The sequence below is a fragment of the Kluyvera sp. genome (assembly GCF_047971185.1).
GTDB lineage: Bacteria > Pseudomonadota > Gammaproteobacteria > Enterobacterales > Enterobacteriaceae > Kluyvera.
The window spans coordinates 1-43,872 of record NZ_JBKDZH010000019.1; the positions used below are offsets into that span (position 1 = coordinate 1).

The window sequence follows — 43,872 nt, forward strand, 5'->3', positions numbered from 1 at the left end:
CTAATTCCGAGGCAAGTGAAACAGATTAAATAAATCGCCCGACACGAGGTCGGGCGAAGAAAATCAGGAGCCCAGACGGTAGTTCGGGGACTCTTTGGTGATGGTCACGTCGTGAACGTGGCTTTCCTGGATACCCGCACCGCTGATACGCACGAATTCAGCCTTCGTACGCAGCAGGTCGATGGTACCACAGCCGGTCAGACCCATACAGGAGCGCAGGCCGCCCATCTGCTGGTGAATGATCTCTTTCAGGCGGCCTTTATATGCTACGCGACCTTCGATACCTTCCGGCACCAGTTTGTCAGCGGCGTTGTCGCTCTGGAAGTAACGGTCGGAAGAGCCTTTGGACATCGCACCCAGAGAGCCCATACCGCGGTAAGATTTGTAAGAACGGCCCTGGTACAGTTCGATTTCGCCCGGGGATTCTTCGGTACCCGCCAGCATCGAGCCCACCATCACGGCAGCGGCGCCCGCGGCAATCGCTTTAGCGATATCGCCGGAGAAACGGATACCGCCGTCGGCGATAACCGGAATACCGGTGCCTTCCAGCGCTTCAACCGCGTCGGAAACCGCGGTGATCTGCGGCACGCCCACGCCAGTAACGATACGGGTCGTACAGATGGAGCCAGGGCCGATACCGACTTTCACCGCGCTGCAACCCGCTTCCGCCAGGGCGCGAGCGCCTGCGCCAGTGGCGACGTTACCGCCAATGATTTGCAGGTCAGGATATTTAGCACGGGTTTCACGGATACGCTGCAGTACGCCTTCGGAATGGCCGTGAGAGGAGTCGATCAGCAGTACGTCAACGCCCGCGGCAACCAGCGCGTCAACGCGCTCTTCGTTGCCCGCGCCCGCGCCTACCGCCGCGCCCACGCGCAGACGGCCTTTCTCGTCTTTACAGGCGTTCGGTTTACGTTCCGCTTTTTTGAAGTCTTTAACGGTGATCATGCCCAGCAGGTGGAAGCTATCGTCAACCACCAGCGCTTTTTCTACGCGACGTTCGTGCATTTTAGCGAACACCACCTCACGCGATTCGCCTTCGCGAACGGTGACCAGGCGCTCTTTCGGGGTCATGTAGACGCTGACCGGCTGGCTCAGATCGGTAACGAAACGCACGTCACGGCCAGTGATGATACCTACCAGTTCATTGTCTTCGGTCACAACCGGATAGCCCGCGAATCCGTTGCGCTCGGTCAGTTCTTTCACTTCCGCCAGGGTGGTGGTTGGCAGCACGGTCTGCGGGTCGGTTACCACGCCGGACTCGTGCTTCTTCACGCGGCGAACTTCTTCCGCCTGGCGCTCGATAGACATGTTTTTGTGGATAAAACCAATGCCGCCTTCCTGTGCCAGGGCAATTGCCAGGCGCGCTTCAGTCACGGTGTCCATTGCCGCAGAGAGCATAGGAATGTTCAGACGAATGGTTTTGGTCAGCTGAGTGCTAAGGTCAGCCGTGTTCGGCAGAACGGTAGAATGAGCGGGAACGAGGAGGACGTCGTCAAACGTCAGGGCTTCTTTTGCGATACGTAGCATGGGCAATATCTCACCTGGGAGGTTATTAAATATTGCCGCGGCATTATACAGAGCGTAAGCGATTGCATCCACACTTTTTTGCAAAAAAACCTTGCGCTCCTCTGTGAGCATGTTACTTTCGACTGAATAACTTGCTGATTTAGAATTTGATCCCGCTCACATGTTATCCTCACAAAGCCCCGCAATTTTTACCGTTAGCCGCCTTAATCAGTCGGTACGCCTGCTGCTCGAAAAAGAGATGGGCCAGGTGTGGATTAGCGGCGAGATCTCCAACTTTACCCAGCCCTCTTCCGGACACTGGTACTTCACCTTAAAAGACGATAACGCCCAGGTGCGCTGCGCGATGTTCCGCAACAGCAACCGTCGGGTGACGTTTCGTCCGCAGCACGGGCAGCAGGTGCTGGTGCGCGCCAACATCACGCTGTATGAGCCGCGCGGCGACTACCAGATTATCGTCGAGAGCATGCAGCCGGCGGGCGAAGGGCTATTGCAGCAGAAATATGAGCAGCTAAAAGCCAAACTACAGGCGGAAGGCTTGTTCGATCAGCACTACAAGCAGCCGCTGCCCTCCCCGGCCCACTGCGTCGGGGTGATCACTTCGAAAACCGGCGCGGCGCTGCACGATATTCTCCACGTACTCAAACGCCGCGATCCGTCGCTGCCGGTGGTCATTTACCCTACCGCCGTCCAGGGCGACGACGCGCCGGGGCAAATCGTTCGCGCCATTGAACTGGCCAACGCCCGCGGCGAGTGCGATGTGTTAATCGTCGGGCGCGGCGGCGGCTCGCTGGAAGACTTATGGAGTTTTAACGACGAACGGGTGGCGCGCGCTATTTTCGCCAGCCGCATTCCGGTGGTCAGCGCCGTCGGCCACGAAACCGACGTCACCATTGCCGATTTTGTCGGCGACCTGCGCGCGCCGACGCCGTCGGCGGCGGCGGAAATTGTCAGCCGTAACCAGCAGGAGCTGCTGCGTCAGGTGCAGTCTGCCCAGCAGCGTCTGGGCATGGCGATGGACTACTACCTCGCCAACCGCAGCCGCCGCTTTACCCAGCTTTTCCATCGCCTGCAGCAGCAGCATCCGCAGCTGCGTCTGGCGCGCCAGCAAACGTCGCTGGAGCGGCTGCGCCAGCGCATGAGCAGCGCGCTGGAAAATCAAATCAAGCAGGCGAATCAGCGCCAGCAGCGCATGTTGCAACGCCTGAACCAGCAGAATCCGCAGCCGCGTATTCATCGCGCCCAGTCGCGTATCCAACAGCTGGAATATCGCCTGGCCGAAACAATTCGCGCGCGCCTCAGCGAACAACGCGAACGCTTTGGCAATGCCGTCACGCATCTGGAAGCCGTTAGCCCGCTGGCGACGCTGGCCCGTGGCTATAGCGTCACCACCGCCAGCGATGGCAAGGTGTTGAAGCAGGCGAAGCAGGCCAAAGCCGGAGAAATGCTGACCACCCGGCTGGCGGACGGCTGGGTTGAAAGTGAAATCAAAACGGTGACGCCGGTGAAGAAAACGCGCGCGCGGAAAAAAGCCGTTTAATCGTTTAATATAACCGGGCCTCCAGGCCCGGTATCCTCTCGCTTATTCCCCCGCAGGCACCCACTCCACCCGCTTTTTCGATATCAGGCCGTGGCCGTTCTGGCAGAAGAAATCCACTGCGCCGCAGGCTTTTAACACCTCCAGCGGCTTATGGCACTCGGGGCAGCGTGGCTCGAGGGTAAAGGTTTTATCACAGTGCGCACAGTGCGCCTGTTGACCCTGAACCTCCAGCGAGGCCTGACAGGTTGGGCAGATGAATTCCATAGCGACTCCTTAACGTCGTATTGTGCCGCCATTTTATCACGACTCAATGCGCCCCGCGTAACCGCTGCTGAATCTGTAGCAGCGCCTCAACCTCGCCGATGCGCCGCGCCGTGAGCTTCGCCACTTCCTGCGGCGCGCGGTCGAACAGACTCTGCGCGCCGAGGATCTGCTCGCCGAGGCAATGGGCATACACCGCGCCGCAGCGCGTCCAGCTCAGAATCTCGTCGCCGCGAATCAGTTCAACGCGTTCCCCCTGCGGGCCTCGATTCTGGTCGATAATGCGGCCGTCGCGCAGGAAAAGGCGGATGCCCTTGCGCTCAACGCCCGGCCCGGCGTATTTGTTCAGCCATAGATTGACGGCAATACCGCCGAGCGTGCCGAGCAGATGCGCCTCGCCTTCTGCAGTTTGCGTATCGCCCCGCGCAATTAGCTGGCCTAAGCGATCCTTAACCTGCTCAGCGCGCAGCACAATCTCATCGCTGCCGCCCAGATAACGCACCGTCTCACGCATCATCGCCAGCACGTGGGTGCCAATATCGACAATCACCCCGTCCGGATGGCGCAGCTGGCGGGTATCCGGCTCACCGGTGGCAAAATTCAGCGCGATGGCTTCGCCGGCGGCATTATAGCCGCTCGGCTCCAGCAGAAAGCCGTCGATCCTGACAATATCGTCCAGCGAGGTGACCACCGGGCGGTCAACCGCCGCGCCGTTTTGCGGCTGCCAGCGGCCGTCCATGCTCCCCTGTGCCAGACACAGCGCGCCGTCACGGGCCATCCAGTGATCCAGCGCCAGCACGCGTCGAGCGTTATCAGGCAGCGCCAGGCACTGACGCAGCGCGGCAAGCTGGTCCAGCGTGGCGGCAATCGGTTTTTCCACCACAATGCGCGGGATCGTTGAGCGCAGCGCCTGTTCCAGCACCGGCAGATGCGCCAGCGAAACGGTGGTAATAAACAGCGTATCGATAGGCTGCGCCAGCAGCGCGGCAAGGGAATCACAGGCCGTAACGCCCGGCAGGCTGCGCTGCGGATTGCGGTCATAGCCGTAAAGGCAAGATACCGGCAGCGACAGCGCCTTCAGCGCCGGAAGGTAGGCGGTTTCAACTACCGACCCGAGGCCGACAAAACCAATATTCATCGCATCCGACTCACAAACATCAAAAGGGTGGGGAGAAAAACGCCACCGCAGAAACGCGTCCGCGATGACGTATTGCCTTTAGCGTACCGCGCGCAGGCGGTCGAAACCGGCGGCCAGATCGGTTTTCAGATCGTCCATATCTTCCAGCCCCATCTGGATACGCAGCGTCAGGCCGCCGGGCTGCCAGGTGGTCGCGGTGCGGTAATCGGCGCAGTTGAACGGAATAATCAGGCTTTCGAAACCGCCCCACGAATAGCCCATGGCGAAAATACGCATGTGATCCAACATATTCGCCACGCCCGCTTTGGTGAATTCAGGCTTAAGCACCAGCGAAAACAGCCCGGATGAGCCGGTAAAATCGCGCTTCCAGATCTCGTGCCCCGGGCACTCCGGCAACGCCGGGTGCAGCACCCTCAGCACTTCCGGACGCGCCTGTAGCCAATGCGCCATCTCCAGACCGCGTCGTTCAGCCTCTTTCAGGCGCAGATGCATCGTGCGCAGCCCGCGCAGGGCCAGGAAGCAGTCTTCCGCTCCGGGCAGCATTGCCAGCAGATCGTAGGTTTTACGCAGCTGCGGCCACCACGCCTCATTGGCCGACACTAGCCCCATCAGCAGATCGGAATGGCCGCCGAGGTATTTGGTCCCCGCTTCGAGCGAGAGATCGCAACCGTGCTCGTGGGCGCGGAAGAAAATCGGCGTCGCCCACGTGTTATCAATAATGGTGGTAATACCCTGCTTTTTCGCCGTCTGAGTCATCGCCGGAACATCCTGAATCTCAAAGCTTTGCGACCCCGGCGATTCAAGGAACAGCGTAGTGGTATTCGGGCGGAACAGCGTGGCGATCTCCGCGCCGATCAGCGGATCGTAATAGGTGGTTTCAATGCCCATTTTAGTCAGCATACCGGCGCAGAAATTGCGGGTAGGCCGGTAGACGCTATCGGGCATCAGCAGGTGATCGCCCGCTTTGAGCGTCGTCAGCAGGGCCAGCGAAATGGCTCCCAGCCCGGACGGTGACAGCACGGTACCGGCGGCCCCCGCCAGCGCGCTCCAGGCGTTCTCGAGGCTGGCGATGGTCGGCGTGCCCATCGTGCCGTAGTTGAATTCCGCGCGGTTGTGTTCGAGATCGTCAACCGTCGGGAAGACCACCGTCGAGCCGCGATAAATCGGTGCATTAACAAACCCCGCCTGGCGGGTGGTGTCCCGGCCCAGCTGGGTGATTTGCGTGCTGATATTAAAATCGGATGTAGAACGATGACCCATAATTAACCTCGTACCTTTCAGCGGCCGTGCCGACGAGAAATCGTGCTACTCGTTACCCCATTGATTGAGGAATTCCGCAATGTCATCAATGCGCTGGGGTTTAATGCCCGCTTCGGCGGCCATCTCTTGCTGCGCTTCTTCGCTGATCTCTTCGTTATTCATTAAACGGGTAATCAGCAGCTGGAAATAGTGCGCCAGCGCATCGCGCTCGTCGTCGTTCACCGCCTGCGCGGCTTCGGTCGAGTATTCATCGACGATGTCATAAAATTTCAGCGGGATTTCGTTAGTCATAGACAGCTCCTGGAATAAAGACCGGCAAAACGGTGACTATCCTACGTTAGGCGCGGCCAGGTCAACGTACGTTTTCATACGGGCGGCGATTTACTCGACAATCACCTTCACTTTCGGTTTTGACAGCAGAATTTTGATCAATTCGGTGAATTTCACCGGCTTATAAAAATAGTACCCCTGCTGGAAGGTAATGTCGTTTTTGTTGAGATAGTCGAGCTGTTCTCGGGTTTCGACCCCTTCGGCAACGATGCTCAGCGAGAGCTTACGGGCCAGATCCAGCACGCAGTCCAGGATGCGCGTGGAGTCAGGGTCGGCGTTGACGCGGGCGACGAAACTCTGATCTATTTTAATATAATCAATATGTAAATCATGCAGATAAGATAGACCAGAATAGCCGGTACCAAAATCATCCAGCGCGATAACAAACCCATTCTCATGCAGCGTATTCAGCGTTTGCACTAAATCTTCATCCACGTGCAGCGGCTCGCGCTCCGTCACCTCCAGTACCAGGTTCAGATCCTTGCGCTGGAAGCGGGCTTTAAAACGCAAGCACTCGTCCACGAAGCCCGGGCTGGCAATATGCGACGCGCTGAAGTTAATACCGACATGAAAACCTTCCGGCAGCTTGCTTTCGATGGCGTTCATGTTATCCACCACCTGCGCCATCAGGCTGCGGGTGAGCGGCACGATCAGCCCCGACTTTTCCGCCACCGGAATAAACGCCGCGGGAGAAATATAGCCCGCGCGCGGGTGCTTCCAGCGGGCCAGCACCTCAACGCCGCGCAGCGTCCCCTCCCTGCCGTTGACCACCATCTGGTAGAAAGGGACGATTTCACCGTTGGCTATCGCCCGCCGTAGCAGCTCTTCCGGCGTCATCTCCTTATGCAGATATTTATTCAGCGCATAGGCCGTAACGCCGGAGATAAGAGTAATAAAAAACAGAATACCCAGACCATGGGTAATCAAGCGCTGCAGGCTAAATAACGGCGGTTGGTTGTAGACAATACTAAAGGGATATTCAGCCGAACGGATTCGTCCGCTGTAGTGCACGTTTCCGCTTACCACGTCGCCGGACATACCGATCGTAGAATCCCCAACCTGCAAGGCGAAATGCACTCCTTTCAACGGCGCATTCAGCGCCCCTCGAATGTGCTGATCGCTAATGGTCACCAGAATATGGCTATCGGCAAACCGCGTATTATAAATTAGAATCGGTAACCTATTGGATGTTTCACGGGCAGAGGCCAGCAGCAAATGCCCCTCCACCATTGGCGGAATCTGCGAGAGCAGAATACGGTTTCCCGGCAATGACGAACACCAGACCGCGCCATTTTTGACGATAACAATCGTGCGCAAATGCGGCTGCAACGCAGCTTCGGTGCCGAGCCGATATTGCCCTTCCAGGGTGCACCCCTTAATACTCATCGCGACCCGCGTCGCCCGCGCGGCTTCGTTCAGGATAAGGTTAATATTATTCGCCGCATATCGTGCGCCGCCGAGGCTTTCCGCACGGGAAGAATACCAAAGCTGAGTATTCAAAATAACCACCCCGGTCAGAAAGAGACACGCAGCGGCAATGACAGGAAGAAACGCATGGCGCATATCATGTCCTGGGTCTGAAGGTTTATTTTTGACGTTGTGCAGACAGTGACTCGTTTGAGTTAACGAATAAAGAAAGGATGGTCGACAGACGCCAAAATCGCCATTCGCGCAATGACATTTTGCCGCGTTAATAAGAGGAGAAACGTACTCCGGCAAAACCGAAGTACGCAGAAGAATTTACTCCAGCGCCAGCAGCGCGAAGCTCGCCAGCCAGTGCCCGCCGCTGTAGTGGCTGCCGACCACGTGTTCAACGCTGGCCGTCAGATGCCGCGTCACGGCATCGCGTAGCGGTGTTTGCGCCGCATGGCCTGCCGGCAAGGCGCGGGCGATATGCTTCATACACCAGGCACGGCTAAGGTTCAGGCCGTCGAGATGGGCAATTTTCGGGTCGGTACGGTCGCTGACTTCCGCCGGGTTCATCAACGCCGGGACCGACGCCACGTCCGGCAGGAAGGCATCGAACCACGCCGGGAAATCCCCCGCCACTTTGCTCATCAGCAGCGCTTCGGTCAGCGCCCCCGAAATGTACTCGTCACCGCCCGGTTCGTAGTGCGCCGGGTACTGCGTATCGGCAATATAGAAACGGTTGGCGGCATCCAGAATCGCACCTTCCAGCGGTTTGTCTGCCAGCGCGCGAGCATAGTCCAGCCCCAACGCCAGCGCAAAGGCGGTGTTGTAATGTGTGCCAACGCGAATCGGGTAGGTCAGCTTGCTGAGATAGTCGATAAGCCGATCGCGGATATCCTGAGTCAGCGGCGCCAGCGTCGCAAACCAGCGCGCGGCCTGCGGCAGAGAGGATTGTTGCAGCTCCTGCGCCAGCGCCAGCAGCCAGCCGTAGCCGTAGGGGCGTTCAAACGAGGCGCGGAACGGCGCGGTAAAATAGGCCAGCTCCTGAGCGACACTCTCCTCGGTGAGGTGCTCGTCAAACAGCGCGATGATTTCATCACGGCACGGCAGCGCCGGGTAAAGGCGCACGCAGCGCAGCAGCAGCCAGTAGCCGTGCACCGCCGAGTGCCAGTCGAAGCAGCCATAAAACACCGGGTGCAGGGCGCGAGGCGGCAGGACGTCACCATCATCATTCAGCAAGTGCATGATGTGGTTTGGATATTCCTGGCGCAGATAGGTCAAGGGCATACGGGCAAAAGCGTCAGCCTGATGTTGCGTTAATTCCATAACAGCTCCTGAAAAAGTCACCGCGCTTAGCGAAACACGAGGAAGTACATTAAAAAGACGTTTACCACCAGCAGAGGCAGCGCGGTGGGGATCTGAACCTTAATCACCTGATACTTATCTTTCAGCTCAAGCAGCGCAGCGGGCACAATATTAAAGTTGGCGGCCATCGGCGTCATCAGCGTGCCGCAGTAGCCCGCGTACATACCAATCGCCAGCAGCGGCGCCGGGTTGCCGTGGTGAAGATGAATCAGGAACGGCAGCGCAATGCCGGCGCTGAGCACCGGGAAGGCGGCAAACGCGTTGCCCATAATCATGGTAAACAGCGCCATGCCAACGCAATAGATCACCACCAGCATGAAGCGGTTATCCGGGTTGACGAACAGGCTCACCACCTTTTGCACCGACTCGCCGGTATCCGCCACCACAAACACCCCGCCAAGCATGGCGAGCATCTGCGGCAATATCACCGCCCAGCCGATGGTATCCACCAGGCGTCGGGACTGGCGAATGGCGTGCAGCGGCGTGCCGCGCGTCAGCCACCAGCCGGTCAAAATGGCCGCCACGCAGGCGACGCACAGCGCGGCCAGCGTCAGCTGTTTCTGGTCGAGCAGGTAGACACCGCCAATCGACACCCCTTTGAGGAACAGCGTGCCGATGACCGTCACCACCGGGATCATCAACGCTGGCAAAAATAGCCAGTTTTTCAGTCGATTAGACGAGGCAACGCGTTCGCTCTCGCTCGACATTTGGTACTCGCCTTTGCCCACCAGCCCGCAGCCCGCCAGCAGAGCAATGACAATCACCGCACCGCCGATAATCCGGTAGGCCAGCGATTTTCCCAGCTCCTGGACCATCAGGTCGCCGAACAGAAAAATGCCGCCAAACAGGAACCAGAACAGCGCGGTGGTAAAACGTTTCGGGTTGCCGCGATCGCGCAGGGTCATGATAACCAATAGCATCACGACAAAACCGATCAGGTAGTAAACGCGGTTGATGGTGATAAGCGTACTCATTGCATCACCTCCTTCACGCCCTGCGCGTTTCGCCACGCCACCACGTCACGGCGGATGCTGGCGTCAAGGCGCAGCAGGCGAATCATATGAATCACCAGCGCGGAGATGGCGGTCGGAATGGCCCACAGGCCGATATGCAGCGGCTCGATACCGGTAATGCCGTTCTCTTTGAGGAAGGCGTCAATCAGCAGCACCGCGCCGAAGGCAATGAAAATATCTTCGCCGAAGAAAACGGCAATGTTGTCGCAGGCGGCGGCGTGGGCTTTGATTTTATCGCGGATATGCTGCGGCAGTTCGCCGTATTCGTTCAGTGCCGCCCCTTCCGCCATCGGCGCCAGCAGCGGACGCACCGTTTGCGCGTGGCCGCCCAGCGACATCAATCCCAGCGCGGCCGTGCCCTCGCGCGCCACGAAGTAGAGCATCAGAATACGCGCCGAGGTGGCGCTGGCGATTTTGGCCACCCAGGCCTGCGCGCGCTCCTTCAGGCCGTAGTATTCCAGCAGACCAATCACCGGCAGAATCAGAATGAAAGTCGCCAGCGAGCGGCTATTCACAAACTTTTCGCCAAAGGTTTCCAGCAGCATGCCGAAATCCATCCCCACCAGCAGCCCGGTCGCCAGACCTGCAACCACCACCACCAGCAGTGGGTTAAAGCGCAGCGCAAAGCCAATTACCACCACCGGAATCCCGATAAGCGGCATCAGTGTCGTACCGTCCATAAACGTTTACCCTATCAAAGTGTGTGTTGCACGCCGAAGGCTCTTTTTTATCACTTCACCACAGGGTGAAGCGTGCGGCATTGCGGCGAACGATGTTGTGTTGTGTCAGCAGACCGTGCAAATCTACGTAGGCATCATCGGTCTGTGCTAAAAATCTATATCTGAACGACGATAATATGTAAACAATTTATCAATAAAACGTTCTTATATTATCTCTTTTCATTTACATTCTTTGCGAATAGTCACAATTGCGTAAGGACAGTTATGACCTCGAAAAAAACGGCTACACCCACCACAAACGACGATATCAACGAAAGCCGGATCGTCTCCTCGCGTCATCTGATTTCCGAGCGCTGCGCGGAATTATCGGAGCTGGAATACGCGCTGATCATGACCAGCAACGCGTTCAATAAATGGATGGTGCGCTGCATGACCGCCGCTGGAGAGCCGGATATGGGGGCGTTTGACGTATCGCTTTTGCACCACGTAAACCATCGCAATCGCAAGAAGAAGCTGGCGGATATCTGCTTTGTGCTGAACGTGGAAGATACCCACGTGGTGACCTATGCGCTGAAGAAATTAGTGAAAGCCGGCTACGTCACCAGCGAGAAAGTGGGCAAGGAGCTCTATTTTTACACCACGGAAGAAGGCAAAGCGCTGTGCATGAAATACCGCGACGTACGCGAAGCGTGCCTGATTGCGATTCAGGTGGAGAGCGGCATTCCGGGGCATTCGATTGGCGAGACCGCGCAGCTGCTGCGCACCATCTCGTCGCTGTATGATACCGCCGCGCGGGCGGCGGCATCGCTGTAATGAGGCGCTTGCTGGAAACGGCGAGCGCGGCAAACTCAGTCGGCGCGAACGGCAATCTGCCGGGCGTCGAACGCTTCGCGCAGCCGACGGGCAAACGCTAACGCCTGCGCGCCATCGCCGTGCAGGCACACCGTCTGGGCATTTACCGCGGCCCAGACGCCGTCGCGGCTCATCACCCGGCCGTTCAGCACCATCTCCAGCGTGCGCGCAACCGCCTCGTCATCATCATGAATCAGCGCTCCCGCTTCGCTGCGCGGCACCAGCGAGCCATCCGCCAGATAGCCGCGATCGGCAAAGACCTCTTCCCGCGTAACCAGCCCATAGCGAACGCCCGCGCGAATCAGCTCGCTACCGGCTAACCCCACGAGGATCAGCGACGGATCGATGCGGTGAACCGCGCTGGCGATAGCCTCGGCCAGCGCCGGATCTTTCGCCGCCTGGTTGTAGAGCATACCGTGAGGTTTCACGTGCGTTAGCGCTCCGCCCTCCGCGCGGGCGATCGCCGCCAGCGCGCCAATCTGATACAGCATCTGAGCGTAGACGACCTCGGGCGGCAGCTGCATCGCGGTGCGGCCAAAGTTCTCCCGGTCGGGGAAGCTCGGGTGTGCGCCGATAGCCACGCCGTGTTTCAGCGCCAGCAGCACGCTGTGGCGCATGGTCTGCGCATCGCCGGCGTGAAATCCACAGGCAATATTGGCCGAGGTAATCAGCGGCATCAGCGCGCTGTCGTTTTCACAGCCTTCGCCGAGATCGGCGTTTAAATCAATCTTCATCGTTCAACCGCCATTCCAGTTGTTCAAAGTAACGCTGCTGCTGAGCTCGCGCCGCCAGCGCCTCTTCCAGCGTACAGCGCTCAAAGTGCACGGTTTCGCCGAGGCGGATTTGCGCCAGATGGTACATATCCGCTTCAATCACGCAGGCGATACGCGGGTAGCCGCCGGTGGTCTGCGCATCGTTCATCAGCACAATCGGCTGGCCGTTGTGCGGCACCTGCACCACGCCGGGCAGCAGGCCGTGGGAAAACATCTCGCGGGATTCGGTACGCTCCAGCACCTGGCCCTGCATGCGGTAGCCCATCCGGTTGCTCTGCGGGCTAAGCTTCCAGGGCGCGCGCCAGAAGGACTCGTGCGCGGCGGCGGAAAACTCATGATACTCCGGCCCCGGTAGCGCACGCACGCGGTTGCCCCATTGTAGCTGGCGCACGCCGCGGGGCTGGCGAAATTCGCGCGTGGCCGGGCGCAGCGGCAGACGATCGCCCTCCTGCAGGCTTCGGCCAGCAAAACCCCCGAAGCCGGCTTTTAAATCGGTGCTGTAAGAACCCATCACGCTGGGAACATCGAACCCGCCGGACACCGCCAGATAGCTGCGCATCCCGCGTTTCGGCAGCGCCAGCTTCAGACGCTGGCCCGCGCGTACCGGCCAGCGCCAGCCGGACCAGACCGGTTTGCCGTCCAGAGTCGCCGCGCAGTCCGCACCGGCGAGGGCAAACCAGCCGTCGCGATGAAAAACAAAGGCGCACTGCCCGAGCGTGATTTCCAGCACGGCGCTATCGGCGGCGTTGCCAACCAGCAGGTTAGCGATGCGCAGCGCCGCTGAGTCCATCGCCCCGCAGCGGCTGATCCCCGATTGCCGCATACCGTGTCGCCCACCGTCCTGTAGGGTCGTGCTCATCCCTGCGCGAATAATTTCTAACACACCCCCTCCTTAGACGGAACAAAACGTACCCGGTCGCCGGGCTGCAATAACGTGGCAGGCTGGCGCTGCGGATCGAATAAGCGTAGATCGGTGCGGCCGATGATTTGCCAGCCGCCGGGGGTGGGCAGCGGGTAAATGCCCGTCTGGCCGCCGCCAATCCCCACCGAGCCCGCCGGTACGGCAAGACGTGGCTCCGCCCGACGCGGCGTAGACAACGCTGGAGGAAGCCCGCCAAGATAGGGGAAACCGGGCTGGAAGCCGATAAAGTAGGTTATGTAGTCAGCCGCCGCATGGCGTTCAACCACCTGCTGTTCGCTGAGGCCGGTATGCCGCGCCACCTCCGCCAGATCGGGGCCGTATTCACCGCCGTAAATCACCGGAATCTCTACCCGCCGGGCGTCCAGCGTCACCGCCTCACTCTCTTCCCACCAGCGCTGCAGGCGCTCAATAGCATCCAGCGCCATCGTCGCCGGGTCACGAAGCATCACGGTAATATTATTCATCCCCGGAATCACTTCAACCACCTCCGGCACGCCCGCCAGACGCTGCGCCAGCCCCCAAATTCGCTGCTGGCTTTCCAGCGTCAGCGGCGGTTCCAGTTCCAGAACTACCGCGCTTTCTCCTAACAGATAACACCGCGCTCGCTGCACGTTTTCACCTTTATTCAATCTAGGTTGCTGAGGCCGACGGATGTTAAAATCGGCCACCATTTCTATTTACAATTCAGCAATAGCGCAAGCGTGTCAATCACTTCCGCTGGCAGCAACATCAGCACAGGTCATGATCTGGGGAGGGGGAATCAGTTTGGACTGGGGAATTTTGTTCACGCGCTCGACCTGGTAACGAACTGGCCGAGCGCATTATGACTAGTGTGTTACAAAGACCGCAACGGACTGGTTGAGGCGACTCGCCTGGGCTTCCAGCTCCGCTGACGCGGTGGCGGATTCCTCGACCAGAGTCGTATTCTGTTGGGTCACGCGATCCATCTCAGAGACCGCGATACCTACCTGCTGGATCCCTCGGCTTTGCTCTTCAGACGCCGAGGCGATTTCGTTCATAATGTGCGTCACATTGCTGACGGCGGTGATCACATCCCCCATGGTTTTGCCTGCGTTTTCCGCATAGCGCGAGCCGGAAGTGATTTTATTCACCGACTCGTTTATCAGCGTGGTGATCTCTTTCGCCGCCAGCGCACTACGCTGCGCCAGGCTACGTACTTCACTGGCAACCACGGCAAAACCGCGCCCCTGCTCACCGGCTCGCGCGGCTTCCACCGCGGCATTCAGCGCCAGGATATTCGTCTGGAAGGCAATGCCGTCGATAACGCCGGTAATTTCTGAGATTTTCTGCGAACTGTTAGCGATTTCGTTCATAACGTGGACGACATCCTCCACGGCTTTTCCACCCAGCTCCGCCGTTTCCGACGCGCCCGATGCCAGACCGCTCGCCTGCTGGGCATTTTCCGCATTCTGTTTGACCGTCGCCGTCAGCTCTTCCATGCTGGCGGCCGTCTGTTCCAGAGAAGCGGCCTGCTGCTCGGTTCGCGCTGATAAATCGTTATTACCGTTGGCAATTTCGCTGGCGCCATTAAAAATAGCATCGGCGCTGGCTCGAACTTCCCCCACCGTTTTCGCCAGCGCGCTTTGCATCTCGCGCAGGCCAGCGGCAAACTGCCCCATCTCATTCGTGCCCTGGACAGTTATTTTGGTGACAAGATCCCCGCTGGCGATGCTTTTGATATTTTCCAGCAGGTTATTCATTGGGGCGATCAGTATTTTTTTCATACCAACCAGGCTGATCAGGAAAATAGCCAACGTCGCCAACATAACGCTCAGAATGGCCCAGAATGCGGTATTAGATGCCTCTTCCATCTCTGCGGATAAAGCGTCTGATATATTCGAAATGTCTGAAAGGTAGGCTGAATAGGAATCTCGTAATGCGTTCTGGTAGCCCTGTGTGGGGTGGGCGATAAATCCGTTGACATCATTAGCTCTGAGTATACGAAGCAGCTCGGTGAGCTCATATACGTAGGTTTCATAGTCGCGCACGATTGCATTCAGTACCGCACTATTCACTTTGGGGTTCGGCGGCGTCGAAGAATATTCCTGCCAGAGCTGCTGCGCTTTTTTCAATTCTTGCTCAGCAGCGTTGAACAGCGGTGAAGCCTGCTGGCGATACTGCTCTTTCTCATTGGAATCATCGTTGTAATCCGCCAGCATCAGCCTCTGGGCACCACGATTCAACGAGATGCGCGCTTCCAGCAGGGCTGTCCATGCCGCCTCTAGCGTATCCGCCCTCTCGTTCAACCTGACGATGGTTGCGAAAGCGTCATCACTTGAGCTTTGCGCTCTGAAGGAAAGCCCGCCGGATAACATTTGAAGAAATAAGAGGATAGCGAGGATAACAACGATACTCGTTGCTATTTTAATGCGATTTAACATTATATTCACCTAATCGATTAAAAAGACGGCCTGCACATGGGGGTAAAAAGCGCATAGGGAATATACCTGCCAGGCTGACATCCATATTGCTTAACAGATTGCATTAGCATTGTTCACTTGCGGTATACATCCTCCGGGATATATTTCATACAAATGAAAAATCCCCTTATTATTAATATCGGTGAATGAGGGGATTAGCATAAATATAAATTCGTTCGCTGTTGCAACACGGTCTGATTGAGTTCGAAGTACGATGGTATCTTGCTACAGATAAAAAAAAGCCCGCAGAATGCGGGCTTTGGGAATGTGGCAGACTGATGAGGTCTAGCAATTCATCATTTGCTTTTCTTAATGTGCTTAATCAAACGCTTACGTTTACGCATCTGGGTCGGGGTCAGCGTATTGCGCTTGTTAGCATACGGGTTCTCGCCTTCCTTGAACTGAATGCGGATAGGCGTACCCATCACGTCCAGCGATTTGCGGAAGTAGTTCATCAGATAGCGCTTGTAGGAGTCCGGCAGGTCTTTCACCTGGTTACCGTGAATCACCACGATCGGCGGGTTGTAACCCCCGGCGTGCGCATATTTCAGCTTCACGCGGCGACCACGCACCAGCGGCGGCTGGTGGTCTTCCGACGCCATGGTCATGATGCGGGTCAGCATCGCGGTGCCCACGCGACGGGTGGAGCTGTCATAAGCTTCACGGATCGACTCAAACAGGTTACCCACGCCGCTGCCGTGCAGCGCGGAGATAAAGTGCACGCGAGCGAAGTCGATGAAGCCCAGACGGTAGTCGAGGGTCTCTTTCACCTGCTCTTTCACTTCCATGCTCAGGCCATCCCACTTGTTAACCACGATGACAAGTGAGCGCCCACTATTGAGGATAAAGCCCAGCAGAGACAGATCCTGGTCGGAGATGCCTTCGCGCGCATCAATCACCAGCAGACAGACGTTCGCGTCTTCAATTGCCTGCAGCGTTTTGATAACCGAGAATTTTTCTACCGTATCCGTGACTTTACCGCGCTTACGCACGCCCGCGGTGTCGATGAGAACGTATTCACGTTCATCGCGCTCCATAGGGATGTAGATACTGTCACGGGTGGTGCCCGGCATGTCGTAGACCACGACGCGGTCTTCGCCGAGGATACGGTTAGTTAGCGTTGACTTACCTACGTTCGGGCGGCCAACGATGGCGATTTTGATCGGCAGATCCTGCGGGTTGAAGTCGTCTTCCGGCTCTTCCAGCGTTTCACCGTTCTGCTCAGCCTCAAATTTCGCCCAGTATTCGGCGTCTTCGTCCACCTCTTCCGGCGGGTTAACGTCGTCAACGAACGGCAGCAGCACCTGCTCCAGCAGGCTGGTCACGCCGCGACCGTGAGAAGCAGCGATCGGGTGAATTTCACCGAGGCCCAGCGACCAGAAGTCGGCCACGGCCTGATCGGGATCGATACCGTCAGTTTTGTTTGCCACCAGGAAGGTTGGCTTTTCACGGGAACGCAGATGTTTAGCGATGCCTTCATCCGCCGGCATCAGCCCGGCGCGCGCATCGACCATGAACAGCACCACGTCGGCTTCTTCAATCGCCAGCAGCGACTGTTCCGCCATGCGCGTTTCCACGCCCTCTTCCGTGCCGTCGATACCGCCGGTATCGATACAGATAAATTCACGCCCTTCAACTTCAGCACGACCGTACTTACGGTCACGAGTCAGACCCGGGAAATCCGCAACCAGCGCATCACGAGTGCGCGTCAGGCGGTTAAAGAGCGTGGATTTTCCAACATTAGGGCGCCCGACAAGCGCGACCACAGGTACCATGTTAAAGCCTCATTTACTCAAAATCTAAAAATAGCAAACGGCCCCTGACTAAACAGGAGCCGCCAATATCGTTACGACAGCCGAAAATTAACGCGTAATCGCGTAAACCGTGCCGTCCTTCGCCTGAATCAGCAGTTTACCGTCGGCAACCACCGGTTCCGTCAGGAAGCCGGAGCTATCAACCTTCTGCTGCGCTTCAAAGCGCCCGTCGTCCGGGTTAACCCAGTGCATATAGCCTTCGCTATCGCCAACAACCAGGCTGCCGTTATACAGCGCCGGAGAAGTCAGCAGACGGTGCAGCAGATCGCTCTGCGTCCACAGCGTCACGCCGCCATCGGTGGTCAGCGCCAGAATACGGTCGTTCTGATCGACGATGTAGATACGGTTGCCGTCAACGATGAAATCGTTCACCGAGCCCAGCTCGCGTTTCCACATGATCTGGCCGCTGCGCAGATCCAGCGCCGTCAGGTTACCATTGTAGGCTAAGGCGTAAACCACGCCATTGACGATAACCGGCGTGGTATCCACGTCGCTTAAACGGTCGATTTCGGTGGTGCCGGTGGCCTGAGAAATACGCTGCTGCCAAATCAGCTGGCCTTGCTGCATCAGGACCGCGCTGACGCGACCGTTATCGCCGCCCACAATCGCCGCGCCGTAGGCTACAGCCGGTGCAGATTCACCGCGCAGCGAGAGCGCAGGCATATCCAGGTTCACCGTCCACTTCACCACGCCGCTGTTTTCATCCAGTGCCTGCAGCTGACCGTTGCTGGTGTGAACCAGCACCAGGCCATCGCTGGCGGTTGGGCGAGACAGCACTTCGCCCGCGGCGGTAGTCTGCCAGACGATAGAACCATCGCCCGCGTCCAGCGCATACACCTGCGCTTTTTCGCTGCCGATGTACACGTGGCCGCCGGAAACGGTCAGGCCGCCGGAGAGCAGCGCCGGTTTACGCGAGAACCAGCCGTCTTTTTCCGCCAGATTCACGGACCAGACTTCTTTACCGTCGTCCGCGTTCACCGCTTTCACGGTGCCTTTACGGTCGGCGGCATAAACCACGCTATCCGCATAGGCCGGATGCAGGTTGGAGTAGAAATCGCCAATTCCGCTACCGACGGAAATATCCCAGGCGGTAGACGGTGTGAACTGGTTCTCTACGGTCGGCAGCGGAGACATTTTGACCACGTCTTCTTCGCCGCTAAACAGTGAACAACCACTCAACAGAGTGACAGAAAGCAGTCCTGGCAAAAGTAGTTTACGCAATTGCATCGGGTCCCTCTCAGACGGACAAATTATTAATTTTCATGCGCATCATTTCACTGAGCGCCGGTGATGCATCGCTCTTAGCGCCAGCTTCCCACGCCGCACGCGCGCCCTGCTTGTCACCTTTACTGAGCAGGATTTCCCCGCGTAAATCAGCAACAATCGCCGTCCAGCCTTCGCCCTTCACGCCTTCCAGCGTTTTCAGCGCCGCGTCAGCCTGCTTCATTTGCAGCTGAACGCGCGCCAGGCGCAGGTTGATAACCGACTTCAGGTTGTCATCAGAGGCGGCGGCCAGCCCTTGCTGCAGCTGTTTTTCTGCCTGTGCCAGATCGTTTTTATCAACGAAGGCCTGCGCCAGTTCCAGAGAAGCAAACGCCCCGTAGGTGTTTTTGGTCTCAGCGGCGAATTTCTCCGCCGAGGCCATGGCTTCCGGTTTCCCTGAGCTCAGAGCAGAAACGGCATTTTCATAGGCCATGGATGATTCCCGGGCCGAGTCTACCTGATGAGAATTCCAGTAGCGCCAGCCAACCAGCGCACCGATTCCCAGAATTACCCCAACGGCCAGCGCTTTGCCATTTTCAGCAAAGAAGCTTTTCAGCGCCTCAACCTGATCGTTTTCGTTATTAATTTCCACGCAGCCCTTCTCCTGATAATAATGTCCTGGAGATTAACCCAGAATAGTGCGCAAATGCGCGGCAACGCCTTCCTGCGTTACGGTTGTCTGCTCACCAGAGCGCAAATCCTTCACGACAACAGTGGCTTGTTCAACCTCAGACTCACCCAGTACCAGGGCAATACGTGCACCCCATTTATCAGCGCGGGCAAACTGCTTCTTAAAGTTGCCGCCGCCGTGGTTGGTCATCAGTTTCACACCCGGTAATGCATCACGTACCTGCTCGGCCAGGCCCATAGCGGCTGACTGAGTACCGGTACCTGAGGCAACCAGGTATATATCGACAACAGGATCGGCTTTAAATTCCGGATTGACTGCCTGAACGAGTAAAACAAGTCGTTCCAGACCCATGGCGAAGCCCACGGCCGGGGTCGCACGACCGCCCAGCTGTTCGACCAGGCCGTCGTAACGGCCGCCCGCGCAGACGGTACCCTGCGAGCCGAGGCTGCTGGTCACCCATTCAAACACGGTGCGGTTGTAGTAATCCAGACCGCGCACCAGACGCTGGTTCACGGTGTAGGCAATACCAGCGGCATCCAGCTGTGCGCACAGGCCCGCGAAGTGCTCGCGGGACTCGTCGTCCAGATAGTCGCCAAGCTTCGGCGCGTCGTTCAGCAGCGTCTGCACGTCCGGATTTTTGGTATCCAGCACGCGCAGCGGGTTGCTGTACATACGGCGCTTGCAGTCTTCGTCCAGCACCTCGACGTGCTGCTCGAGGAACGCCACCAGCGCATCACGGTAGTTGGCGCGCGCTTCCAGCGAACCGATAGAGTTCAGCTCCAGGCTGACGTGTTCCGCCATGCCCAGCGCACGCCACCAGCGCGCGGTCAGCATGATCAGCTCCGCATCGATGTCCGGCCCTTGCAGACCAAACACTTCGACACCCAGCTGATGGAACTGGCGGTAGCGGCCTTTCTGCGGACGCTCGTGGCGGAACATCGGGCCGATGTACCACAGACGCTGCTCCTGATTGTACAGAAGACCATGTTCGATGCCGGCGCGTACGCAGCCCGCAGTACCTTCCGGACGCAGCGTCAGGCTATCGCCGTTGCGGTCTTCAAAGGTATACATCTCTTTTTCAACCACGTCGGTGACTTCACCGATTGCGCGCTTGAACAACGGGGTCTGCTCTACAATCGGCAAACGGATTTCGCTGTAACCGTAGCTGCCGAGCACCTGTTTCAGTGTGCCTTCAATGCGCTGCCAGATGGCGGTTTCGCCAGGCAGATAATCGTTCATGCCGCGAATGGCTTGAATGTTTTTTGCCACGTTAATTCTCTTTATATATAAAAATGAACCCTCGGCGCAGTCGACGCCCGGGGCTCAATCATACACGGGAAGCAAGCGGCTTCCCATCTCGTTATTTTTCAACCTGCTGAACGTCAATACGACGCGCTTCGTCCAGCACCGACGCCTTCGCGCGGATTCGGGCTTCAAGCTGGCTAATCATATCGTCATTGTCGACGCGATCTTTGCGCACGCCGTCTTCATACAGGCCGCTTTTCTTATTGCCGCCGGTGACGCCCAGCGTCGACACTAGCGCTTCGCCCGGGCCGTTCACCACGCAGCCGATGATGGACACGTCCATCGGGGTGATGATGTCTTCCAGGCGCTGCTCCAGCGCGTTGACCGTACCGATCACGTCGAATTCCTGACGCGAACAGGTTGGGCAGGCGATGAAGTTGATGCCGCGCGCGCGGATGCGCAGCGACTTCAGGATGTCGAAACCGACTTTAATTTCTTCAACCGGATCCGCCGCCAGCGAAACGCGCAGGGTGTCGCCGATGCCTTCAGACAACAGCAGACCCAGGCCGATTGCGGACTTGACTGAACCGCTACGCAGCCCGCCCGCTTCGGTGATCCCGAGGTGCAGCGGCTGATCGATCTGTTTGGCCAGCAGGCGATAGGATTCCACCGCGAGGAATACGTCGGAGGCCTTCACGCTGACTTTAAACTGATCGAAGTTGAGACGCTCGAGATGATCCACGTGGCGCATTGCCGATTCCAGCAGCGCCTGCGGCGTTGGCTCGCCGTATTTTTCCTGCAGATCTTTCTCCAGCGACCCGGCGTTTACGCCGATACGGATAGGAATATTTTTATCGCGCGCGCAGTCAACGACCATGCGGATACGCTCTTCGTTGCCGATGTTGCCCGGGTTAATACGCAGGCAGTCGACGCCGTACTCGGCGACTTTCAGCGCGATACGGTAGTCAAAGTGAATATCGGCGACCAGCGGGACGTTAACCTGCTGCTTGATAAGCTTGAACGCTTCTGCGGCATCCATCGTTGGCACGGAGACGCGGACGATGTCCGCACCTACACGTTCTAACGCTTTGATTTGATTGACCGTAGCTTCGACATCCGTCGTGCGCGTATTGGTCATCGACTGGACGGCGATAGGAGCCCCATCGCCGATTGGCACGTTCCCAACGTAAATGCGTGTGGATTTTCTACGTTGAATAGGAGCCTGGTTGTGCATGAAAAATCTCCCGCATTACGCGTCTGTTATTGTGCCGGTGATTGTTCAGCACTCACGGTCAGGCGCGCAACCTGGTTAGTTCTGATAAAACGACTCAGATCGACCGGTTTACCCTGGAATTCGATCTGCACTGCGGCCGGTGCGCCAATTTTCAGTTTATAAGGCGTCTGTCCGGTCAGATTCAGATTGCCACCTTTACGCTGCAGGCCGCTGAACAGTTTTTTACCGGTCGCGTCAGTCACTTCCAGCCAGCAGTCGGCGGAGAAGTTCATGATCAGCGCGTTCGCATCAGCCACCGGTGCGGCGGTTTGCGCCGGGTCGGTCGGCAGCGCGCCCGGGGTGGCGGTCTGCGGTGCAGGGGGGGTCTGTGCGGTGGTCGTATCGACGTTAGCCTGAGACGGTGCCACGACGGTATTGTTCTGCGCGGTTGCGGCTGGCGCGGCGGCATCTGCCGGCGCGGCGCTATCGCCCGGTGCGGCCGTGCTGGCTTCCGGCGCGGCGGCGGTATCGGTGGTGGCCGGAGACGAGGTCGCGTCTGCGCCCGTATTCAGCGGAATATTTTGTGAATCGCTGCCGTTAGCCTTCAGCTCAACGGAGGACTGGTCGGCCATGGTCGAGATTTCTTCCTGCTGCGCTTTGTGGTTCTGCCACCACCAGGCGACGGTTAACCCCACCACCACGAACAGCACCAGCCAGGTAAAGCTCATCAGCCAGCCGTCGCGTTTTTTGCGACGTTTGCCGAGGGAAAAGCTCTGCATCGGCGCGACTTTCGCCGCGCGAATCGGGGCCTGCTTTTCCATCATCGGCAGCAGCTCTTCCTCGGGAATATGCACGAGGCGAGCGTAGGAGCGGATATAACCACGCAAGAATGTTGAAGCGAGTTCAGCAGGCGCCTTATCTTCTTCAATATCACGAACGGTGGAAACCTTCAGGCACAAGCGTTCTGCAACGGCTTGTTGGCTGAGTCCGAGTTGTTCACGGGCATTACGCAAACGGACACCCGTAGTTTGTGCTTCTTGTTGGTCGTGGTTGGTTTCAGTATTCATTCGCTACAACTGCTGATTCGTGAAATTTAAGGTTCTGATGCGAAGCCGTTCTCGCACCGCGAAACATCCGGTCGTGTTATCGAACAGACAGACAAGCTGCCCGGTATACCCTACTCCAAAACAGCGTAAAAAGCCGTATTCACGCTGCTGATGTAACGCTACATACTGCCTCAATACTTGATGAAACGCACCGTAATTATTAACCAGATCAGTACGTTTCGCCTAATCCTTAAGCACTTAACTTTGCGTGCGCCATTTCTGGCGCACGCGGCACGGTATTACACCGCTTTCACGGCGATAGATTCACCCTGCATACGCTTGCGCATGGTACGTTTGGTACGGTCAATCACATCACCGGCCAGCTGACCACAGGCGGCGTCAATGTCGTCACCGCGGGTCTTACGAACGATGGTGGTAAAGCCATAGCTCATCAGCACCTTACAGAAGCGATCGATCCGGCTGTTGGAGCTGCGGCCATACGGCGCGCCCGGGAACGGGTTCCACGGAATCAGGTTGATTTTGCACGGCGTGTCTTTCAGCAGCTCGGCCAGCTCGTGCGCATGCTCGGTACCGTCGTTGATATGGTCCAGCATCACGTATTCGATGGTCACGCGGCCCTGGTTGGCGTTGGACTTCGAAATGTAGCCGCGAACCGACTCCAGGAAGGTGGCGATATTGTACTTTTTGTTGATCGGTACAATTTCATCACGAATGGTGTCGTTCGGCGCGTGCAGAGAGATGGCCAGCGCAACGTCAATCATGTCGCCGAGCTTATCCAGCGCGGGAACGACGCCTGACGTGGACAGGGTAACGCGACGTTTAGACAGGCCAAAACCGAAGTCGTCGAGCATGATTTCCATGGCCGGCACTACGTTGGTCAGGTTCAGCAGCGGCTCGCCCATCCCCATCATCACCACGTTGGTGATCGGACGCACGCCGGTGGTTTTGACCGCGCCGACGATTTTCGCCGCGCGCCATACCTGGCCGATGATTTCCGACACCCGCAGGTTACGGTTGAACCCCTGCTGCGCGGTAGAACAGAATTTACACTCTAATGCGCAGCCGACCTGTGAAGAGACGCACAGGGTTGCACGATCGTCTTCCGGGATATAAACGGTTTCAACGCGCTGATCGCCGACGGCAATCGCCCATTTGATGGTGCCGTCGGAAGAACGCTGCTCTTCGACCACTTCCGGGGCGCGAATCTCGGCGACCTCTTTCAGCTTACCGCGCAGGACTTTGTTGATGTCGGTCATTTCATCAAAGTCGTCGCAGCAGTAGTGGTACATCCACTTCATCACCTGGTCGGCGCGGAAGGGTTTTTCGCCTAAGTCTTTAAAAAACTCGCGCATCTGCTGACGGTTAAGATCCAGCAGGTTAATTTTTCCATCTTTGTTGGGAACCGCCGGGATGGCGCTCTCAGGCGTGACAATTTGTTCAGACATTTTCTATTCCGGCCTCGTTGTTACACGTTATGGCCCCTGGAGGGTTGATAAAAAGAAGCGCCCCAGGAAAGCGTTCTGCTCGTCCGGGGGCGCTGCATTGTACAAATTCTGGCGCATGGATGCCACGTCTGCACGCGGCATTCATAAAATAAAGTGTAAACGATCCCTTAGCGGGTGCGCGCGCACACTTCGCCTTCGCCGAAGAAGAAGGCGATTTCGCGTGCGGCGGATTCAACGGAATCAGAACCGTGGGTGCCGTTCTCGGTGAAGCTGTCGGCGTAGTCGGCGCGCAGGGTACCGGCCAGCGCGTTATCCGGGTTGGTTGCGCCCAGCAGGTCACGGTGACGTTGAACGGCGTTTTCGCCTTCCAGCACGGAAACCACGATCGGGCCGGAGGTCATGAACTCAACCAGACCGTCGAAGAACGGACGACCGTCGTGCTCAGCGTAGAAACCGCGCGCCTGCTCAACGGTCAGGTGCAGCATTTTGGTGCCAACAATCTTAAACCCTGCTGCTTCGAAGCGAGAGAAGATGCTGCCAATAACGTTTTTTGCCACCGCGTTTGGTTTGATGATGGAAAAAGTACGTTCAATAGCCATGATTACCTCTAATAAAATTTATTCTGTTGTCGTGCATACGCATTGTATGATCTGGCGCGGATTATAATGAGCCTCTGCGCCGTTGCCTATGGATGAAGGTAACATTTTTTTAAAATAAGACACTTTTAAGCAACACAGGAGCGCCTATCCCCTCACTGCAAGGTGACGTTGACCACCGCGGTTTGCCCCAGGTCATCCATCGCCACCAGCTGATAAGCCCCCGCTTGATCCAGCGACAGCGTCAGGCTGTCGCCCGCGCCGCGCTGCGGCTCGCCGTTTAAAAACCACCAGCGTTGGCCTTCTCCGCCGTTGGCGCGTACCACCAGCTGCGCACGGCCTTCACCCGGCAGCCGCTTAATCACCGCCCCGTCACGCAGGCCGCTTAATAGCAGCGGCGCGGCGTTTTGCGAAACCTGCGGCGGGCAGACGCTGGAGGCCGGAGGGATGCGCGCCGCACGCCGTTCGCCTGCGGGCAGCCACGGCTCCAGCGGCAGCGGCCAGACGTCAAGAGTGACCTGGCGCGCATCCGGGCAGTCTGCCGCCACCCGCTGGCCTGCGGCATCGAGCCATAGCGGGAAACGAATCCCCTGTATCCCTTCCTGATCCGGCAGCTGCAACGTTGGCGGTAGGGCGTTATCCAGCACCCAGGTAGAGAGTCGGCGACGGCAGTTAACATCCCCCGCCGGCAGCGGCTGGCCGCCCGGCCAGCAGATTTCCGCCGCGCTTACCGACGCCGGACGCGGGTCGCGCATCGGCGTCTGCCGGGCGCGGGAGAGCAGCAAATTATTCACCTGATTCAGCAACGGCACCGCGCTGGCAAAACCAAACTGCCCGGCGACCGGGGTACCGTCGGGCCTTCCGGTCCAGATGCCGATGCTGTAGCGCGCATTCACGCCAATCGCCCAGGCATCGCGATAGCCGTAGCTGGTGCCGGTTTTCCACGCCAGCGGCACCACCTGCGGCAGCGAGGCGTCCGGCACCGGCTGCGCTTCAGCGGCCAGAATGCGGCGAATAATCCACGCCGCGCCCGGCGACAACAGCGGGCGTTCGACCAGCGGATCGCTGGCCAGCATCCGCAGCTTGCCCACCCTGCCGTGACGGGCGAAGGCGCTATAGGCGGCGGTGATATCCGCCAGACGCGCGCCCGCACCGCCGAGAATCAACGACAAATTCGGCTCCGCCCCGGCCGGTAAAATCAACGGCAACCCGGCGTTACGCAGACGCGCGGCAAACTGCTTCGGCCCGTAGGCGTCCAGCACCTGCACCGCGGGTAAATTAAGCGACCGCACCAGCGCGTCGCTCATGCTCACCGGCCCGTGGAAGCCGCTGTCAAAATTGCCGGGCCGATAATCGCCGATTCGGCGCGGTACGTCCTGGAGCAAGGACGCCGGATGAATCAACGCGCTATCCAGCGCCATACCGTATAAAAACGGTTTCAGCACCGAACCGGGCGAGCGAATGGCGGTGACCATATCCACATGGCCGAAACGGCTGTCGTCGGAGATATCCGCCGAGCCCACCCAGCCGCGCACCTTCATATCCCGATTATCCACGACAATCATCGCCAGCGAACTGCGCGGCGGTAGGCGTGATGTCCAGTTCAGCGCCAGCTCTTCCAGCTGACGCTGTAGCCCGGCATCCAGGGTGGTGACGATTTTCTCCGCGCGGCTGCGGCCCAGCATCGCGCGCGCAAACAGCGGTGCCAGCTGCGGCATCTGGCGTGGGAACAGCCAGACCGGCTCCTCTTTAGCCTCATTAACCGTCGCGGCGGGCCAGACGCCCTGGATCAGCAGACGCTCGAGCACTTTATTTCGTGCCGCCTGAGCCCGCCCGGGCCAGCGGTCCGGGCGCAGTCGACTCGGCGCCTGCGGTAAAACCGCCAGCAGCGCGGCGTCGGCGTAGCTCAGTTTGGCTGGCGGCTTGCCAAGATAGGCCCAGCTTGCCGCCCCAATCCCCTGTAGCGTGCCGCCAAACGGCGCCCGGTTGAGGTATAGCGTGAGGATATCGCGTTTTGACAGGTGCCACTCCAGCTGGAAAGCGCGCCAGAGCTGGCGAAACTTGCCGCCGAAGGTGCGCGGGTGCGGGTCCAACAGCCGCGCCACCTGCATGGTCAGCGTGCTGCCGCCCGAGACCACGCGCCCGGCGGTGAGATCCTGCCAGGCGGCGCGTGCTATTGAGAAGGGATTCACACCGGGATGATCCCAGAACCAGCGGTCTTCATAGTGAATGAGGGCCTCAAGGTAGCGCGGCGAGACCTCTTCAAGGGTCACCGGATAGCGCCAGATCCCTTCGGCATCGGCAAAGCGCCACAGCGGGCTGCCGTCCTCGGCGACCACCACGCGCGCGGGGGTCACCTCGTGCAGCGGCAGCGGCCACAGCTTATCCGCCAGCACAATCGCGCCGCACAAAAAGACGACCGCCCCGGCCAGCCAGCGCCAGACGGGGCGTTTCAACCAGGCTATGCGCATCTTACGGCACGACGATCAGCATATCGTCCGCCGCGCCGACCGCACGCCAGGCGGGCACATACATCGACTCCACCTGGGTTGGCGGCACCTGATAAGTCCCCGGCATCACCGCGCGCGCCAGATAGACTATCGTAACCGGCTGGTTGGCGTTCACCGCCACCGCCGCCACGAAGCGATCATCGCGGAACTCCATATGCTGGATATCCGCCTGCTGCATCTGGTTCAGCCACTCCTGCACTTCGCTGCCGTTATCCTGCAGGTTAGCGCTGCTGTTCGCCAGATTCTGGTTTTCCAGCTCCAGCCCGGCGGGAAGCATATCCACCACCAGCGCGTCCGGCACGTTCTGGCTGGCGTTGATATCCAGCTTCACCAACACCAGTTCGCCGCTGCGCAGCGAGGAGAGCGACTTACGCTGCCCGTCGGTGCCGTAGAACTGGCGCTCAATATGCAGCACGTTGCTGCTGGCCGCCGGGGCGTTTTCCGGGTAGCCGGTGCTGTCGAGGCGCAGCCACAGCGGCTGCTGCCCGCTGTTAGTCACCTGCAGCGTAGAGAGCTGGTCGCCGTCGAGATGGCGCGTCTGCGCTTTATCGCCCTGCAACGGCTGGCTATCCAGCGTGGTTTGAGCCTGCCAGTTCCCCGGCAGATCCAGCACGCCCTTCGCCGCCAGGAACAGCGCGTTGTTCTCCTGCGTCGACAGCCAGCGTTCGCTGAAGGCCTGTTCGGAGAGGGTTTGCAGCAGCGTATTTTGCGCGTCCGGCAGCATCTTGTTCTCTTCGAGCAGAGCGAGCATCAGCGCGTTGTCGCGCAGGTCGCTGCCGTAGTCCGCCAGCCAACGGGTCTGGTCTGAACGTTTGGTGTCCAGCGCCAGCTGTAATGCCTGCTCGCTGCGCGGTGCGTCGCCCATCGCCTTCAGCGCGATCCCCAACTGCATCAGCGGCAGCCCGGAACGCGCCTGCTCGCGGCGTTCCCACAGCTCGCGCAGCGCGCCCAGCGGCGCTTTTTGCTGCCGCGCCAGCACCAGCCCCGCGTAGGCCTGAATGGCGAAACGGCTGGCGGCATTGTCGTCGGTGTAGCGGACGCTCATCAGCCCCGGCTCCTGCAGATAGCGCAGCATCCGGCTGTTGCCGTTGTTAATCGCCGCTGCCGGAACGCTGTAACCCTGCTCCGCCGCGCGCACCAGGAAGTCCATGGCATAGGCGGTCAGCCAGTACTCTTCCGGCCCTTCTTTATCCCACAGCGCGAAGCCGCCGCTCTCTTTTTGCATTTGCAGCAGCCGCGAGATACCGATATCCACCGCCGCGCGGCGTTTGTCGTCGCTGTCACCCACAATGCCCAGCGTTTTCAGCTGCGCGGCGTTGGTGTAAAGCTGCGGGAACAGGCCGCTGGCAGTCTGTTCCAGACAGCCGTACGGATACGCCTTCAGCTCGCGAATATAGCGCGCCAGATTGAGCGGCGGTTTGCCGCTCAGCAGCAGCTGCCCTTGCAACGTCACCGGCGAGAAGGCCGCGTTCTGGCTAGCCGGTACGCTCCAGCTTTCACCGGGTTGCAGCACCGCGCCGTTGTTCACCGTTTGCTCCGAGAAGGCCGGACGCACGCCAATTTTCCACTGTTTATGCAGGTCGGCCAGCGTTTCGCCCGGCAGATTCATCCCCGAGACGGTGACGTTCATCTCGCCATCACCGAAGCCTTCACGGGCGCTGACCGGCACAAACAGCGTGGTGCGCGCACCGGGATCCAGCGTCACCGCCGACGGCTGGCCGCTCTTCAGCGTCAGCAGCCCGGCGGCCGCAATCTGCACGTTCAGCGTCTGCGGTTTATCGGTCAGGTTGGTGACGTCCAGCGTCAGGCGAGCGCTATCGCCACCGGCCATAAAGCGCGGCGTATTCAGCTCGGCCACCACCGGCGCGGCAACCACCACTTTATCTTCCGCGCTGCCGAAATCGTCGCTCGTCCACGCCTGCGCCATCACCCGCAGCTCGCCGTTGAAGTCGCCGATCGGCAGGGTAACGGTGCCCTCCCCGTTATCGTCGAGGGTCACCGGCTGCGCCTGCTGGGCGATAATGGTGACGTGGTTCACCGGCGGTTTGCCGCCGCGGTTCAGCTCGTCACCGTCGCCGCCAAAGCGCAGGCTGGCGAGCCGCCCCTGGCCTTCAATCACCTGGCCATAAATATCATAGATATCCGCGCCGTAGCGTTTCTGGCCGAAGAAAGCCCGCCACGGATCCGGGGTGGCATAATCGGTAATATTCAGCACCCCGCTATCAACCGCAGACAGCAGCACGTTCACCTGTTTCGGCGCAGCGCCGTCCTTGCGCTCAACCTTCACTTTGACGCTCAGCGGCTGGTTTGGCCGCATTTTCGCCGGGCTTTCCAGCGCCACGTTCAGGCGACGCTGTTCGTCGCCGAGCGGCAGATGCAGTACGCCCACCGCCCGTTTCGGCGTGGCGGAGCGCGATTTGTCGCCCGGACGGACCACCAGCGTGCTCAGATAGAGGTCGTGGCGATTCCAGCTTTTATCAACCGGGATAGCGAGATCCAGCCCCTGCGCCGGGACATCAATCTCCTGCCACCACAGCGGGCCATCGCTGGACTCGACCATCGCGTAACCTTTGCCTGCCGCCGGCGCGGCGACGTGCAGCTTGATGGTATCGCCCGGCTGATAGGTTGGTTTGTCGAGCTTCAGGGTCACCCGGTCCGGGCGCGCCGCGCCGCTGCCGTCGCTGTTATCCTGCCAGCTGTAGCCCGCCCAGAAGCGCACGCTGCTAACCGCGTCGTTCGGCGCTTTAACCTCCAGACGATAGGCACCCCACTCCACCGGGAAGCTGACCTTGCCGGTCTCATCCGCCTTCAGATCCAGCGTCTCTTCGCCTTCCACCAGATCTTTTTGATCGAAGCGGGACTGCCAGCCGTCGCTTTCCGACCAGTCCCAGTAGTAGTCACGGCGTTCGCGGATCAGACGCACCTGGAGGCCGGAAACGGCTTTTTTGTCACCGGCAGCGTTGCTGTACACCACGTCAAACGCCGCCTGGCTGTTTTCTTCAACGATCGGCTGGTTCACCGTGGTGTCGGTGCGATAGTCATAGACCGCCTTGCTGGCAAACTGCGGGCGGATCCCCGGCAGTTCGGCGGCGGGCCAGATAGCCTGGCTCACGCGACGGGTTACCGGGCGGCCGCCGGACTCCAGCAGGCTGGCCTGCAGGATCACCTGCAACGGCGAATGCGTTTCCTGCCACTGGGTGGCGGTGGTCACTGCCCCACGCCCTTTGTCATCCAGCCTTAGGCTGATTTCATCCAGACTACGGGAGGTATTGTCTTGCGCAATATCGCCAAACTGGAAGCCCGGCAGCGCCGCAACCGCATCGCGCAGCGGGCGCAGGAACAGTTTCCCCTGCAAACTGTTACCGCTGGCGGGGGCGCCGTACAGATAGTAGCCGGAAACGGCGAAATTGACGTCGTCATCGGGGGCCAGCGGCGTCGTCAGCGACGTCAGGCTCAGCGCCATGCGCTCGGGCATAAAGTCTTCGACGTGGAAATCCCACTCGCGCGGCTGGTTGTCGCCGGTATTGGCGCGGATGTGCCACATGCCGGTCGCCGCGCCGCTGTCCAGCGGATAGGTCAATTGATACAGGCCGTTCTGCGGCTGGCTGACCACGCTGCGCACCACCTGACCGTCGGGTTTCACCACTTCCAGCTTTACCGGCTGGTCGGGCAGCGGCTTACCGTCGCTATCGCGCAGCAGGCCGTTAAGGATCACCGTTTCGCCGGGGCGATAAAGATCGCGCGGGCCAAACATAAAGAACTGTTTGCGATAGCCGGGATCGCCAGCCACGTCGAACTCGGCCAGATCCAGCGCGGGGAGTTTCAGATCCAGCAGCGTCGTTTGCCCGTCTTTACGCGCCAGCAGCAGCGCCGCGTCTTTGTCGGTTTGCAGCGTGGCATGGCCTTTGGCGTCGCTAGTCGCCTGCGCCAGCGTCTGGCCTTTGTCGTTCAACAAGGTCAGCTCAACCGCCGACTGGGCAGCACCGTTTTCCAGGCTTTGGGTGAAGACGTCTAGCTGGCCGTGGTAACGGTGCAGCGAGACGCCGACGTCGCTCAGGGTAAACAGCGTGGCCGCGTTGCTGTAGCTGTACTGCCCCGCCGGGTTCATCACCGCGATATAGACGCCGGACTGCTGTAGCGGCGCGATGTCTTTCAGCGGCAGCAGCAGTTTTTCCCGGGTATTACGTGCCGGGTTGAGGTCAAAGCGGCCGGTGTAAACCAGATCGGCCATCTTCAGCAGCTCATCCGACTCCCAGTTGCTGAGCGAGCTGCGATACTCCCACTGGCTGACGAACGCGGCCAGCGATTCGGGCTTCACGCGGAAGAAGTTCACGTCGACGTGCGGCACGTTGAGCACCATCACCGGCAGCCCTTCCACCACCTTGCCCGGCAGCAGCGAGCCGCGGCTGGCAAAGCCGACGCTGGGTGCGATATCGCGGGTGGTCAGCGTTTTTTCAACGCTGGTGCCAAAAGTAGACTTATTCAGCGCCGCCAGTCCGGCGTCGACGGTCACAATCAGGTCGCGCTTCGGCTCCAGATGGCGCAGCCGCAGCTCTTTGAGATTCGGCGCCAGCTCCCACGCGCCGTCAACCTTACCGTTCTTTTTGTCCACCAGGTGGACGGTTTTGCTGAAATCCTGATCGGGGTTAAGCGGGATAGAAAACGTGAGCACCAGCGTCGCCGCGCCGTCGAGCTGCACTTCAGAGGCGTCGAGCAGGGTGAGCGTTTTGCCCTGGCTTTGCTGGGCGAGTTTTTCAAGCTGGGCGGCGTCGGGTTTCGCCGGCGCAGCAGCGGCAGGCGTCGAGGAGGCGGCGGGCTTGTCGTCATTCTTATTGTCGCAGCCGGCCAGCGTAAACGTCATTGCCAGCGCGAGCGCCAGCGTAGCCAAACGAAAGGGTTTCATCCTGGAACCTCTGACTGGTGAAGTCTGTTTGAGTCGTCAACACAGTATTATGCCCCAGGGAGGCGTTTGCCAGTAGTTCTCTGTGGGATGTTACTGCGATCACAACTCATAACGTAACATGTAACGTTATGCGTACTTTGTTTTTAAAACAATAGGATAGCTGGATTCTCCGCCCCTTCTGCTGCTACCTTTTGCCGGACATGAGGTCCCCTCTATGCGGTTCAACATCGGAGACAATAATGAAAAGAGCCGTTAATGCCCTACAAAATTTTGGTAAGTCCCTCTATGGCCCGGTGCTGATTCTGCCGATTGTCGGGCTGTTTATCGCCTTCGGCAACGTGCTGGGCAACGGTAGCCTGGCGGAATATATCCCTTTTCTCGGCTACTCTGCGGTTCAGCATCTGGGGCAGCTGATTGCCAAATCCGCCGTTTCGCTGCTGGTCAACCTGGCGATGATCTTCGCCGTCGGTATTCCTATCGGCCTCGCCGCCCGCGATAAAGGCTACGCCGCGCTGCTGGGGCTGGTGACGTTTATCGTCTTTATCAACGCCATGAACTTCACCCTGCAATGGCAGGGCGAGCTGGCCCCGGTCGACCAGATGCGCAACGCGGGGCAAAGCATGGTGCTGGGCGTGCAGGTGCTGGAGATGGGCGTATTCGCTGGGATCCTTACCGGCGCGCTCACCGGCTATCTCTACAACCGTTACTCCGGCGTGCAGTTCTCCGGGGCGATGGCGATCTACTCCGGCCACTGTTTCGTCACCATCATCATCCTGCCGGTGGCGATTGTGCTCGGCGTGGTGATGAGCGAGCTCTGGCCGTGGGCGCAGCATGGCATCAGCGCGCTGGCGCTGGCGATTAAAGGTTCCGGCCCGTTCGGGGTGGCGATTTATGGTTTCCTCGAACGCATCCTCGTTCCAACCGGGCTGCATCACCTGGTTTATACCCCCTTCTTGTATACCGAGCTGGGCGGTTCGCACGAGGTCTGTGGCAACCTGTACCAGGGCGCGCGCAACATCTACTTTGCCGAAATGGCCTGCCCTGACGTCAAACAGTTGAGCAGTACCGTGGTGTGGGACGCGCGCGGCATCAGCAAAATGTTCGGCCTGCCTGCCGCGGCGCTGGCGATGTACGTCACCGCGAAACCGGAACGCAAAGCGGCCGCTAAGGCCATTCTGATCCCGGCGGCGCTTACTTCGATGCTGGTCGGCGTCACCGAGCCGATTGAGTTTTCCTTCCTGTTCGTCGCGCCGCTGCTGTTTGTGGTTCACGCGGTGCTGACCGGCATCGGCATGATGCTGTTCTCGCTGTTCGGCGTCCACGCCATCGGCGCCAACGGCATTATCGACTTTATTCTCTACAACCTGCCGCTGGGGACCGAGAAATCCAACTGGCCGATGTACATCGTGGTGGGGCTGATAATGTTCGCGCTCTACTTCGTCATCTTCCGCTTCCTGATCCTGCGCTTCAACATGAAAACGCCGGGCCGCGAGGAGGATGACCAGCAGACGAAGCTCTACAGCAAGCAGGAGTATCAGGCGAAGGGCAATAACGATGGGCTGGGCACCAGCATCATTGAAGGATTAGGCGGGCGCGACAACATCGAGGTGGTCGATAACTGTTACACCCGACTGCGCGTCACGGTGAAAGACGTCGCGCGGATTAACGAGCCACAGCTCAAGGCAACCGGCGCGAAAGGCATTATTAAACAAGGTAATAACGTTCAGGTGGTCTACGGGCTGCACGTCAAAAAAATGCGAGAAGCCGTTGAGACGTTTCTCTGAAGGAGGCTATAACATGTTGAAATCCCCATTTATTCTGGCTATCGCCGGCGGCGGCAGCACCTATACGCCGGGCATCGTCAAAAGCCTGATGGTGCGCCTGAGCGACTTCCCGCTGGCGGAAATTCGCCTCTACGATATTGATGAAGCGCGGCAAAATACCATCGCCCCGGTGGTGGAAAAGGTCATTCGTGACCATAGCCAGAGCATCAGGTTTACCGTCACCACCTGCCCGGAAACGGCCTTTAGCGGCGCGCACTTCGTGTTTGCCCAGATGCGCGTCGGCCAGTACAAAATGCGCGAGCAGGATGAAAAAATTCCGCTGCGCCACGGCGTGGTCGGCCAGGAAACCTGCGGCCCCGGCGGGCTGGCCTACGGCCTGCGCACCATTCTGCCGATGGTGGAGCTGATTGACCTGGTTGAGCGCTATGCGGACCCGAAAGCGTGGATCGTCAACTACTCCAACCCGGCGGCGATTGTGGCCGAGGGCATTCGCCGCCTGCGCCCACGGGCGCGAGTGCTGAATATCTGCGATATGCCGGTGGCGGCGATGCGCAATATGGGGGCCATTCTCGGCGTCGACCGCCATAAGCTCGACGTTGACTACTTTGGCCTCAACCATTTCGGCTGGTTTACCCAGGTGCGGGTCGATGGTGAAGATAAACTGCCGGAGCTGCGCCGCCACGTGGCGAAATTCGGCCTGCTGACCGAAGACGCCGCGCAAACGGACCCGCAGCATGCCGATCCGTCATGGGTGAAAACCTGGCGCAATATCAAGCCGATTATGGACTGTTTCCCGGAATATCTGCCGAACCCGTATCTGCAGTACTACCTGATGCCCAACCAAATCGTCGAGCACCAGAACCCGGACTACACCCGCGCCAACGAAGTGATGGACGGGCGGGAGAAGAAGCTGTTTGCGGCGGCCGTGGAGTATCAGCAAACCGGTATTCTGCCGGATGCCTTCCACGTCGGCGTGCACGGCGAGTTTATCGTCGAAGTGGCCCGTTCTCTGGCCTTCGATTTACGCCAGCGTCATCTGGTGATCGTCGAAAACCAGGGGGCCATCGCCAATCTGCCGGACGATGCGATGGTGGAAGTGCCGGCCTACATTACCGCCAACGGGCCGGAGCCGGTGCGGATGGGCAACGTGCCGCTGTTCCACCAGACGCTGCTGATGCAGCAGCTGGCCTCTGAGCAGTTGTTGGTGGAGGCGACGCTTGAGGGCAGCTATGAAAAAGCGCTGCAGGCCTTTACCCTCAACCGCACCGTGCCAACAATGGAACACGCGCAGGCCATCCTTGATGAGATGATTGTCGCCAACCAGGATTACTGGCCGCAGCTGCAGCACGCCTGGCAAAATGGTGAAGCAACGCGCTAATACGCCGCGGGTCGCTTGTCGGTGTGAGCAAAAACACCGACAATCTCTCTATGATTCATCAATGGAGGGTATTATGACCACTTCGTATTTTGTTGCCGCCGACTGGCTGGCTGAGCACGTTGATGACCCGGAAGTCCAGATTATCGACGCCCGCATGGCCCCACCGGGGCAAGAACATCGCGATCTGCACGCGGAATACCGCGCCGGGCATCTGCCGGGCGCGGTCTTTTTTGATATTGAAGCCCTCTCCGACCACACCTCGCCGCTGCCGCATATGATGCCGCGCCCGGAAGCTTTCGCTGTCGCCATGCGCGAGCTGGGCGTCAGCCGCGATAAACATCTGGTCATCTACGACGAAGGCAACTTGTTCTCCGCGCCACGCGCGTGGTGGATGCTGCGTACCTTTGGCGCTGAGCGGGTCTCTATCCTGGCCAGCGGTCTTGCCGGCTGGCAGCGCGACGACCTGTTGCTTGAGCAGGGTGACGTCAAAACCGCAGAAGGCGAGTTTGAGGCCAAATTCTATGCCGAAGAGGTGAAACGACTCACCGACGTACTGTTGGCCAGCCATGAAGGCACCGCGCAAATCGTTGACGCCCGTCCGGCACCGCGCTTCAATGCCCAGATTGATGAACCGCGCCCTGGACTGCGTCGTGGACATATTCCCGGCGCGCGCAACGTGCCCTGGGGCGATCTGGTGGTTGACGGCGAATTAAAAACCACCGACCAGCTCGAAGCCATCTTTGCCCGCCAGGGCGTCGATCTACATCAGCCGATTATCGTCAGCTGCGGTTCCGGCGTGACGGCGGCGGTAGTCGCGCTGGCGCTGGCCACGCTTGAGGCCGACGACGTGACGCTGTACGACGGCTCCTGGAGCGAATGGGGCGCCCGCGACGACCTGCCGATTGAGCCTGCCCAGTAATGGATAATCGCCTGGCCCCGCTGCTGACGCGCGGCGCGTCGTTAACCCGCGCGGAGTACCGCGTGCTGGCGCATCTGACGGAGCATCCGCTGCTGGTGGGCAAGATCACCGTCCGCCAGCTGGCGCAGGCGACATTTGTCTCCACGGCAACCATTATGCGGCTGTGTCAGAAGCTGGGCTTTAGCGGCTACAGCGAGTTCATCTGGCACTGTAAAAGCCTGCTGGCGGATACGCCGCATATTGCGGCGCATCGCACTGAGTCCTGCGCGGAATTTCCCGAGCTGTTCAACCGCTTTATCGCCAACTACCAGCAGTCTTTTCAGTGGGCAACGGCGGACAAGCGGCAGCAGTTTACCCGCCTGCTGCGCGAGCAGGAGAGCTTCTTTCTCTATGGCGCAGGATTTTCTTATCTCTTTGCCGAGTACCTGACGAAAAAGCTGCAGGTGCTTGGCAAAACGGCCTTTATTTCCGGCCCGGGCGATAGCCGGAACATCTTTCTCAGTAACGCCGCGCGCTACCAGGTGTTTATCGCCGTGTCGCGCAGCGGCGAAACCGAGCAGGTGCTGGATAAAGCGCGCATCGCCCGCAACGTGGGCATGACGGTCGTCGCCTTCACCCGCGCCTCCGCCAATACCCTGGCGGGACTGGCGGATCTGCATTTTGCACTGTATGACGAAGCCGCGCATTTTGCCGCCGAAGCGGCGGATATCACGTCATTTGAGTCCAATCTGGTACTGTTGATGGATTTACTGCTGCTGGAGGCGACGGGATAAATTTCCCCGCTCGTCGGATATTTCACGTTTTTCAGCCACAAAAAAACCGCCTGTAACAGCGGTTATTTTGTGCTGGTCCGGTTCGCGGCCTTTCCAGCAAGCTACATTGCTAAAGCAATGCAGGCACACCATAGTGTGCATCATAGTGGCTTTAAAATCGGACAAAGTCAAGGTAGTAACAAGAGTGACTATTTGGCTGTTGGTGTATAATCCATCCCGGCCCTTTCCGCCGTCTCGCAAACGGGCGCTGGCTTCGGGAAAAGATGTCCCATGGCCGTAAATGCAGGCACACCATAGCGCTTGCTATCGCGGTATTATCGCCAGCGGTGCTGCTGTGATGCGGTCTTCGCATGGACCGCGCAATGAACAGACGATACTTCTGTATCGTGCTGATTGTTTCTGCCGTCTTGTTTCTTCGCACCGACAGCGAACGGAGTCCCTCCGTCAGCGCTGTTAGCGTGATAAGCAACGCGCAGGGCAAGTAAGCCAGGATGCCGCCCTTCGGGGCGGCTTTCCTGAGGTTAGATAATCCGGTTCTGCTTAAAATCGCGCAGGAAGCTGCCCCAGCGTTTCTCATAGAACGGCGTGATATGCGCCAGCATAAAGTGGCTGATGCCCTTCTCGCCTTCCACTACCTGGCAGATATCAATCGGCTCGTCGCCCGGCAGGGTATCGGTCGCGACGCTGCCCGCGGCGTGGATAATCCCTTCGATATCCCCTTCCGCTTCAATCCCGATCAGCAGGTTTGGCTGTTCGTCGGCGTGTTCTTTAATGGAGCACAGAAACGCGCGTTTGACCGTTTTCAGGGTTTTGAACAGCGTGGTGAGCGACTCCACCATCTGCGCCGGCGGCTCGGCCACTTCGGAGAGCAGCAGCGCGCTGCCGCCTTCCAGCACCGTCTGGGTACTGAGCGGATTGCCCTCTTCGCCAATCAGATGGCTGATTTCACGCGGGGTGAATTCTTTGCCGGTCGGCAGTTTGGCGTTGAGGAACAGCGTCTCGCCGAGGGTCATTTCAAACAGCGAGCGTACCGGCATGACGACGAACGCCTGCTCGGTGGTCACCGCCTGTTTTAGCGCTTCCAGTGAAGTAAAGAACGGGATAACGGAGGTGCCGTCATCTTTTTCCCAGTGCTGAAGTTCCAGCGCGCTGTCGTCGACAACCTGCTGGTCATCGGCAGCGGAGCCGGGTACCCAGACGGTGGAATCCAGCAGAGTGCGGAAAAAGGCCGGGCGATGAGCAGGTTCCGTCGCCGCTTGTTCCAGCAGCGTTTCGAGTTCGTTTTTGGTTTCGGACATAGTGGTTCCAGAAGGTGTGGGTATCTCCCCCTCACCCCGGCCCTCTCCCCAAAGGGGCGAGGGAGAAAACCGACTGTCTCCTCACGCCATACGCGAGGGAGAAAACCGGACGGTCCCCTCTCCCCTTTGGGGAGAGGGTTAGGGTGAGGGGAAAAATTTACTCAGCGGTCAACAGATTGGCGATCGTCCGCACGCCCAGCCCGGTCGCGCCCGCAGACCACTGCTCAACGGCTGATTTACGGTAGGTCGCTGAACAGTCGATATGCAACCAGCCTTCGTGATAGTTTTCCACGAAGTGAGACAGGAAGCCCGCCGCGGTACTTGCACCTGCCGGGTAGGCCGCGCTGCCGGTGTTGTTCAGTTCAGCGAAGTTAGACGGCAGCTGGTGACGGTGGAACTCGGCCAGCGGCAGACGCCAGAAGGCTTCGTTTTCCGCGCTAGCGCTTGCCAGCAGGCGGTTCGCCAGCTTATCGTCGAAGCTGAACAGCGCGTGGTAATCATTACCCAGCGCGGTTTTCGCCGCCCCGGTCAGGGTCGCCGCATCGATAATCAGCTCCGGTTTCTGCGCGCTGGCATCAATCAGGCCGTCGGCCAACACCAGACGCCCTTCCGCGTCGGTGTTCATCACTTCCACATTTTTACCGTTGCGGTAGTGGATGATATCGCCCAGCTTAAAGGCGTTGCCGCTGATCAGGTTATCGGCACAGCACAGATACAGTTTTACGCGCTTGTTCAGGCCGCGGGTAATCGCCAGCGCCAGCGCGCCGGTGACGGTCGCCGCACCGCCCATATCGGACTTCATGGAGTCCATAAACGCGCTCTGCTTAATGCTGTAGCCGCCGGAATCGAAGGTGATGCCTTTGCCTACCAGGCAGGCGTAAACCGGGGCTTCTTTATCGCCGGTCGGGTTGTAGTCCAGCGCCAGCAGCACCGGCGGGCGTTCAGAGCCACGGCCAACGGTATGCAGGCCCACGTAGCCCTGCTCACGCAGATCTTCACCTTTAGTAATGCGGTAAGAGACGTTGTCGCACGCCACGCCGCACAGCAGATCCACCGCGCGCTGCGCCAGCTGCTCCGGCCCTAACTCTTCCGCCGGGGCGTTGATGGTGTCGCGCACCCAGTCAATGTAGGTCAGACGGTTATCCAGCTCCTGGCGCTGGGCGTCGTCCAGTTCCGGCCACTGTACCTGGCGAGTGCCTTTTGGCCCTTTGTAGCCCGCCCAGAAGGCCCAGGCGCGCTCAATGTCCCAGCCTTCACCCGCCAGAGCAACGTGCTTGATGCCCATGCCGTCGATTTTGCGCGCCGCGCGTTGGATAAGACCCGCGTCGTCGCGCCCGGTCAGGTGCAGGGTAATCCCTTCATCATTAATGCTATAGGCCGCTTTGTCACCCCAGCGCGCATCGGCTGGCTGGGTAGACAGGGTAATTTTCATCGCTTCTGTCATTTTATTTATCCTTATTAGCAAACGGGCCGCCGAATGGCAGCCCGTTAGGTGACTTATTCTGCTTCATCCAACCAGACTAGCAGAATTGCCTCAAGAATTTTTTCATTTGATGCCTGAGGATCGTCATCAAAATCTTCGAGGTCGCAAATCCACTGGTGCATATCGGTGAAGCGCACCGTTTTCGGATCGGTATCCGGGTAGGCGTCGTACAGCGCTTCGCCGATTTCACGGCTGTCGGTCCACTTCAGTCCCATACTATCCCCTGTTAGTGCTCGCGCGCGTGGTTAATTGTGTAACGCGGAATTTCGATCACCAGATCTTCATCGGTGACGCGCGCCTGACAGCTCAGACGGCTATCCGGCTCCAGTCCCCAGGCTTTATCCAGCATATCGTCTTCGTCTTCGGTGCTTTCCGGCAGCGAGTCGAAGCCTTCACGCACGATGCAGTGGCAGGTGGTGCAGGCACAGGATTTTTCGCAGGCGTGTTCAATCTCGATACCGCTACGCAGCGCGGCATCCAGAATGGTTTCACCGGTCTCAGCTTCCACAACTACGCCATCCGGGCACAGGTCCTGGTGGGGCAGAAAAACAATCTTTGGCATATTAAACCTCGTCCACGGATTGGCCTTTCAGCGCGACACGGACGGACTGGTCCATGCGGCGAGCGGCGAATACCTGGGTTTGTTTGTCAACGTTTTTAATGGCTTGTTCTATGGCGTCAGTGTCGTTGCCCTCAGCCACCGCGCTCAGCGCTGCGGCAGCCTCGTCAATTTCCTGACGCTCTGCGGCGCTTAGCAGCGCGGCATCGGCGGCAAGCGCGCTGTGCAGGCTTTCCAGCACGCGCGCCGCTTCCACTTTCTGCTCGGCCAGCATACGCGCTTTCACGTCCTGCTCGGCATAGCTCATGGAATCCTGAATCATGGTGGCGATTTCGCCGTCGGTCAGGCCGTAGGACGGTTTCACCTGAATCGACGATTCAACCCCGGTGGATTTCTCCATCGCGGTGACGCTCAGCAGGCCGTCGGCATCCACCTGGAAGGTGACGCGAATGTGCGCACCGCCCGCCGGAAGAGCCGGAATGCCGCGCAGCGCAAAGCGCGCCAGCGAACGGCAGTCCTGCACCAGCTCGCGCTCGCCCTGCATCACGTGGATGGACATCGCGGTCTGGCCGTCTTTAAAGGTGGTGAACTCCTGCGCGCGGGCCACCGGGATGGTGGTGTTACGCGGGATAACTTTCTCCACCAGGCCGCCCATGGTTTCAAGGCCAAGAGACAGCGGGATGACGTCGAGCAGCAGCATTTCGCTGTCCGGCTTGTTGCCGACCAGAATATCGGCCTGCACGGCGGCGCCAATCGCCACCACTTTATCCGGGTCGATAGAGGTCAGCGGCGTGCGGCCAAAGAATTCGCCGACACGCTCACGCACCAGCGGCACGCGGGTGGAACCGCCAACCATCACCACTTCCAGCACCTCTTCGGCGTCCACGCCCGCATCTTTCAGCGCGCGGCGGCAGGCCATCAGGGTGCGCTTCACCAGCGCGGAGATGAGATCGTTAAACTGTTCGCGGGTCACCTCGCCTTTCCAGCCCGCCACCTCAACGGTGACGCTGTCGGCATCGCTCAGCGCGATTTTAGCGGCGATGGCGGCATCCAGCAGCTCGCGCTGGACGCGATTGTCGCTGCGATCGGCAATGCCCGCCTGTTCGCGGATGTGGTCGGCCAGCAGGTGGTCGAAGTCGTCGCCGCCCAGCGCGGAGTCGCCGCCGGTGGCCAGCACTTCAAACACGCCGCGGCTGAGGCGCAGAATCGAGATATCGAAGGTGCCGCCGCCGAGGTCATAAACGGCGATAACGCCTTCCTGACCGGAATCCAGACCGTAGGCGATCGCCGCGGCGGTCGGTTCGTTGAGCAGGCGCAGCACGTGCAGGCCCGCCAGACGCGCCGCGTCTTTAGTGCCCTGACGCTGGGCGTCATCGAAGTAGGCCGGAACGGTAATCACCACGCCGTCGAGTTCGCCCTCAAGCGTCTCGGTGGCGCGCGCCGCCAGCGCTTTAAGGATATCGGCAGAAACGCGGATCGGGTTCAGTACACCGGCGCTGGTCACCAGCATCGGCAGGCCGTTTTCACTGGCCTGGAACTGGTACGGCAGATGCGGGTAGCGCGCCTGGATGTCCGCCAGCGAGCGGCCCATCATGCGTTTTACGGAGCTAATGGTGTTAGCAGGATCCTGCGCGGCGTTGGTGCGTGCGTCGTAACCCACGACGTGGCCCTGCGCCTGATAGTGCACCACGGAAGGCAGCAGGTGGCGGCCCTGACCGTCGGCCAGCGTTTCCGCCTGACCGCTACGGACGGTGGCAACCAGGGAATTGGTGGTGCCTAAATCAATACCGACCGCCAGACGACGCTGGTGCGGCGCGGCGCTCAGACCCGGCTCACTAATTTGTAATAAGGCCATCTTAAGCTTCCAGAATCAGAAATCGAGCAGCTTTTCTTCGAGTAATTCAGCGCTGCTTTGGAGTTTATCGAGAAAACGCAGTTTACGCACGGTATCCGCCGCCGCGTCCCACGTTTGCGAATCGAGTTCCGCCACCATCTGCTGCTGGCGTTGGGTGTACATGGTTTTGATGCGCTTAAGCAGCGCTTCCAGACGGTCAGTGTCTTTCGCCTGTTCAATTTCGTCCAGCTCTTCACGCAGCTCAAGCTGTTCCATCAGGAACGCGGTATCGCGCACGGTGTGCTGTTCGCTGGCAAGATCAAAACCGTGTAAGGAGAGCAGATATTCTGCACGCGTCAGCGGGTGACGCAGCGTTTGCCATGCCTGATTGATGTTCGCTGAACGCTGGACCGCCGCGAGCTGTTCAGCTTCGCTGGCGCTGGCAAAACGGTCGGGGTGATTCTGACGCTGCAGGTCCTGGAAGCGTGCCGCGAGGGCCTGAGTGTCTACGTGATAACCGGCTGGCAATCCAAAGAGAGTAAAGTAATCCATGACGATCTCAGGGTTAACTATTTAAAACAAACCCCACGCACAGCGATAAAACCATGGTGGGGTTGGCAGGACTCAAATCAAACGTTAAAGCTTTCGCCGCAACCGCACTCGTCTTTCACGTTCGGGTTGGTGAATTTAAACCCTTCGTTAAGACCTTCTTTGACGAAGTCGAGCTGGGTGCCATCAAGGAACTGCAGGCTCTTACCGTCAATGACCACCTTCACGCCTTTGTCTTCGAAAACGGTGTCTTCTGCCGCTGGCTCGTCAACAAATTCCAGTACATAGGCCATACCCGAACAGCCGGACGTTCTGACGCCCAGACGCAGACCAAACCCTTTACCGCGGTTTGCCAGAAAGGTATTCACTCGCGCTGCTGCACTGTCGCTTAAGGTAATCGACATAAAAACCTCAACTCTTCTTAATTATTTCGCTTCACGTTTGCTTTTGTAATCCGCAATGGCGGCTTTAATCGCGTCTTCTGCCAGGATAGAGCAGTGAATTTTCACCGGCGGCAGTTCAAGTTCGTCGGCGATATCGGTATTTTTAATCGCCTGCGCTTCGTCCAGGGATTTCCCTTTTACCCACTCGGTGACGAGGGAGCTGGAAGCGATGGCGGAACCGCAGCCGTAGGTCTTGAAACGCGCGTCTTCAATGATACCTTCATTGTTGACTTTAATCTGCAACTTCATCACATCGCCGCAGGCCGGTGCGCCGACCATGCCGCTGCCGACGCTGTCGTCGCTGTTGTCGAAGGAACCTACGTTACGCGGGTTTTCGTAGTGATCGATTACTTTTTCGCTGTAAGCCATGATGAATTCTCCATATTGGAGCCGAATTAGTGATGTGACCATTCAATACTGTGCAAATCCACGCCCTGTTTGAACATTTCCCACAGTGCGGAAAGCTCACGCAGACGGCCGATGGAGTTGCGAACCAGATTGATGGTGTTGTCTATCTCTTCTTCTGTAGTGAAACGACCTAAAGAGAAACGATTTGAGCTGTGTGCCAGCTCGTCGGTCATCCCCAGCGCACGCAGCTCGTATGATTGCTCCAGGCTTGCAGTAGTTCATGCATAACCGGAGGATACTGCCAA

38 protein-coding genes and 1 pseudogene are annotated in these 43,872 nt (G+C 59.0%); 7 read left to right on the forward strand and 32 right to left on the reverse strand.

The features are described 5' to 3' along the window. Positions 1-63 precede the first annotated feature (63 nt). Entirely contained in the window at positions 64-1,530 is a 1,467-nt protein-coding gene (guaB, locus tag ACK5JN_RS05145) for an IMP dehydrogenase (RefSeq protein WP_416869172.1), read from the reverse strand. A gap of 160 nt (positions 1,531-1,690) precedes the next feature. On the opposite strand from guaB, the gene xseA reads away from it, so the two are divergent. Beyond that, complete coding sequence (gene xseA, locus ACK5JN_RS05150; protein ID WP_416869173.1) at positions 1,691-3,067, forward strand: exodeoxyribonuclease VII large subunit; 1,377 nt, start codon at positions 1,691-1,693, stop codon at positions 3,065-3,067. 42 nt (positions 3,068-3,109) lie between these two features. Here the strand turns inward: xseA and ACK5JN_RS05155 are convergent, their stop codons facing one another. From ACK5JN_RS05155 to ACK5JN_RS05190, 8 genes are all read right to left on the reverse strand, one after another. Continuing rightward, a complete protein-coding gene (locus ACK5JN_RS05155) occupies positions 3,110-3,331 on the reverse strand; it encodes a zinc ribbon domain-containing protein (RefSeq protein ID WP_416869174.1) in 222 nt (73 codons plus the stop codon). A gap of 43 nt (positions 3,332-3,374) precedes the next feature. After that, positions 3,375-4,466, reverse strand: coding sequence for a Gfo/Idh/MocA family oxidoreductase (locus ACK5JN_RS05160; protein WP_416869175.1), 1,092 nt, complete (start codon positions 4,464-4,466; stop codon positions 3,375-3,377). Positions 4,467-4,544: 78 nt separating this feature from the next. Continuing rightward, a complete protein-coding gene (gene metC / locus ACK5JN_RS05165; protein WP_416869176.1) occupies positions 4,545-5,726 on the reverse strand; it encodes a cystathionine beta-lyase in 1,182 nt (393 codons plus the stop codon). A 45-nt stretch (positions 5,727-5,771) separates the two neighbouring features. Next, complete coding sequence (locus ACK5JN_RS05170; RefSeq protein WP_416869177.1) at positions 5,772-6,017, reverse strand: YmjA family protein; 246 nt, start codon at positions 6,015-6,017, stop codon at positions 5,772-5,774. Positions 6,018-6,107: 90 nt separating this feature from the next. Further along, on the reverse strand, positions 6,108-7,619 hold the full coding sequence (locus ACK5JN_RS05175; protein ID WP_416869178.1) for an EAL domain-containing protein: 1,512 nt from the start codon (positions 7,617-7,619) through the stop codon (positions 6,108-6,110). Between the two features lie 177 nt (positions 7,620-7,796). Beyond that, positions 7,797-8,792, reverse strand: coding sequence for a DUF2891 domain-containing protein (locus ACK5JN_RS05180; protein ID WP_416869179.1), 996 nt, complete (start codon positions 8,790-8,792; stop codon positions 7,797-7,799). Between the two features lie 26 nt (positions 8,793-8,818). Next, positions 8,819-9,805: a DUF979 domain-containing protein gene (locus ACK5JN_RS05185; protein ID WP_416869180.1), complete on the reverse strand. Its 987-nt coding sequence runs from the start codon at positions 9,803-9,805 to the stop codon at positions 8,819-8,821. Beyond that, positions 9,802-10,524, reverse strand: coding sequence for a DUF969 domain-containing protein (locus ACK5JN_RS05190; protein ID WP_416869181.1), 723 nt, complete (start codon positions 10,522-10,524; stop codon positions 9,802-9,804). Before ACK5JN_RS05190 ends, ACK5JN_RS05185 begins: the two co-directional genes overlap by 4 nt. Before the next feature lie 264 nt (positions 10,525-10,788). Here ACK5JN_RS05190 and ACK5JN_RS05195 point away from each other — a divergent pair, with 264 nt between their 5' ends. Continuing rightward, on the forward strand, positions 10,789-11,337 hold the full coding sequence (locus ACK5JN_RS05195) for a winged helix DNA-binding protein (protein WP_416869182.1): 549 nt from the start codon (positions 10,789-10,791) through the stop codon (positions 11,335-11,337). A gap of 35 nt (positions 11,338-11,372) precedes the next feature. Here the strand turns inward: ACK5JN_RS05195 and pxpA are convergent, their stop codons facing one another. From pxpA to ACK5JN_RS05265, 14 genes are all read right to left on the reverse strand, one after another. Beyond that, positions 11,373-12,110 (reverse strand): 5-oxoprolinase subunit PxpA, encoded by a 738-nt coding sequence (gene pxpA / locus ACK5JN_RS05200; RefSeq protein ID WP_416869183.1) that lies wholly within the window; start codon positions 12,108-12,110, stop codon positions 11,373-11,375. After that, positions 12,100-13,032: a 5-oxoprolinase subunit PxpC gene (pxpC, locus tag ACK5JN_RS05205; RefSeq protein WP_416869184.1), complete on the reverse strand. Its 933-nt coding sequence runs from the start codon at positions 13,030-13,032 to the stop codon at positions 12,100-12,102. The genes pxpA and pxpC overlap by 11 nt, the downstream gene beginning before the upstream one ends. After that, complete coding sequence (pxpB, locus tag ACK5JN_RS05210; protein WP_416869185.1) at positions 13,026-13,682, reverse strand: 5-oxoprolinase subunit PxpB; 657 nt, start codon at positions 13,680-13,682, stop codon at positions 13,026-13,028. Before pxpB ends, pxpC begins: the two co-directional genes overlap by 7 nt. A 216-nt stretch (positions 13,683-13,898) precedes the next feature. Then, positions 13,899-15,473 carry a methyl-accepting chemotaxis protein gene (locus ACK5JN_RS05215; RefSeq protein WP_416869186.1) on the reverse strand — a complete coding sequence of 525 codons (1,575 nt, stop codon included), beginning with the start codon at positions 15,471-15,473 and terminating at the stop codon, positions 13,899-13,901. 335 nt (positions 15,474-15,808) lie between these two features. Beyond that, a complete protein-coding gene (gene der, locus ACK5JN_RS05220) occupies positions 15,809-17,287 on the reverse strand; it encodes a ribosome biogenesis GTPase Der (RefSeq protein WP_416869187.1) in 1,479 nt (492 codons plus the stop codon). Positions 17,288-17,374: 87 nt separating this feature from the next. Further along, the gene (bamB, locus tag ACK5JN_RS05225) at positions 17,375-18,553 is read right to left on the reverse strand and encodes an outer membrane protein assembly factor BamB (RefSeq protein WP_416869188.1); all 1,179 of its coding nucleotides are present in this window, start codon (positions 18,551-18,553) and stop codon (positions 17,375-17,377) included. Between the two features lie 10 nt (positions 18,554-18,563). After that, positions 18,564-19,181 carry a YfgM family protein gene (locus ACK5JN_RS05230; protein ID WP_416869189.1) on the reverse strand — a complete coding sequence of 206 codons (618 nt, stop codon included), beginning with the start codon at positions 19,179-19,181 and terminating at the stop codon, positions 18,564-18,566. Between the two features lie 33 nt (positions 19,182-19,214). Continuing rightward, a complete protein-coding gene (gene hisS / locus ACK5JN_RS05235) occupies positions 19,215-20,489 on the reverse strand; it encodes a histidine--tRNA ligase (protein ID WP_416869190.1) in 1,275 nt (424 codons plus the stop codon). A 91-nt stretch (positions 20,490-20,580) separates the two neighbouring features. After that, the gene (gene ispG / locus ACK5JN_RS05240; protein ID WP_416869191.1) at positions 20,581-21,699 is read right to left on the reverse strand and encodes a flavodoxin-dependent (E)-4-hydroxy-3-methylbut-2-enyl-diphosphate synthase; all 1,119 of its coding nucleotides are present in this window, start codon (positions 21,697-21,699) and stop codon (positions 20,581-20,583) included. 26 nt (positions 21,700-21,725) lie between these two features. Further along, complete coding sequence (gene rodZ, locus ACK5JN_RS05245; protein ID WP_416869192.1) at positions 21,726-22,745, reverse strand: cytoskeleton protein RodZ; 1,020 nt, start codon at positions 22,743-22,745, stop codon at positions 21,726-21,728. Positions 22,746-23,023: 278 nt separating this feature from the next. Further along, complete coding sequence (locus tag ACK5JN_RS05250; protein ID WP_416869193.1) at positions 23,024-24,190, reverse strand: bifunctional tRNA (adenosine(37)-C2)-methyltransferase TrmG/ribosomal RNA large subunit methyltransferase RlmN; 1,167 nt, start codon at positions 24,188-24,190, stop codon at positions 23,024-23,026. Between the two features lie 167 nt (positions 24,191-24,357). Then, the gene (ndk, locus tag ACK5JN_RS05255; RefSeq protein ID WP_416869194.1) at positions 24,358-24,789 is read right to left on the reverse strand and encodes a nucleoside-diphosphate kinase; all 432 of its coding nucleotides are present in this window, start codon (positions 24,787-24,789) and stop codon (positions 24,358-24,360) included. Positions 24,790-24,941: 152 nt separating this feature from the next. Continuing rightward, positions 24,942-27,257 carry a peptidoglycan glycosyltransferase PbpC gene (pbpC, locus tag ACK5JN_RS05260; protein ID WP_416869195.1) on the reverse strand — a complete coding sequence of 772 codons (2,316 nt, stop codon included), beginning with the start codon at positions 27,255-27,257 and terminating at the stop codon, positions 24,942-24,944. A gap of 1 nt (position 27,258) precedes the next feature. Further along, positions 27,259-32,199 carry an alpha-2-macroglobulin family protein gene (locus tag ACK5JN_RS05265; protein ID WP_416869196.1) on the reverse strand — a complete coding sequence of 1,647 codons (4,941 nt, stop codon included), beginning with the start codon at positions 32,197-32,199 and terminating at the stop codon, positions 27,259-27,261. A gap of 239 nt (positions 32,200-32,438) precedes the next feature. Between ACK5JN_RS05265 and ACK5JN_RS05270 the strand changes: the two genes are divergently transcribed. The 5 genes from ACK5JN_RS05270 to timP all read left to right on the forward strand — a co-directional run bounded on the left by ACK5JN_RS05270 (position 32,439) and on the right by timP (position 37,538). Further along, positions 32,439-33,983 carry a PTS transporter subunit EIIC gene (locus ACK5JN_RS05270; protein WP_416869197.1) on the forward strand — a complete coding sequence of 515 codons (1,545 nt, stop codon included), beginning with the start codon at positions 32,439-32,441 and terminating at the stop codon, positions 33,981-33,983. A 13-nt stretch (positions 33,984-33,996) separates the two neighbouring features. Further along, a complete protein-coding gene (locus ACK5JN_RS05275; protein WP_416869198.1) occupies positions 33,997-35,361 on the forward strand; it encodes a 6-phospho-alpha-glucosidase in 1,365 nt (454 codons plus the stop codon). 73 nt (positions 35,362-35,434) lie between these two features. Continuing rightward, positions 35,435-36,280 carry a 3-mercaptopyruvate sulfurtransferase gene (gene sseA, locus ACK5JN_RS05280; RefSeq protein ID WP_416869199.1) on the forward strand — a complete coding sequence of 282 codons (846 nt, stop codon included), beginning with the start codon at positions 35,435-35,437 and terminating at the stop codon, positions 36,278-36,280. After that, positions 36,280-37,053, forward strand: coding sequence for a MurR/RpiR family transcriptional regulator (locus ACK5JN_RS05285; RefSeq protein WP_416869200.1), 774 nt, complete (start codon positions 36,280-36,282; stop codon positions 37,051-37,053). Before sseA ends, ACK5JN_RS05285 begins: the two co-directional genes overlap by 1 nt. Before the next feature lie 362 nt (positions 37,054-37,415). Continuing rightward, the gene (gene timP, locus ACK5JN_RS05290) at positions 37,416-37,538 is read left to right on the forward strand and encodes a small toxic inner membrane protein TimP (protein WP_416869201.1); all 123 of its coding nucleotides are present in this window, start codon (positions 37,416-37,418) and stop codon (positions 37,536-37,538) included. Between the two features lie 36 nt (positions 37,539-37,574). Here timP and sseB read toward each other — a convergent pair whose 3' ends face one another. The 9 genes and pseudogenes from sseB to ACK5JN_RS05335 all read right to left on the reverse strand — a co-directional run. Further along, the gene (gene sseB, locus ACK5JN_RS05295; protein ID WP_416869202.1) at positions 37,575-38,351 is read right to left on the reverse strand and encodes an enhanced serine sensitivity protein SseB; all 777 of its coding nucleotides are present in this window, start codon (positions 38,349-38,351) and stop codon (positions 37,575-37,577) included. Between the two features lie 157 nt (positions 38,352-38,508). Beyond that, positions 38,509-39,795 (reverse strand): aminopeptidase PepB, encoded by a 1,287-nt coding sequence (gene pepB / locus ACK5JN_RS05300; RefSeq protein WP_416869203.1) that lies wholly within the window; start codon positions 39,793-39,795, stop codon positions 38,509-38,511. Between the two features lie 53 nt (positions 39,796-39,848). Further along, on the reverse strand, positions 39,849-40,049 hold the full coding sequence (gene iscX / locus ACK5JN_RS05305) for a Fe-S cluster assembly protein IscX (RefSeq protein ID WP_185668888.1): 201 nt from the start codon (positions 40,047-40,049) through the stop codon (positions 39,849-39,851). Positions 40,050-40,060: 11 nt separating this feature from the next. Further along, entirely contained in the window at positions 40,061-40,396 is a 336-nt protein-coding gene (gene fdx, locus ACK5JN_RS05310; protein ID WP_024359355.1) for an ISC system 2Fe-2S type ferredoxin, read from the reverse strand. Between the two features lies 1 nt (position 40,397). Next, positions 40,398-42,248, reverse strand: coding sequence for a Fe-S protein assembly chaperone HscA (gene hscA, locus ACK5JN_RS05315; protein ID WP_416869204.1), 1,851 nt, complete (start codon positions 42,246-42,248; stop codon positions 40,398-40,400). A 15-nt stretch (positions 42,249-42,263) separates the two neighbouring features. Then, positions 42,264-42,779, reverse strand: a complete 516-nt coding sequence (gene hscB, locus ACK5JN_RS05320; RefSeq protein WP_416869205.1) for a co-chaperone HscB — start codon at positions 42,777-42,779, stop codon at positions 42,264-42,266. A gap of 77 nt (positions 42,780-42,856) precedes the next feature. Next, complete coding sequence (gene iscA / locus ACK5JN_RS05325; protein WP_004104506.1) at positions 42,857-43,180, reverse strand: iron-sulfur cluster assembly protein IscA; 324 nt, start codon at positions 43,178-43,180, stop codon at positions 42,857-42,859. Between the two features lie 21 nt (positions 43,181-43,201). Further along, positions 43,202-43,588: a Fe-S cluster assembly scaffold IscU gene (gene iscU, locus ACK5JN_RS05330; RefSeq protein ID WP_004866383.1), complete on the reverse strand. Its 387-nt coding sequence runs from the start codon at positions 43,586-43,588 to the stop codon at positions 43,202-43,204. 26 nt (positions 43,589-43,614) lie between these two features. After that, positions 43,615-43,872 (reverse strand): annotated as a pseudogene (locus ACK5JN_RS05335) (IscS subfamily cysteine desulfurase); the annotation flags it as partial.

What these genes read in the sequence shown, in the direction of transcription:
- guaB (WP_416869172.1), bottom strand. Translation starts at nt 1,530, where the DNA reads ATGCTACGTATCGCAAAAGAAGCCCTGACGTTTGACGACGTCCTCCTC.
- xseA (WP_416869173.1), top strand. Translation starts at nt 1,691, where the DNA reads ATGTTATCCTCACAAAGCCCCGCAATTTTTACCGTTAGCCGCCTTAAT.
- ACK5JN_RS05155 (WP_416869174.1), bottom strand. Translation starts at nt 3,331, where the DNA reads ATGGAATTCATCTGCCCAACCTGTCAGGCCTCGCTGGAGGTTCAGGGT.
- ACK5JN_RS05160 (WP_416869175.1), bottom strand. Translation starts at nt 4,466, where the DNA reads ATGAATATTGGTTTTGTCGGCCTCGGGTCGGTAGTTGAAACCGCCTAC.
- metC (WP_416869176.1), bottom strand. Translation starts at nt 5,726, where the DNA reads ATGGGTCATCGTTCTACATCCGATTTTAATATCAGCACGCAAATCACC.
- ACK5JN_RS05170 (WP_416869177.1), bottom strand. Translation starts at nt 6,017, where the DNA reads ATGACTAACGAAATCCCGCTGAAATTTTATGACATCGTCGATGAATAC.
- ACK5JN_RS05175 (WP_416869178.1), bottom strand. Translation starts at nt 7,619, where the DNA reads ATGCGCCATGCGTTTCTTCCTGTCATTGCCGCTGCGTGTCTCTTTCTG.
- ACK5JN_RS05180 (WP_416869179.1), bottom strand. Translation starts at nt 8,792, where the DNA reads ATGGAATTAACGCAACATCAGGCTGACGCTTTTGCCCGTATGCCCTTG.
- ACK5JN_RS05185 (WP_416869180.1), bottom strand. Translation starts at nt 9,805, where the DNA reads ATGAGTACGCTTATCACCATCAACCGCGTTTACTACCTGATCGGTTTT.
- ACK5JN_RS05190 (WP_416869181.1), bottom strand. Translation starts at nt 10,524, where the DNA reads ATGGACGGTACGACACTGATGCCGCTTATCGGGATTCCGGTGGTGGTA.
- ACK5JN_RS05195 (WP_416869182.1), top strand. Translation starts at nt 10,789, where the DNA reads ATGACCTCGAAAAAAACGGCTACACCCACCACAAACGACGATATCAAC.
- pxpA (WP_416869183.1), bottom strand. Translation starts at nt 12,110, where the DNA reads ATGAAGATTGATTTAAACGCCGATCTCGGCGAAGGCTGTGAAAACGAC.
- ACK5JN_RS05215 (WP_416869186.1), bottom strand. Translation starts at nt 15,473, where the DNA reads ATGTTAAATCGCATTAAAATAGCAACGAGTATCGTTGTTATCCTCGCT.
- der (WP_416869187.1), bottom strand. Translation starts at nt 17,287, where the DNA reads ATGGTACCTGTGGTCGCGCTTGTCGGGCGCCCTAATGTTGGAAAATCC.
- bamB (WP_416869188.1), bottom strand. Translation starts at nt 18,553, where the DNA reads ATGCAATTGCGTAAACTACTTTTGCCAGGACTGCTTTCTGTCACTCTG.
- ispG (WP_416869191.1), bottom strand. Translation starts at nt 21,699, where the DNA reads ATGCACAACCAGGCTCCTATTCAACGTAGAAAATCCACACGCATTTAC.
- rodZ (WP_416869192.1), bottom strand. Translation starts at nt 22,745, where the DNA reads ATGAATACTGAAACCAACCACGACCAACAAGAAGCACAAACTACGGGT.
- ACK5JN_RS05250 (WP_416869193.1), bottom strand. Translation starts at nt 24,190, where the DNA reads ATGTCTGAACAAATTGTCACGCCTGAGAGCGCCATCCCGGCGGTTCCC.
- ndk (WP_416869194.1), bottom strand. Translation starts at nt 24,789, where the DNA reads ATGGCTATTGAACGTACTTTTTCCATCATCAAACCAAACGCGGTGGCA.
- pbpC (WP_416869195.1), bottom strand. Translation starts at nt 27,257, where the DNA reads ATGCGCATAGCCTGGTTGAAACGCCCCGTCTGGCGCTGGCTGGCCGGG.
- ACK5JN_RS05265 (WP_416869196.1), bottom strand. Translation starts at nt 32,199, where the DNA reads ATGAAACCCTTTCGTTTGGCTACGCTGGCGCTCGCGCTGGCAATGACG.
- ACK5JN_RS05270 (WP_416869197.1), top strand. Translation starts at nt 32,439, where the DNA reads ATGAAAAGAGCCGTTAATGCCCTACAAAATTTTGGTAAGTCCCTCTAT.
- ACK5JN_RS05275 (WP_416869198.1), top strand. Translation starts at nt 33,997, where the DNA reads ATGTTGAAATCCCCATTTATTCTGGCTATCGCCGGCGGCGGCAGCACC.
- sseA (WP_416869199.1), top strand. Translation starts at nt 35,435, where the DNA reads ATGACCACTTCGTATTTTGTTGCCGCCGACTGGCTGGCTGAGCACGTT.
- ACK5JN_RS05285 (WP_416869200.1), top strand. Translation starts at nt 36,280, where the DNA reads ATGGATAATCGCCTGGCCCCGCTGCTGACGCGCGGCGCGTCGTTAACC.
- timP (WP_416869201.1), top strand. Translation starts at nt 37,416, where the DNA reads ATGAACAGACGATACTTCTGTATCGTGCTGATTGTTTCTGCCGTCTTG.
- sseB (WP_416869202.1), bottom strand. Translation starts at nt 38,351, where the DNA reads ATGTCCGAAACCAAAAACGAACTCGAAACGCTGCTGGAACAAGCGGCG.
- pepB (WP_416869203.1), bottom strand. Translation starts at nt 39,795, where the DNA reads ATGACAGAAGCGATGAAAATTACCCTGTCTACCCAGCCAGCCGATGCG.
- iscX (WP_185668888.1), bottom strand. Translation starts at nt 40,049, where the DNA reads ATGGGACTGAAGTGGACCGACAGCCGTGAAATCGGCGAAGCGCTGTAC.
- fdx (WP_024359355.1), bottom strand. Translation starts at nt 40,396, where the DNA reads ATGCCAAAGATTGTTTTTCTGCCCCACCAGGACCTGTGCCCGGATGGC.
- hscA (WP_416869204.1), bottom strand. Translation starts at nt 42,248, where the DNA reads ATGGCCTTATTACAAATTAGTGAGCCGGGTCTGAGCGCCGCGCCGCAC.
- hscB (WP_416869205.1), bottom strand. Translation starts at nt 42,779, where the DNA reads ATGGATTACTTTACTCTCTTTGGATTGCCAGCCGGTTATCACGTAGAC.
- iscA (WP_004104506.1), bottom strand. Translation starts at nt 43,180, where the DNA reads ATGTCGATTACCTTAAGCGACAGTGCAGCAGCGCGAGTGAATACCTTT.
- iscU (WP_004866383.1), bottom strand. Translation starts at nt 43,588, where the DNA reads ATGGCTTACAGCGAAAAAGTAATCGATCACTACGAAAACCCGCGTAAC.